The following is a 49,230-nucleotide window of genomic DNA, read 5'->3' as shown; positions in this document are numbered from 1 at the left end:
TCGCGTGCCTTCCCGGGGCCGCGTGGCCCGCCCCGCCTCAGTCCCGTCGGTGCCGCCCGCGGTGTCCGCCACCGGGCACCGCCAGGGGAGGGCCGTACAGGGGCGCACGGTCACGGCGGCCCCCGGGTTCACCCCGGGCGGGCCCGCGGGGTCAGCTCGTGCCCTTGCTGAGGAAGGCCAGCCGGGCCCGCTTCTCCGGCAGGTGCACCTCGGGCAGGACCACCTCCGGCAGGACCACCTCCGGGCCCAGTGCGAAACCGCTGCGGACGAGCAGCGCGACGGCCTTCTCGTTCGCCGCGTCCGGCTCGGCCACGATCCGCTCGTGGTCCGCCAGCGCGTACGCGGAGAACACCTGCACGAGACTGCTGGAGAACCCCGGTTCCGGTGCCGCCGCGGGCGCCAGCAGCAGGTGCACGCCGAGGTCGCCGGGGCGGACCTCGTAGCACTCGCCGACCCGGTCGGCCTCCGGCTCGTACGTCTGGAACAGCGCGACCGGCACGCCGTCGCGCTCCACCAGGAACGCGTGGTGCGTCGTCAGCGAGTCCAGGTGCGCGTAGATCTCGCGGACCTCCTCCAGCGTCGCTCCCTGCATCCCCCAGAAGCGGGCCCGGTCCTCGCTGACCCAGGAGTGCAGCAGCGGGGCGTCGCGGTCCGGGACCACGGGCGCGATCCGGACGGTGCCGAAGCCGTCGACGACCTGCTCGAAAACGGTGGTGGTGGTCATGCGGGTTGCTCCTTGCTGAGGCGGTTCCAGTCGGTGGTGACGGGTACCAGGCCGCCGCGCAGCCACAGCGGCAGCTGGTCCCGGTGGTGGGGGGCGCCCGGCACGCCGGAGGCGCCGAACGGCACGACCCACAGGCTGTCGTCGCGGCGGGCGAGGTCCCACACGTAGCGGGCGGCCGGGCCGCGCGCCGAGCGGTCCGTGAGGCCCGGCACGCTGGAGGTGGACAGCACGCAGTCCTGGTCGCCGTCCAGGCCGGGCCACCGGGGCTCGTCCTCCGGGTCGGGCACGGCCGCCCACGGGGCGAGCCGGTGGCTGGCTCCCCAGGGCCCCTCCGGCGGGGCGGCCGCGACCTCCTCCAGCGCGTCGCGCACGGCGCCCTCCCGGTCGGCGGGCGGCACGGGACCGCCGGTCAGCAGCGTCTCCAACGCGTACGCGACCCGCGCCGTCAGCGACAGCCAGGGCTGGAACAGCGCCGGGTACGCCGGAGGCGCGGCGAGGCCCGCGAAGACCGGGTGGGCGGCGACACGGCGCACCACCGCGGCCCGCACGGCGGCGTAGTGCGCGGCGTCGACGCTGTCGGCGTCCATGCGGCGGTCCCAGCGCAGCAGCCGGTCCCGCAGGGCCGCGGCCGGCGGGGTGAGCGCGGCGGCGTCGAGTCCGGCCGCGAGCGCGAGCAGCGGGCGGGCGGAGGCCAGCTGCGTGTCGGTGAGCACGGCCCGCATGCCGGCCGCGTCCCAGTCCCGCGACGCGCCCAGCAGCTCGGCGATGCGACGGGCGCGGTGCGGTGGCGCGAACTCCACGCCGAGGGGCGCGGCGAGCCCGCGCTCGTTCGCCATGACGGCGACGCCGTCGACGGCGGCCCGGGGGAGCGGCTCGCGCAGGCCGCTCCAGGCGTGGCGCGGCTCCCAGGCGGGCACGACCCGCAGCATGTTGGCGCGGTCCCGCACGGGGACGTGTCCGGCGACCCGGTGCAGGGTGCCGCCCAGGGTGTCGGCGGCCTGGACGACGTTCACGGGCTCCACCCACCGGTCGACGGCCCGGTCGACGTCGTCGACGGTCGCCGCGGCGAGCAGTGCGGGCAGTGCGGCGAAGCCGAGGTCACCGGTGACGCGGGGCGGGTAGCGGAGGCTGATCGCACCACCGGCGGGTGGCGCGCCGCCCCCGCCTGCACCGCCCGGCTCCGCGTCCCCCTCCCGGTCCGGGAACGCCTCCGCGGGCGGGCCCGCGGCCGTGCCGGACCCGGACCCGGGCCCCGTGCAGGGCCCGGTGGCGGGCGCGAGCAGCGCGGTGCCCGTGGTCTCCGCGGGCGCGCGGACACCGGGGTCGGGGATGATCACCGGTCCGCGGTCGGTCTCCACGACCTCCACCGTGACGGGCGCCGCGCCCTTGACCTCGACGGTCTCCGTGTGGGTGCGTGCGGGCCGCCAGCCGTCCGGCCCGAGCGCCTCCACTCCGCCGTCGACGGTGCGGCGCAGCTGCTCCCGGTACAGGTCCTGGTAGTCGGCCATGGCGTTGGTGATGGCCCAGGCGACCGTTCCGGTGTGTCCGAAGTGGGCGAGGCCGGGCACGCCCGGCACGGCGAGGCCCACCACGTCGTACTGCGGGCAGGCGAGCCGGATCTGCTGGTAGACGCCGGGGGCCTCGATGAACCGGTGCGGGTCCCCCGCGACGACGGCGGAGCCGGTGGCGGTGCGCGCGGCCGTGACGAGCCAGCCGTTGCTGCCGGAGGTGCCGGGGCCGTCCGTGGCGAAGAGCGCGGCGGAGTCGTCGCCGAGGCAGCGGGCGACCTCCTCCCGCCACAGCTTCGTGGGGAAGCCGGCGAAGAGGATGTGCGTCGAGAGCCACACCGCGAGCGGCACCCACGGCTCCCACCCGCCCGGTTCGAGCCCGGTGCGGGCGAACTCCGGGCTGCGGCGGGCCCCTTCGGCGAGCCCGGCGTTGACCCCGTCGACGTAGGCGCCGACCCAGGCACGGGTGTCGTCGTCCAGCCGGTCGAAGCAGCGGCGCGCGGTGTCGGCGAGCCGTGCGCGGCGGGCGAAGACGTCCCACTCGACGGCGTCCGGGCCGAGGAAGGCGGCGGTCGTCCCCTGGGTGCGGTGCCGTTCGACCTCCAGCTGCCAGGCCCGGTCGTGGGCGGTGGTGCGGCCCTGGGCGCGGGCGAGCTCACGCGGGTCGTCGGCGCGTAGATGCGGGATGCCCCAGGGGTCCCGGTAGACCTCGATGCTCACTCTAGTCCTGATCTCTTTAGGTTAGGCTGACCTAACTTAAGGGACGGTTGTTCGAGAAGCAATCCAGGGAATGCGAACGCCGGGGCGAAGATGACCCTTTGGAGTGAACTCCCTTTGCAGGTAACCCGGTTCACCCGTCCGGGGGGTCAGGATTCCCGGTGTCCCACGTCACCGCCCCAGGGTGCACACACGTCCCGTGCGCATCCGTGCGGTGACCCATGTCCTTCCCGTGGGGGGATCCACCACCGTGTACCGCACCACCGCAACCACCCGCCGCCGCACGCCCGCCGCCGCGGCCGCCCTCGCCCTCGCCGCGCTCGCCGCCGCTCCCGCCGCGCACGCGACGCCCCCGTCCCCGTCCCCGGGCCAGGAGGGCCGCGCCGGCGCCGCCGTCCTGCGCACCGCACTCGACGTGGACCTGCTCGACAAGACCGCGCAGATCCCCGTCCGCGCCACCCTCAACGAGGTCGAGGCGCCCGCCGCGGCCGAGAAGACCGCGCTGACCGTACGAGTCGACGGCGTCGACCGGGGCAGGCCGGTCAGCCTGCTGCGCGCCGACGCGGCCCAGGCCGAGGCGACGGCCGACGCCCGCCGCGCCGAGGCGTCCGTGACGCTCGCCCGGGCCCGCGTCCACCTGCCCGGCCTGCCCCTGCTGTCCCTCGTCCAGGCCGAGAAGGTCACCGCGAGAGCCGTCTGCGAGGCCGGCGCCCGGCCCGTGGCCGAAGCGAACCTGCTCGGCCGGGTCACCGTGCTCGGCAAGCGCGTCACGGTCACCCCCGGCGGTCGCAGCACGGTACGGGTGCCCGGCGTCGGCGAGGTCGTCCTGGACCTGTCCGAACGGACCACCACGTCCACCACGGCCGCCGCCACCGCACTGCGGCTGAAGGTCGCGGTGAACCCCCTCGACCTGAACGTCGCCGACGTACGCGGCGAGGTCACCCTGGCCGAGGCCCACTGCACCGCGCCCGGCGGGCAGGGCGCCTCACCCGGGCCCTCGACCCCCGCCGACCGGCCCGGACAGCCCGCGACCCCCGCGGACCAGGCGCCCGCGGCGCCCGCCGGACCGGACACCGCGGACCCGTCGGAGCCCTCCGCGGCGACCGGCCTGCGGGTCCAGACGGAGGGCGCGGCGCCCGCCCCGGCCACGGAGGCCCTCGCCGAGACCGGCGCGGACTCCCGTGCCCCGTACGTCGTGGCGGGCGCCGCGGCCCTCCTCGTGGCGGGCGCCACCTCCCTCCTCGTCGCCCGCCGCGCGGCCGCCAGGGGAACCCGAGGCTGACGTCGGGCCCGCGGCGGCACCGGGCCGCCGCGGGCCCCGTACGCTGCCGACGGCCCACGCAGCAACCGCCGCCGGGGAGGCACCGCATGACCGCAGCACTGAACCTCTGGCAGCGAAGGCTCGGAAGGGTCCCGGACACCGTCTGGGAGCACACCGCGCTCGAGGTGCTCATCCTCGCGGACAACGACCTCACAGAACTCCCGCCCGCCGTCGCGAGGTTGCAGCGCCTCCACACCCTGGACCTCGGCCACAACCGGCTCACCTCGGTGCCGGACGCACTCGGCCGCCTTCCCGCCCTGACCGCGTACCTCTACCTGCACGACAACCGGCTCACCGAGCTGCCCGACTCGCTCGGCGGACTGACCGGCCTGCGCTACCTCGACATCGGTGAGAACCGGCTCACCACGCTCCCCGGCACGCTGGCCCGGATGACGGGCCTGGTCGAACTGCGGGCCGAGCACAACCGGCTCGGAGCGCTCCCCGACGGCCTCGGCCGGCTGTCCCGGCTCCGCGAACTGCACCTGCGCGGCAACGCCCTGACCGGGCTGCCGGACAGCGCCGCGGACCTCACCGAGCTGCGCCTGCTCGACCTGCGGGACAACGCCCTCGGAGAGGTCCCGCCGGCCCTCGCCGGACTGCCCCTGCTGCGCCGCCTCGACCTGCGCGGCAACCGGCTCCGCACCCTGCCCGACTGGCTCGCCGCGCTGCCGGCGCTGGAGAAGCTGGACCTGCGGTGGAACGCCGTCGACCCGTCGGCCGCCCCGGTCGGCGCCCTGACGGAGCGCGGCTGCGTGGTCCTGACGTGAGGGGACGCGGCGGCCCCGACCCCGAGGCCGACCGGACAGGCACGGGAGGGGCGCCCCGTCCCGGGGCCCTACGGGCGAGCCGTCGCCGCGGCCACCGGCGCGCGGCTCCGCCACGGCCCCCGCGAGGCGCCGTGCCGTTCAGACACCGGAGCGGCCACCCGCGCCCGGGCCCGCGCAGCCCGCCATCACCAGGGCCTGGTCGAGAGCCTGGAGGAAACGGTTCGTCGTGGCGCGGTCCCGGACCGCCAGGCGCAGCCACTGCGGCCCCAGCCCGGGGAACGTGTCGCCGCGCCGCGCGGCGAAGCCCAGGTCCCGCAGCCGCTCCCGCACGACGTCCGCACCCTCGACCCGGATCAGTACGAACGGCCCCTCGGCCGCCTCCACCGCCCGGACCTCCTCGAACTCCGCGAGACCGGCCATCAGGTGGGCCCGCTCCACCTCCACCCGCCGCGCGGCCTCCTCCGCCTCCGCCAGCGCCCGCGGCGTCATGCACGCCTCGGCCGCCACGAGCGCCGGCGTCGACACCGGCCACAGGGGCTGCGCCCGCTCCAGCGCGGCCACCGTCTCCGGCGCCGCCAGCACATAGCCGACGCGCAGCCCCGCGAGGCCCCAGGTCTTCGTCAGGCTGCGCAGCACCACCAGACCCGGCAGGTCCGTACGGCCGGCCAGCGCCTCGCGCTCACCGCGCACCGCGTCCATGAACGCCTCGTCGACCACCAGCGTGCGCCCCGGCCTGGCCAGTTCGGCGACGACCGCCGCCGGGTGCAGCACCGACGTCGGGTTCGTCGGGTTGCCGACCACCACCAGGTCGGCGTCCTGCGGCACCAGCGCGGGATCCAGCCGGAACCCATCCTCCTCGCGCAGCAGCACCCGCCGCACCTCGTGCCCCGCGTCCCGCAGGGCCGCCTCCGGTTCCGTGAACTGCGGGTGCACCACGACCGGCCGGCGCACCCGCAGGGCCCGCGCCAGCAGCACGAACGCCTCCGCGGCGCCCGACGTCAGCAGGACGTTCCGCACCGGGAGGCCGTGCCGTTCGGCGACCGCCGCCCGCGCGGCCCGCCCGTCGGGGTAGGCGGCCAGGCCGGTGAGGGAGTCCGCGATGCGCTGCCGCAGCCACTCCGGCGGGGTGTCCGTACGGACGTTGACGGCGAGGTCCGTCAGCTTCTCGTCCCGTACCTCCGCGTCACCGTGGTGCCGCAGGTCGAAACCGCGGCGTTCCGGGCCCGCGCCGTGCCGCGCGTCGCCGGAGCCGGGGAACTGTCTGTCACTGTCTGCGTGGGTGTACATGGCCGCCTGTGGGGATGGGGGGGACAGTGGGGGGTGAGCGCGGCGGACCGACGGCGTCGGCGGCCCACCACGAGGGCCCCGGCTCCGCTTCGGGGCAGCGGAGGGACGGGAGCCGTGGTGTCTGGGGCAGCGGATCAGGGCCGCGCCGGTAACCCGAACGTGGCGTCCCCACCGGTGTACCCCGGGCCCCGCACCGGCAACCGCGCCCCGCTGCGCGCCACCACCGCACACGTCACCCGCGCACCCGCCCCGCCGGCGGGCACCCGCTTCCGCTTCGGCACGAGGAGCTCGCCCCCGCCCGCCAGCGCCGCGGCCTCCGCCACGGACGGCGTCCCGACCGCACCGCGCACCGCCTCCGACGGGTGCAGCACCGCGACCCGCGCCAACTCCTCCGCGCAGCGGCCCCGCAGGGGCACCCCGAGGCGGGCCGCCGCCTCGACCAGCCCAGGCTCGGCCGCCCTGGAGTCCACGGTCGCCACCTCCACCACCCCTGCGGGCGGCAGCCCCGCCTCCCGCAGCACGGACCCCACCAGCTCCAGCACCTCGTCCGCGGACACGCCGCGCCGGGCGCCGACCCCCACCACCAGACGCACCGCCCCCGTCACGGCCCGCAGGCCCCCACGAACCGCCGTGCCGCCTCCGGGGCCGCCGCCCAGTGCGTGTGCAGGTAACTGGCGTGCACCCCGCCCCGTACGAACCCCTCCACGCGCCGCTCGGGCAGCCGCATCCCCCACGCCGGGGACGGGCCCGCGCCCGGCTCGATCACCGTGCGGTGGAACTCGTGGCCCCGCATCCGGGTCCCGGCCGCCGCGACCGGGCTGTCGTGCAGCGCCACCGCGTCGCGGTAGCCGAGCGTCAGCCGCTCCGACATCCGCGCGTCCGCGTCCAGCACCCCGCACATCGGCTTCCCGTCGAGCGACCGCGCGAGGTACAGCAGCCCCGCGCACTCGGCCGCGACCGGCGCACCGGAACGCGCCAGCTCCGCGACCGCGCCCCGCAGCGCCTCGTTCGCGCTCAGCTCGGGGGCGTACACCTCGGGGAACCCGCCGCCGATCACCAGCCCCCGCGTGCCCCGCGGCAGCGCCTCGTCCCGCAGCGGGTCGAACGCCATCACCTCCGCCCCCGCGGCGGCGAGCAGCTCGGCGTGCTCCGCGTACGAGAAGGTGAACGCCGCGCCCCCGGCCACGGCCACCACCGGCCGGGACCCGCCCGCCGCCCCACCCGCGCAGGCCCCGGCCGACCAGGGCTCCACGGCCAGCGCGGGCGCGCTGCGCGCCAGCGCCAGCAGCCCCTCCAGGTCGCAGCCCGCCCGCACCTGCGCCGCCTGCGCCCGCACCGCCTCCACCGCGTCCGTGTGCCGCTCCGCCACCGGGACCAGCCCGAGGTGCCGCGACGGCGTCGCCACCGCGGGCGCCCGCCGCAGCACACCCAGCACCGGCACGCCGGACTCCTCCAGCGCCTCCCGCAGCAGGCGCTCGTGCCGGTCCGTGGCGACCTTGTTGAGGATCACACCGCCGATCCGCACCTGCGGGTCCCAGGAGGCGAACCCGTGCACCAGCGCCGCCACCGACCGGGACTGCGACGAGGCGTCCACCACCAGCACCACGGGCGCCTTCAGCACCTTCGCGACCTGCGCCGTCGACGCGAGCTCCCCCTCGCCCGCGGCGCCGTCGTACAGGCCCATCACTCCCTCGACGACGGCCAGGTCGCAGCCCGCCGCGCCGTGCGCGAACAGCGGAGCCACCAACTCCGTCCCGCACATGTAGGCGTCCAGGTTCCGCCCCGGGCGGCCGGTCGCCAGCGCGTGGTAGCCCGGGTCGATGTAGTCGGGACCGACCTTGTGCGGCGACACGGCGAGCCCGCGCCCGGCGAACGCCGCCATCAGCCCGGTCGCGACCGTGGTCTTGCCCGCGCCCGACGAGGGCGCGGCGATGACGAGACGGGGAACGGCTACCACTCGATGCCCCGCTGGCCCTTCTGACCCGCGTCCATCGGGTGCTTCACCTTCGACATGTCGGTGACGAGGTCCGCGAAGTCCACCAGCTCCTGCGGCGCGTTGCGGCCCGTGATCACCACGTGCTGCTGGCCCGGCCGGTCCCGCAGCACCTCGACGACCTCCGCCGTGTCCACCCAGCCCCAGTGCAGCAGGTACGCGAACTCGTCCAGCACGTAGAACCGGTACGTCTCGGCGGCCAGGTCCCGCTTGACCTGCTCCCAGCCCTCCCGCGCCTTCTCCTCGTGCGACGGCTCGCCGTCCTTGGGGTCGCGCTGGATCCACGACCAGCCCTCGCCCATCTTGTTCCAGACGACGGTCCCGCCCTTGCCGGTCTCCCCGAGGGCCTTCAGGGCGTTCTCCTCGCCGACCTTCCACTTCGCCGACTTGACGAACTGGAACACCCCGACCGGCCAGCCCTGGTTCCAGGCGCGCAGCGCCATCCCGAAGGCGGCCGTCGACTTCCCCTTGCCGACCCCCGTGTGCACCATCACCAGCGGGCGGTTGCGGCGCTGGCGGGTGGTGAGCCCGTCGTTCGGCACGACGAGCGGCTGTCCCTGCGGCACTATGCGGCCCTCCTTGAAGTACGAGTGTCCTTGACGAGCCCGGCGATGGCGTCCGCGCGCAGCTCGTCGAGCGTCACGGCGGTGCCCCCCAACTGCACGGCCAGCTCGGCCGCGAGCCCCAGCCGCACCGGCCCGGTCTCGCAGTCCACCACCACCGACGCGGTGCCCTCGGCGGCGTGCAGCCCCGCCGCACGGGCGGCCAGCCGCAGCGGCTCGACGCCGCCCGTCGCCCGTCCGTCGGTCACGACCACCAGCAGGGGCCGCCGCGCCGGATCGCGCAGCCGCTCCACCCGCAGCACCTCGTGCGCCTTCAACAACCCCTCCGACAGGGGCGTGCGCCCCCCGGTCGGGAGTTGCTCCAGGCGCGCCGCCGCCGCGTCCACCGACGAGGTGGGAGGCAGCACCAGTTCGGCGCCGCGGCCGCGGAACGTCACCAGCCCCACCTTGTCCCGCCGCTGGTAGGCGTCCAGCAGCAGCGACATGACGGCGCCCTTCACGGCGCTCATCCGCTGCCGGGCCGCCATCGACCCGGACGCGTCCACCACGAACAGCACGAGGTTCCCCTCGCGGCCCTCCCGCACCGCCTGGCGCAGGTCGTCGCGGCGCACCACGAGCCCCGGGCCCGACCGGCCGCGCGCCCGCTGGTGCGGCGCGGCGGCCTGCACGGTCGCCGCCAGGTGCAGCTTCGTCAGCGCCCCCCGGGGGCGGTGCGCCCCGGTGGTCCGGCCGTGCTCGGTGCGGGCCCGGGAGCGGCGCCCGGCGGCACCGTCACCCAGTCCGGGGACGGTGAGCACCTTCGCGCGGAACGGCTCGGCGGCCTTGGCGGGCGCCTGCTCGGGAGCCGGGGCGGGAGCGGGCCCCCCGCCGGGGGCGGGGGAGTCCTCGGGCTGCGCCCCGGACGGCTGCTGCTGCCCGCCCTGCCCGTCCTGCCCGTCGTCGGGACCCTGCGGCTGCGGCGGGACCCCGCCACCACCGCCGTCGGGGCCGCCTTCCGGTCCCTCCGGGTCCGGGTCGGGCTCGGGCTCGTCGTCCCCGCCGCCGAACTCCTCCAGCGTCTCGTCCAGCTTCGTCTCGTCCAGGCCGGGCGCGTCGAAGGGGTTGCGGCGCCGCCGGTGCGGCAGCGCCAGCAGCGCCGCCTGCCGCACGTCCTCGACGGTCACGTCCGTACGCCCCGCCCAGGCCGCGAGCGCCGTCGCGGTCCTGGCCATCACGATGTCGGCCCGCATGCCGTCCACCTCGAACGCCGCACAGGTGGCGGCGATCTGCCGCAGCGCGCCGTCGCCCAGCACCACCCGCGGCAGCAGCGCCCGCGCGGCCGTGATCCGCTCCCGCAGGGCGGCCTCCTCGCCGGCCCACCGCGCGGCGAAGCCGGCCGGGTCGTCGTCGTGGGCGAGCCGCCGCCGCACCACCTCGACCCGCTGCTCCGGGTCCCGCGAGGCGGCCACCTCCACGGTCAGGCCGAACCGGTCCAGCAGCTGGGGCCGCAGCTCGCCCTCCTCGGGGTTCATCGTCCCGACGAGCAGGAAGCGGGCGGCGTGCCGCACGGAGACGCCCTCGCGTTCGACGTGGGAGGCGCCCATGGCGGCGGCGTCCAGCAGCAGGTCCACGAGGTGGTCGTGCAGCAGGTTGACCTCGTCGACGTACAGGATGCCCCGGTGCGCCTGGGCGAGCAGCCCCGGCTCGAACGCCTTCACGCCCTCGGACAGCGCCCGCTCGATGTCCAGTGCCCCGACGAGCCGGTCCTCGGACGCCCCGACGGGCAGCTCGACCAGGCGCGTCGGGCGGGAGACGCCCGCCCCGGGCTCGTGCGGCCCGTCGGGGCAGTCCGGGTCCGGGCCGTCGGGCGCGCAGGAGAAGCGGCAGCCCGCCACGGTGTCCAGGGTGGGCAGCAGCGCCGTCAGCGCCCGCACGACCGTCGACTTGGCGGTTCCTTTCTCACCTCGGACGAGCACACCTCCGATGCTCGGCGAGACCGCGTTGAGCAGCAGGCTCAGCCGCATGTCGTCCATGCCGACGACGGCGGTGAACGGGTAGGGAACCGAGGCCATTAGCGGATACCCCTTTCCAGGGAACGGCTGCGATCGGACGTGTCTGTGCGGTGGTGCCGGGGGCGCGCTGCGCGGTGCCCGCCGGGGCAGCGGGGGCGGTCCGGCCGCCGCGCCCGGCAGGGGCGCCGCCGTGGTGCGGTCCGCCCGCGGGCGGGGCCGGCCTTCCCGGGGGCGTTCACGGCGCCCCCGGGGCGATGAAGGGCAGCCCGCCCGGCGGACCGGACTCGATGAGCTTCCACAGCGCGTCCGTGTCCGCGTGCTGCTCGATCAGGTCGCCGAGCCGGTCCAGCTGCTCCTCCCTCAGGGCCGCGAAGGACGTGTCGGGCGCCGGGACGAAGCGCCGCCCGGCCGCCGCGGCGACCTCCCGCAGGAACGCCCGCCGGAAGCCGTCGCTCTCCAGCGACCCGTGCCAGTGCGTCCCCCACACGGCACCGACCCGGCACCCGTCGAGGAACGCCTCCCCGCCCCGTACGTCCGCGACACCGTGGTGGATCTCGTACCCCTCCACCGGCTCGCCCAGGGCTTCGCCCGCGGGCCGCGCGAGGGTCTTCTCCGGCGCGAACCGCACCCGTACCGGCAGCAGCCCCAGTCCCGGGACCTCGCCGGCCCGGGACTCGACGTCGTCGTGGATGTGCTCGCCCAGCAGCTGGAACCCGCCGCAGACGCCGAGCACCGGCCGCCCCTCGGCGGCGCGCCGCAGCAGCGCCTCGGCCAGGCCCCGTTCCCGCAGCCACCCGAGCGCCTTCACCGTGCCCCGGGTGCCCGGAACGACCACGAGGTCCGCGTCGGCCAGCTCCTCCGGCCGGTCCACGAACCGCACGATGACGCCCGGTTCCGCGGCGAGCGCGTCCACGTCGGTGAAGTTGGACATCAGCGGCACGGCGCACACGGCGACGCGCAGCACGTCCGCACCGACCGGCGGCGCCACCACCGACTCCCGGACGGCGCCCCGCAGGGACACCCGCAGGCCGTCCTCCTCGTCGATGCCGAGCCCGTGCGCGTAGGGCAGCACCCCGAAGGTGCGACGGCCCGTCAGGTCGTGCAGCATGTCGAGGCCGGGTTCCAGCAGCGTCACGTCACCTCGGAACTTGTTGACGAGGTAGCCCGCCACCAGCTCCTGGTCCTCGGCGGCCAGCAGCGCCGTCGTGCCGAAGAACTGCGCGAACACCCCGCCCCGGTCGATGTCGCCCACCACGAGCACCGGGAGGCGGGCGGCCCGCGCGATGCCCATGTTGACGATGTCGTTGCGCCGCAGGTTGATCTCGGCGGGACTGCCCGCCCCCTCGCAGACGACGGCGTCGTGCGTGGCGCGCAGCTCCTCCAGGCACTCCACGACCGTGCCGAACAGCGCCTGCTGACGGCCCCCGTGGTAGCCGCGCGCGCTCAGCTCACCGACCGGCCTGCCCATCAGCACGACCTGGCTGGACCGGTCGCTGCCCGGCTTCAGCAGCACCGGGTTCATCAGCGCGCTGGGCTCCACGCGGGCGGCCTGCGCCTGCATGGCCTGGGCCCGGCCGATCTCGGCGCCCTCCCGGGTCACGTACGAGTTGAGGGACATGTTCTGCCCCTTGAACGGCGCGGCCTTCACGCCCTGCCGGACCAGCCAGCGGCAGATCCCGGCTGTCACGACGCTCTTGCCCGCGTCGGAGGTCGTCCCCGCGACGAGCAGCCCCCCACCCCTCATGAAGCCCTCCGCTTCCGCTTCCACCCGCCGAACGCCAGCCGTCCGGCGACGCAGGCGACGAGTGCCAGCCCGCTCACCCGGCGGGACAGCCGCACCGCCCGTTCGACGTCCGCCACCTCGACGGCCCGCCCCTGCCCGTTGAGGACCGGCCGGTGCTCGACCCGCCCCCCGTACGAGAGGGTGCCCCCGAGTCGCACGCCCAGGGCACCGGCGAACGCCGCCTCCACGGGGCCCGCGTTGGGGCTCGGGTGGCGGCCCGCGTCCTCGCGCCAGGCCCGGACCGCTCCGCGCCGGTCGCCGCCCGCGACGGTGGCGAGCGCCGCCGTCAGCCGTGCGCCGGGCCACCCGGCCAGGTCGTCGAGCCGGGCCGATGCCCAGCCGAACCGGCGGTAGCGCGCCGACCTGTGGCCGACCATCGCGTCCAGGGTGTTGACGGCCCGGAACGCGACGAGCCCCGGCACGCCGCCGACCGCGCCCCACACGAGGGCGCCCACCACGGCGTCGGAGGTGTTCTCGGCGACGGACTCCACGACGGCCCGGGCCATGCCGGGCCCGTCCAGGTGCTGCGGGTCGCGGCCGCACAGGTGCGGCAGCCGCTCCCGCGCCACCTCCAGGTCCCCGGCGGCGAGGGCGCCGGCGACGGCGCGGGCCTCGCGCCCCAGGGTCGTGCCGCCGACGACCGCCCACACGGTGGCGGCGGTCAGCGCGGCGGAAGCGGGGCCGCTGCGCCGCACGGCACGGGCGGCGAGGGCGGCCCCGGCGGCGGCGCCACCGGCGCACACCGCGGTGTGGAGCGCGCCCCAGCCGCGGTGGTCGCGCCACAGCGCGCCCTCGACGGCACCGGCGGCCCGCCCGAAGGCGGCGACGGGATGGCCCCGCCGCGGATCGCCGAGCAGCAGGTCGGCGAGCAGCCCGGCGGCGGCCCCGTACGCGAAGACTCGATCAGCGCGCATGGGATCAGTCGTCCGATGCGCCTCGCCGACGGCCGGGTGGGACGGGTCTGGGTGTGCGCGCGGCGGGGCCGGTCATGGCGGCATGTCCTCACTCAGGGTCCGCGCCCTGGCTCGACGGAACCGGCGGTGAGAGTTCCTGGCTCCCGGCCGCGTCCGGAAGGGGCGGGCCGGTGACAGTGGCGGGACCGCGCCGGATTCTCACCGGCTTCCTCTGCTGCCGCCGTAGATGGCTGGGGCAGTCCACCACGCTCCGCGAAGGCCCGTCAACTCACTCTTGACCTGCGGCGGGACAGTGTGCGGAGCCCCACAGAAACGGCCGGCCGGCCGCGCCCGCGGGGGCGCGACCGGCCGGCCGTCGAGAGGAACGGGCCTGCTCAGGCCACGATCAGATAGATGCCGTACGCGATGGCCGCCGTGCACAGCGCGAAGCAGGCGTACGCGCCGGTGCGCGCCAGGGCGGCGGAGCCGCCCTGGGTCGCGGTCTGCTGCTTCGAGAGGCCGACGAGGCCCAGGGTGAACAGCGCGACGAGAGCGACGGTGGCGACGAGCCCCACGCCGAAGACGGAGCCGAGGGCTACCCAGTCGATTTTCATGCCGTTGCCGATCTTTCCTTACAGCGCGGCCGTGGGGGCCGCTTCGGCCTTGGCCGGGGCCGGGGCCGGGATGGTGGTCTTGAGGGCCTCGTCGCCGTCCTCGGCCGGCGCGCCGGCGGGCGGCGGGGCGACGGCCGCGATGGCGGTGGTGACGACACCGGCGGGCTCTTCGGCGGACGCCTGGTCCGTGCCCTCCACGTCATTGACGTTGGTGTGGTCGACGACCTGCCGGCGGGAGTAGAGCCAGATGCCGGTGCTGGAGACCACGAGGAAGCCGGCCACGACGGCGACGCCCCAGTCGCCCTGGCGGGCGACGAGCTCGGCGAGCGCGGCGACCAGGCCGGCCGCCGGCAGGGTCAGGCCCCACGCGACGAACATGCGGGTGGCGGTGGACCAGCGGACCACGCCGCCCTTGCGGCCGAGGCCGGCGCCCATCACCGCGCCGGAGCAGACGTGCGTGGTGGAGAGGGAGAAGCCCAGGTGGGAGGAGGCCAGGATCACGGTCGCCGCGCCGGTCTGGGCGGCGAAGCCCTGCTGCGGCTGGAGGTCGGTGAGGCCCTTGCCCATGGTGCGGATGATGCGCCAGCCACCCAGGTAGGTACCGAGGGCGATGGCGAGACCGGCCGAGATGATGACCCACATCGGGGGGTTGGAGCCGGGCGCCAGGGCGCCGCCGGCGACCAGGGCGAGCGTGATGATGCCCATGGTCTTCTGGGCGTCGTTGGTGCCGTGGGCGAGGGACACGAGGCCCGCGGAGGCGATCTGGCCGGCCTTGTAGCCCTTGCGGCCCGTCTCGGCGTCGATGTTCGCGCCGATCTTGTACGTGGACCTGGCGGCGACCAGGGAGGCGACGCCCGCGACGAGCGGGGCGGCCACGGCCGGGATGAGGACCTTCGTGAGGACGACGCCGCCGTTGACGCCGCTGATGCCGATCGAGGCGACGGTGGCACCGATCAGACCGCCCATGAGGGCGTGCGAGGAGCTGGAGGGGAGACCGACCAGCCAGGTCAGCAGGTTCCACAGGATCGCGCCCACGAGCGCGGCGAGGATGACCTCGGGCTGGATGCCTGTCTCGTCGACGAGTCCCTTGGAGATCGTCTTGGCGACCTCCACGGACAGGAACGCACCCACCAGGTTGAGAACGGCCGACATGGCCACGGCCGCCTTGGGCCGCATCGCACCGGTCGAGATGGTGGTGGCCATCGCGTTCGCGGTGTCGTGGAAACCGTTCGTGAAATCGAACACGAGGGCTGTCACGATCACAATCGCGAGCAGCAGCGTGATGTGTTCCATTTACCCAGGCAATCGTTTGGCGTCAGTAGCTCGCCGACCGTAGGCAACCTGGGTGAACGGAAGGTGAACTGGGAGGGGCTGCACGGTGTCTCAACCCTTGGAACGGCGTTCCGGTTACGTACCGGTCCACCCGAATGTCCCGGACTCCCCAGTGCTGACGGGCTTGTGTGCTTCCTCCGTCGAACACCCCGCCCCCCGCGAAGGCCCGGAACGAGACGTGCGTCACCTTTTCCCCGCTGCGCGCCGCACGGCATGATCGGCTCATGGCGAGCAGCGCGCACGGAGCACCGCACGAGGACCCCGCCCTGCGGAACGCCTGGGACGCCCTGGTGGACACCGCACGCAGGACCGTCGCGGACGGTCTGGTCGTCGGCACCTCCGGCAACGTCTCCGTACGCGTCGGCGACCTGGTCCTGGTGACCCCGACCGGAGTGCCCTACGACCGCCTGGCCCCGGCCGACGCCCTGGCCGTCGACCTGGACGGCCGCCGGGTCCTCGGGAGCCTCGCACCGACCAGCGAGCTCCCGCTGCACCTGGCCCTGTACCGCGCCACCGGCGCCGGGGCGGTGGTGCACACCCACGCCGTCCACGCCACCGCCGTCTCCACCCTCGTCGACGAGCTGCCGCCCATCCACTACATGACCGCCGCACTGGGCGGCCCGGTCCGCGTCGCCCCGTACGCCCTGTACGGCACCCCGCAGCTCGCCGACGGCATGCTGACCGCCCTGGCCGGCGGTCGCACCGGCTGCCTGCTGCGCAACCACGGCGCGGTCACGTACGGGGCGACCCTGGAGCAGGCGTACGACCGCACGGCCCAGCTGGAGTGGATGTGCCGGGTGTGGCTCGCCGCCACGGGCCCGGGCGGCCGCACCCCGACCCTGCTGACCCCCGCCGAGCTGTCCGAGGCCGCCGCGAGACTCCACGGCTACGGCCAGCCGCGCTGACCCCCGCGGATCCCTCGCCCCCCACGCCGCGTCCCGGCAGGTCCCGCTGCCGGGCGGCAGGGCTTCGGGCCGCCCGCTGTCGCCGAGCGCGCGGGCGAGGCCCCGCACGGCCGGCTGCCGGACGGCTCGCTGCCGCCGTTCGTGCTCCCGAGCTGCCCGCTGCCCGGTCCCGCTCCCGGGCCGGCCTCCCGATGCGCCCGGCGGTCCGCACGGGCGAGGGCTGCCCGCCCCCGTCAGGTGTGCCCTGCGCTCCCGGCCGCGGAGGCCCCCCTGCCCTCGGTGCGGGCCGGCAGCACGTGACCGGGCGCCGCGTGCGAGGCGCACCACCCGGCCACGGGCCTCCACCCGGTCTCCCCGTGAGCCCCGCCCTGCGCCCGAGCGAACGGACAACCCCGGGGCCTGCCCGCAGCCCTGGCCGGGCGGCGGGTGCCGGCCGCGGGTCCGGGTGACGGCCCGGTGCCGTGCGCGCCTGACCGCCCCCTGCCGCAGCGGGCAGCGGCAGGGGGCGGTCAGGCGCGTACCGGGAAGGACGCGCTGTCGGCGGCGCCCGCACCTGCCGATAGGGCGGTCCGCGCGGGGGCGGAGGCGTGCCGCCCCAGGCCCGTCGGGACGCCCGGGCTGGCGCACCGCTGCCCGCCGTGCGGACCGGGGCGCCGCCACGGGCGCCCCGGCCACCCGGGGCCCGCGGGACCTGGGAGCCGGGCAGTCGGCGCCGCCGGCTTCGAGGGGCCCTGCGTCGCCCCCACCCTTCGCGGGAGGTCCTGTGGCGGCACCCAGGGGGCGGCACGCCGGACGGTGGCGGGCGGGGGGCAGCGGCAGACCCCGCGCGCACACCCCTGGCAGCCGCCCGCGGGGGCCTGCGGAAGGCTGCGGGACCGGACCGTGCGGAAGGGGTGCGGGTCACCCGGCGCGGCGGTCCCGCTGGCAGGTGCCCGCGCGGGTGCCGACACTGGAACGATGCGCCCGGCTACAGCGACGGCGACCGCCGTCACCTCGGTCCTCGGTCTCGGCGCGGCCACGGTCGCCGCCGGCCGCTACGCGAGCGGTATCGCGCTCAAGCCCCGCCCCGGACACCCGCTGCCCGGCGAACCGCGCCTCACCGTGCACGCCACCGGGCCCGGCAGGATCGTCCTGACCCGCACCCTCGCCTCCCTCAGGCCCGGCGTCTACGGCCTGGACGGCCCCGGTGTCCACGCCGTCGTCGGCCCGGTCCTCGACCAGGTGCCGCACGCCCCCGACACCGTCGTGCGCCGCCTGGAGCGCGTCGGGCACGGCCTCCTCGACGCCGGCGCCCGCGTCCGCCTCACCCCCCTGCTCCACACCGGGGATCCGTCCTCCGCGCTGGGCCTCGACCACCGGGACCTCGCCGTGCCCGGCGACCTCGGCCCCCTGCCCGCCTGGTACGTGCCGGGCCCCCGCTCGACCTGGGTCGTCGCCGTCCACGGCCTCGGCACCACCCGCGAGCACACCCTGAACCTGCTCGGCTTCCTCACCGCCCAGCGGCTCCCCGTCCTCGCCGTCTCCTACCGCGGCGACCCGGGGGCGCCCCGCCCCGCCGACGGCCTGGCCCACCTCGGCGACTCCGAGTGGCGCGACGTCGACGCCGCCCTCCGCTACGCCGTCCGGCACGGAGCCCGGCGCGTGATCCTCTTCGGCTGGTCCAGCGGTGCCGCCATGGCCCTGCACACCGCCGCCCGCAGCTCCCTGCGCGACCGCGTCGCCGGCCTGGTGCTGGACTCGCCGGTACTGGACTGGGAGGCCACCTTCAGGGCCCTCGCCGCTGCCCGCCGGGTGCCCGCCGCCCTGCTCCCGCTCGCCGTGCGGGCCGCCGAGGGCCGGCTCGGCCGGGACGCCGACATCCTCGCCGAGGCGGCCGACCCGCACGCCCTGCAGGTGCCCGTGCTCGTCTTCCACGGGCCCGACGACCGCCTCGCGCCCTGGAGCGCCTCCCGCGCCCTCGCCGCCCGCCGCCCCGGGCTGGTCACCCTCCGGACCGTCCGGCACGCCCCCCATGCCGCGATGTGGAACGCCGACCCGGACCGCTACGAGGAGGCCCTGCGCCGCTTCCTCGTGCCGCTGGTCTGACACGGCTCCCGCACATCCCGCGCACCGGCCCCGCACGCCTCCTCCCCACCGCCCCCGCGCGGCGACCGTCCGGTTCCGTTTGGGCTTTCGGCCTGTCAGCGGGAAGACTGCCCCCGTGACGTCTCGAAAGCCTGATGAGCAACTGGCGCGCAACTCCAGACTCCGACTCGTCCGACCGAGGGCGCTGGCGACGGCCCGGCGGGCCGTGGCCACCCGGCGCACCAGGCCGGCGCCGCGCCCCCCGGAGGGGACGCCGCCCCGGCAGGAACTGGCCCGTCAGGCCCGGCGGGTCCTCGCGGACGCCGTCCGCGTCGCCCACTGGGCCGCCGAGCACCGCGGCCGCGTCACCGAACCGACCTCCGCCACCGAGCGGGAACGGGCGGCCGCCGCGCTCGACCTGACACCGGCGCAGGTGCGGGTCGCCTGGGACCGGGCCCGCCTCGCCGGCCTCGTCGAGCTGCACGGCGACACCGCCCGACCCGGCTGGCGCCTGCGGGCCTGGGACAGCGACGACTCCGCCGCGCTGCGCGGCTGGGTCGCGCTGCTGGACGCCTGGTCCCTCGCCCACCCGGCGCCCCGGGGCGCCGAGCCCGCCGCGGTGGCCGAGGTGGTGGAGGCCGTCCCGCAGGTCCTCTCCCTCCTCCAGCTGTCCGCCGGGCCGGTGCACGTGCCGGCCCTGCTGGACCTGCTGGGCCAGCGCGTCGCCGAACTCCGCGAGCAGCGCTGCGAGGTCCCGTACGACGCGCTGCAGGACGCTCCCGTCCGCCCCGAACCGGCCGGTGCGGACGGGCAGGACGTCCTCGCCGGACTGCTCGACTGGGCGCTGGACGGCCTGGCCGCAGTGGGCGCCCTGACCCTCGGTGACGGGCACGCCACCCTCACCCCGCTCGGCAACTGGGCGGTGTGGGTCAAGCTGGAGCAGATCTGCGTCGCCGCCCAGAGCCCCGCCGGACACATCGAGCAGTCCGCCGAGGACATGCTGCGCGGCTGCGTCCGCCTCACGCCGGGGCCGGCCCGTGACGAGTACCGCGCCTGGCTCGCCGCGCGGCCGGCCGGGAGCGCCGTCACCGAGCTGGTCGCCGTCGCCCGCGGCGACGACGCCCTCCTGCGCGGCCTCGCCTTCGAAGCGCTCCGCGTCGTCGGCGCCGCCGCCGAGACCGAGGTCCGGGCCGCCGCGGCCGAGCCCGCCCTGCGCCCCTACGCGCTGCTGTGGCTGGCCGAGCACGACGGCGCCGACCCGGACGAGGCCGCGGAGGTGCTCACCCGGGAGGAGGCCACCTGGCTGTGGGTCGACACCGCGGCCGCGGTCGTCGACCACGGCGAGAGCGACCTGCTCGTGCGCCACCTGGAGTCGGCCGTGCAGGGCACCGTGCCCGCACTGCTCGACGAGGTGCGCGCGGTCGGCCACCCCCGGACCGTGCAGGTCCTGGTGGCCCTGGCCGCCGCCCACCCGGACCCGGCCCTCGCCAAGGCCCTGCGCCGGGCGGCCTTCCAGGTGCACACCGGAGGGGCCTGACCGGCCGGCCGCTACTCCGTCGCGCCGGGGGCGTACGTCCCGAAGCTCCAGACGTTGCCCTCGGCGTCCCGCGCCATGTAGTCCCGCGAGCCGTAGTCCTGGTCCGTGGGCGGCATGAGGATCTCCACCCCGTGCCGCACGGCTCTGGCGTGGTGCGCGTCCACGTCCTGCACGACGACGTACACCCCGGTCGGCCCCGCGCCCGACATGGCCTTCGCGAAGACGCCGTCACCGCCCCGGGAGCCCAGCATCACGGTCCCGTTGCCGTAGGAGAGCTCCGCGTGGACGACCCGGCCCTTCTCGTCCTCGTACAGGCTCCGCCGGGTGAAACCGAACGCTTCCGTCAGTGTCTCGACGGCGGCCTGCGCGTCCTCGTACAGGACCGTCGGGTACATGCTCGGTGCAGTGTTCATGCTGAACTCCTCGCCCGGGAGTGCCCCGCCGCATCCCTGACGATGTGACGTGGATCTCACCTGTCGCCAGTCTTGCACCTCCGACTGACAACAGGCCCGCGGAACGCGACCCACCCGGCCGGCACCGCCTGCGGGTGACCGGTCCCGAAAGGCCGGCCCGGCACCCGCCGGAGCCGGGCCCGGGCCCGGGCCGGAAAAGCAGTTGCATGTGCCCGTTAGACTGGCCCGTATGGCCATTCTCCCTGTGCATTAGACGGCGTCGAAGCCACCGCGCCCGCGCGAGCCGCGCACCCTGCCGTCCTTCCGCCGTCCACCCGCCCTGGAGTCTGTCCGTGATCACCGCCACCGGCCTTGAGCTGCGCGCCGGAGCCCGCGTCCTCATCGAGAAGGCGTCCTTCCGTATCGCCAGGGGCGACCGCATCGGCCTCGTCGGCCGCAACGGCGCGGGCAAGACCACGCTGACCAAGTGCCTCGCCGGCGAGGGCATCCCCGCCGCTGGCACGATCGCCCGCTCCGGACAGGTCGGCTACCTCCCGCAGGACCCGCGCACCGGCGACCTCGACGTGCTGGCCCGCGACCGCATCCTCTCCGCCCGCGGCCTCGACGTCCTCCTCCGCAAGATGCGGCAGAACGAGGAGCGCATCGCCACCGGCAAGGGCTCCACCCGCGAGAAGGCGCTCAAGCAGTACGAGCGGCAGGAGACCGAGTTCCTCACCAAGGGCGGATACGCCGCCGAGGCCGAGGCGTCCACCATCGCCGCCGCCCTCGGCCTGCCCGACCGCGTCCTCAGCCAGCCGCTGCACACCCTCTCCGGCGGTCAGCGCCGCAGGATCGAACTCGCCCGCATCCTCTTCTCGGACGCCGACACCCTGCTGCTGGACGAGCCCACCAACCACCTCGACGCCGACTCGATCACCTGGCTGCGGGACTACCTCAAGACCTACCGCGGCGGCTTCGTCGTCATCTCCCACGACGTCGACCTGGTCGAGACCGTCGTCAACAAGGTCTTCTACCTGGACGCCAACCGCTCCGTGATCGACGTCTACAACATGGGCTGGAAGCTGTACCAGCGCCAGCGCGAGGACGACGAGAAGCGCCGCAGGCGGGAGCGGCAGAACGCCGAGAAGAAGGCCGCCGCGCTGAACGCCCAGGCCGACAAGATGCGCGCCAAGGCCACCAAGACCGTCGCCGCGCAGAACATGGCGCGCCGCGCGGAGAAGCTGCTCGCCGGCCTGGAGGAGGCGCGCCAGTCCGACAAGGTCGCCAAGCTGCGCTTCCCCGAGCCCGCGCCCTGCGGCAAGACCCCGCTCATGGCGGAGGGCCTGTCCAAGTCGTACGGCTCGCTGGAGATCTTCACCGACGTCGACCTCGCCATCGACAAGGGCTCGCGCGTCGTCATCCTCGGCCTCAACGGCGCGGGCAAGACGACGCTGCTGCGGCTGCTGGCCGGAGTGGAGCAGCCCGACACCGGCCAGGTCAGCCCCGGCCACGGTCTGAAGCTGGGCTACTACGCCCAGGAGCACGAGACGCTGGACCCGGACCGCACCGTCCTGGAGAACATGCGCTCCGCCGCGCCCGACCTGGACCTGGTCGAGGTGCGCAAGGTCCTCGGATCGTTCCTGTTCTCCGGCGACGACGTCGACAAGCCCGCCGGCGTGCTGTCCGGCGGTGAGAAGACCCGTCTGGCGCTGGCCACCCTCGTGGTCTCCTCCGCGAACGTCCTGCTCCTCGACGAGCCGACGAACAACCTGGACCCGGCCAGCCGCGAGGAGATCCTCGGCGCGCTGCGCACCTACAAGGGCGCGGTCGTCCTGGTCACCCACGACGAGGGTGCCGTCGAGGCCCTCCAGCCGGAGCGGATCATCCTGCTCCCCGACGGCGTCGAGGACCTGTGGGGCGCGGACTACGCCGACCTGGTCTCGCTCGCCTGACCGCCTGACACCGCCTGGCGCTCGGCGGGCGGACCGGCGCCGGGGGAGGGGAGCGGCGGCCCACAAGGGCCCCACCGCCCCCGCGCGAGGCGCTGATCGTCCCCCTCTGGATCATTCGGCGGAGCCGTGATCCATCATCTGAGTGAGGCGATCTCATATTCCGGCGTGGCGTCCCGTGGATTTTCCGGTGTGGGCGCCACGCCGCCCGCCTCCTTGCGGTGCCCCCCTGACCTGGCACTTCACCGGGTCGTACCCGGCGCATCCGGCAATCCGTACGGAAGGGACGCCGCCGCCCGCGGCGATCTCGTGTCACAGACCTTGTCGAATGGCTGGCCATGTGGCCCCGGAGGGGTGATCATGAGAAGACCAGAGCGCACTTCCCATGAGGAGGCACGGGTGGCCGAGACTCTGAAGAAGGGCAGCCGGGTGACCGGCGCCGCGCGCGAGAAGCTCGCGGCAGACCTGAAGAAGAAGTACGACGCCGGTGTGAGTATCCGGGCCCTGGCCGAGGAGACGGGCCGGTCCTACGGATTCGTCCACCGGATGCTCACCGAGGCCGGAGTCACGCTGCGCGGACGCGGCGGAGCGACGCGAGGCAAGAAGGCGCCCGCTCCGCCGGCCTGACCCCGCAGGACGACTCGTCGACACGGCACCCACTGGTTCCGGCGGGAGCCGCCCGGCAGACCACGGGGCGTGCGGCTGAGGCCGTTCCGTCCTGACGGTCGCCCGGGTGGTTACCGTGCAGTAATTTGTCGGTCGGGGCGGCAGGCGTGCGCCGAAGGTCCGCACTGCGGACCGGGTGTGCACGGCGCTGCCCTCCGACCGACCTGCACCGGACCCGGAGGCCCGTATGACCTCGCTCGACCCTGCCCTCGACGTACTCGACAAGGACGGTGTACGGCTCACCGTCGAGGACGCCGTGGCCACGGTGACCCTCACCTGCCCCGACAAGCGCAACGCCCAGTCGCCCGCGATGTGGCGCGCGCTCACCGAGGCGGGGCGGATGCTGCCGGGCAGCGTCCGGGTGGTCGTGCTGCGCGGTGAGGGCAAGTCGTTCTCCGCCGGTCTCGACCGGCAGGCCTTCACTCCCGAGGGCTTCGACGGCGAGCCGTCGTTCCTCGACCTGGCGCGCGGCTCCGACGCGGAGCTGGACGCCGTCATCGCCGAGTACCAGGAGGCGTTCACCTGGTGGCGCCGCCACGACGTGGTGTCCATCGCGGCCGTCCAGGGCCATGCCATCGGTGCCGGTTTCCAGCTCGCCCTCGCCTGCGACCTGCGGGTCGCCGCACAGGACGCGCAGTTCGCGATGCGCGAGACCAGCCTCGGCCTCGTCCCCGACCTGACGGGCACCCACCCGCTGGTCACCGCCGTCGGCTACGCGCGTGCCCTGGAGATCTGCGCCACGGGCCGGGTCGTGCACGCCGACGAGGCCGAGCGGATCGGGCTCGCCAACCTCGTCGTGCCCCGCGAGGACCTCGCCGCAGCCGCACGGGACCTCGCCGCCGCACTGCTCGCCGCCCCCCGGGACGCCGTCATCGAGACCAAGGCCCTCCTGCGGGGCGCCGCCGAGCGCACCTACGAGGAGCAGCGTGTGGCCGAGCGCGCCGCCCAGGCCCGCCGCCTGCGCGACCTCGCGGGCCTCGCGGACTGATCCCGACACGACCGGCACGTGCCGGCTCCCTGCGGGGGGTGCCCGCCGCGCGGTGCGTGCTCGCGCTGCGCGTGACGCACGGACCGCGCCCGACGGGTGCCACGACGGGCGCGGCACAGCGCCCGCGCGGGGCGTACAACGTGTTCCCGGCTTCCCGACCCCGGGCCTGGCGTACCGCGCCCGTGCGGGCCCCTGCCCGGCGTCGGGCACGGCCCCCGTGCGCGGCCCGGACGCGCTGCCTCCACGTGCCCGCCCAGGCGGGTGCGGCACGGGTCCGGAGGCGGTCGAGGGGGCCGGTTCAGAAGCCGTGCCGGGCGCCGCCGTCGACGGGGAGCATCACGCCCGTCACGTACGACGCGGCGGGCGACAGCAGGAAGGCGGCCGCCCGGCCGAACTCCTCGGGGGTGCCGTACCGGCGCAGCGGGACCCTGGCCTCCGACGCGGCCCTGGCCGCCGCCGGGTCGCCCGACAGCGCGTCCAGCTCCCGTACCCGGTCCGTGTCGATCCGGCCCGGCAGCAGGCCCACGACCCTGATGCCCTGCGGACCCACCTCGTTCGCCAGCGACTTGGCGAAGCCCGCCAGCCCGGGGCGCAGCCCGTTGGAGATCGTGAGGCCAGGGATCGGCTCGTGCACGGAACCCGACAGCACGAAGCCGATCACGCCCCCCTCCGGCAGCGCGGCGGCCGCTGCCCGGGCCAGCCGCACCGCGCCCAGGAACACCGACTCGAAGGCGGCCCGCCACTGCTCGTCCGTGTTGTCCGCCGCCCACCCCGGCGCCGGGCCGCCCACGCTGATCAGGACGCCGTCGAGGCCCCCGAAGCGGCTGCGAGCGGTCCCGATGAGCGTCTCCGCGGCCTCCGGGCCGGCGTTGTCCGCGGCCACGCCGACCGCCGCCGGGCCCAGCTCCGTGGCCGCGGCCTCGGCGGCCTGCGCGTCCCGCGACGAGACGACGAGCCGCGCGCCCTCCGCCGCCAGGGCCCGCGCCGAAGCGAGGCCGAGGCCGCGGGACGCGCCCGTCACGACGTACACACGGTCCTTCAGTCCAAGATCCATGGGCTCATCCTGCCGCGTCCTCCTCCGCCAGCGCGAGTGCCGTCACGACGAGCGCGACATGGCTGAACGCCTGCGGGAAGTTCCCGAGCTGGCGCCGCGTCACCGGGTCGTACTCCTCCGCCAGCAGGCCCACGTCGTTGCAGAGGTCCACCAGCCGGGCGAACATCTCCCGGGCCTGGTCCCGCCGCCCGATCAGGCGCAGGGCGTCCGCCATCCAGAAGGAGCACGCGAGGAACGTGCCCTCACCGCCCGGCAGCCCGTCGACCGCCATGCCGTCCTGGCCGTAGCGGTGGACGAAGCCGTCCTGCCCCAGCTCCCGCCACACCGCCTCCACGGTGCCCACGACCCGCGGGTCGTCCGGCGGCAGGAAGCCGACCCGGGGGATCATCAGGGTCGCCGCGTCCAGCTCGCGCGAGCCGTACGACTGCGTGAAGGTGTTCCGCGCCGGGTCGTACCCCCGCTCGCACACCTCCCGGTGCACCTCGTCCCGCATGGCCCGCCACCGGGCCGGGTCGCCGGGGAGCGACGGATCGGCCTCCAGGGTGCGCACCGCGCGGTCCGCGGCGACCCACGCCATGACCTTCGAGTGCACGAAGTGGCGGCGCGGCCCGCGCACCTCCCACAGCCCCTCGTCGGGTTGGCGCCCCGTCGACTCCAGGCATCCCAGCAGGCTCAGTTGCAGCGCCCAGGCGTGCCGCTTCGGCGGCATGCCCGCCGCCCGTGCCACGTGCAGGGCGTCCAGCACCTCGCCGTACACGTCCAGCTGGAGCTGGTCCACCGCGGCTTTCCCGATCCGCACCGGCCGGGCGCCGCCGTAGCCGCGCAGCCACGGGATCTCCAGCTCGGGCAGCCGCCGCTCGCCCCCGAGCCCGTACATGATCTGGAGGTCCGCCGGGTCGCCGGCCACCGCGCGCAGCAACCAGTCGCGCCAGGCCACGGCCTCCTCGCCGTAGCCCCCGGCGACGAGGGCGCGGAGGGTCAGCGTCGCGTCCCGCAGCCAGCAGAACCGGTAGTCCCAGTTCCGCACGCCGCCCATCTCCTCCGGCAGCGACGTGGTCGGCGCGGCCACGATGCCGCCCGTCGGCGCGTACGTGAGGGCCTTCAGGGTGATCAGGGACCGCATCACCGCGTCCCGGTACGGGCCCTCGTAGGTGCAGCGCGACGCCCACGCCTTCCAGTCCTCCAGGGTGTGCTCCAGCGCCTCGACGGGGTCCACCAGCGGCGGGCAGGACTCGTGCGAGGGGTGCCAGGTGAGGGTGAACGACACCCGTTCCCCGGGGCCGACGGTGAACGACGAGCAGGTGCTGTACTGCTGTCCCCACGTCTTGACCTGCGGCGTCGACCGCAGCCACACGGCGTCGGGCCCCGCGACCGCGACCCGGTGGCCGTCGACGCGCCGCACCCACGGCACGATCGCACCGTAGTCGAAGCGCAGCCGCAGGACCGAGGACATCTCGACCCGGCCGCTCAGCCCCTCCACGACCCGCATGAGGTCGGGGGAGCGGTCGCGCTGCGGCATGAAGTCGACGACGCGGACCGACCCGGTGCGGGTCTCCCACACGGACTCCAGGACCAGGGACTCACCCACGTAGCTGCGCCGGGCGCAGGTGCGGGCCCCGGTGGGCGCGATCCGCCAGTGGCCGTTGTTCTCGTCGCCGAGGAGGGCGGCGAAACACGCGCCGGAGTCGAAGCGCGGCAGGCACAGCCAGTCGACCGAACCGTCCTTGCCCACCAGGGCGGCGGTCTGCAGATCGCCGATGAGGGCATAGTCCTCGATACGTTGGGTCACGCTCTGGCGTGTTCCCGCCGGGGAGAAGCGCCAATCAGTCAGGTCGGGCGACCCGCCGGCCGCCGCGCCCCCGCCACCCGTCGCCGGAGCCCGCCGCCGGGGCGGGGCGGCGCCCGCGCGTCAGGTCGCCGCGGGCTGCGTCCCGGGCGTCGCGCCGTGCGCGCGGCCCTCCCCGCCGGGGCCGTCCCCGTCGTCCGGGCCGCCCTCGGCGCCCGCTTCGGCCGCCTGCGCCCGGGCGGTCTCCGCCTCCGCGCGGTCCCTCCTCTCGCGGCGCACCAGCACCACCCAGCCCACCGGCACGCCCGCGGCGAACAGCCACCACTGGACGGCGTACGCCATGTGGGCGCCGATCGAGTCGTGGTCCGGCTCCGGGACCGGCTCGGGGGAGCCGCCGGACGGCTTCGGCGCCGTCAGGTCCAGGTAGCCGCCGAGCACCTGCCGCCCGAGCAGCTCGGCCTGCTGCCCGCTGTTGATCAGCATGACCTGGCGCGGCGGCAGCCCCTTCAGGTCCTTGATGCCGCTGCTGTCCGTCGTCTGGTCCGCCATGAGCCGGCCCGTCACGGTGACCTGCCCGCGCGGTGGGGCCGGCACCTCCGGGTACGCCCGCTGGTCGGCCGCCGCCGGGACCCACCCGCGGTTCACGAGGACGACCCGGCCGTCGGTCAGGACGAGCGGCGTCAGCACGTGCATGCCGACCCGGTCGTCCGCGTTCGTCCGGCGCCGCACGACGACCTCGTGGTCCGTGTCGTACGTGCCGGTGGCGGTCACATGGCGCCAGAGGTCCTCGCGCGGGACGCTGTGGCCCGGTGAGGTGAGCTCGGTCACGGGCACCGGCTCCGCCCCGAGGTTGTCCGCGATCAGCGCGTTCTGGGCGACCCGGCGCTCGTGCCGGTGGAACTGCCAGAAGCCCAGCTCGACCATCACGGGGATGAGGACGAGGGCGACGAGGGTGAGGATCACCCACTGCGGGGACAACAGGAAGCGGTACCCCCCCCGCCCGTCCCTCCGGCCCGCCCGGCGCCCGCCGCCGGGTCACCCGGTCGCCCCGCACGGGCGCCCCCGGCGCGCCCGCCCGCCTCCCCGCCGGGCGGCCGCCGCACGACCGGCGCTCGCTCCCGGCCCGGCCCTCGGGGCGCCCGGGGGCCGGGCAGCACGGCGCCCCCGGCCGGACGGTCCGGCGGGGGGCGCAGGGGAGCGGTGGGGGCGGGGAAGGTCATCCGTTGGTCGGCGACCCCACCTTGTCGATGATGCCCGCCCGGCCCTCGGCCCGGGCGCAGTGCGCGCCGCAGTACCAGTGGCCGTCCGCCTCGACGCCCTGCCCGATGATCTGTACCCGGCAGTGCTCGCAGATCGGCGCCATGCGGTGGATGGCGCAGGCGAAACAGTCGAAGACGTGCACCGCGCCCTGCGCGTGCACCTCGAAGCTCATGCCGTAGTCGTTTCCGCAGACCTCACAACGTGCCATGCGCCACAGGGTGCGGGGCGCGGCGCCCGGGAGCGGTGGCGGCGCGCCCGGCCGTCACCCGTTCGCCGCCGCGTCGGCCGGCGCGACGTCCCGCAGGAGCTGTGTGAAGGCCGCCTCGTCGACGACCGGCGTGCCGAACGCCTTCGCCTTGGCCACCTTCGAGGTGCCCGCCTCGGGGTCGTTGGTGACGAGCAGGCTGGTGAGCCGCGACACACTCGTCGCGACGTGCAGGCCCGCCTCCACGGCCCGGTCCTCCAGGAGGTCCCGCTCGACCGACGTGTCACCGGAGAACGCCACCCGCATGCCCTGCTTGAGCGGCTTGTCCGGTTCGTAGCGCCCCGGGTTCGGGTACGGGCACGGCGGCCGCTTCCGCGCGGGGCGCCAGCCGCCCCCGCCGTACGACGCCTGGCGGCCGATCCGCGGTGCCCGCGCGGAGGCGGCCGCCGGCTCCGACCACTCGGTGAGCGGGCGGCACTCCAGCAGCGGCAGCCGCACCCCGCGCTCGGCGGCCGTGCGCAGGCTCGGCCGGAACGCCTCCGCGAGGACCCGGGCGTCGTCCAGGGCGTTGTGCGCCTGCTGCTGGACGACGCCGAAGTGCGCGGCCAGGGTCTCCAGCTTCATGTTCGTCAGCGGCAGTCGCAGCTCCCTGGCGAGGGCGATGGTGCACAGGCGCTGCCGCACCGGTGCGGTCCGCTCCGACCTGGCGTACTCGCGGGCGATCATCGACCAGTCGAAGAAGGCGTTGTGCGCGACGAGGACCCGGCCGTCGAGCCGGGCGGAGAACTCGGCCGCCACGTCCGCGAACAGCGGCGCCGACTCCAGCAGGTCCGTGGTGAGCCCGTGGATCCACACCGGGCCCGGGTCGCGCTGCGGGTTGACCAGCGTGTACCAGTGGTCCTCCACCTCGCCCCGCGCGTCGAGCCGGTAGACGGCAGCCGAGACTATCCGGTCGTGCGAGGACAGCCCGGTGGTCTCCACGTCGACCACCGCGTACCCCTGCGGGTAGGCGGTCGGCCACGCTGCTGTCGTACGGTCGTCGAGCATGGTCAACGAGAATAGAGGCCGCCGCCGACACCCGGGGACCCGGGAGCCCGGTCGAGGCCGCCCGGTTGACGCCGCGCCCGCCCCGGCACGCGGGTGCGGCCACCGGCAGCCCGGCGCCGGGAGGTTGGCGCGCCCACCGGGCGTGCGGCCAGCCCGTCAGGCGAGCCGCGCCACCAGGTCCTGTGCCGCGAGCGGCTCCAGACCGCATCCGTCGACCGGCCCGGGCCGCAGCCGGTACACCGCTCCCGACGCCCCGTCCGGTGCCACGGAGCCGTCCGCCAGGGCCGACAGCACCCGTCGGTCCGACGCCGCCCGGCCCGCGTCCGCCGCCGGGCCGGCCGCCTTCCGGCGCTGGTCGGCCTCGCCGCCCGTGCGGATGCGCCGGGCGAAGCCGGGCAGGGGCTCGCCCAGGCGCCGCGAGTACCGCAGCAGTTCACCGTCCCGCACGACGAGCGTCTCCTCGGCCCGTGCTGCCGCGTGCCGCACCGCCACGTCCCACAGCGTGGTGCGGCCCGAGGAGAAGTGCCCCGACAGGTCCTGGGCGATCCGCCCCGGGCCGGTGCGGTGCCGGCCGACGCTGTGGTGGCCCGGGTCGGACGACAGGTGTACGTCGGCCCACAGGAACGCGCGTGCGAGGCCGCCACGCATTGAGCGCGGGCGGGGCGTGCCGCGGGCCGCGGGGCCGGGCCGCGGTGAGACTCTCACCCTCGTGATGGAACCGACCCCGGACGAGGCCCCCTCGCACGAACCCCACGACTCCGCCTTCGGCGTCCGCCTGAACTGGCTGCGCGCCGCCGTCCTCGGCGCCAACGACGGCATCGTCTCCACGGCGGGCCTCGTCGTGGGCGTCGCGGGCGCCACGACCGACCGCGCGACACTGCTGACCGCGGGTCTGGCCGGCCTGCTCGCCGGCTCCCTGTCCATGGCCGTGGGGGAGTACGTCTCGGTCTCCACCCAGCGCGACTCGGAGCGGGCCGCGCTGGCGGTGGAGCGCCGGGAGTTGAGGGAGCAGCCCGAGGCGGAGCTCGACGAGCTCACCGACCTCCTCGCCGCGCGCGGACTCACTCGCGACGTGGCCCGCGAGGCCGCCGAGCAGCTGACGGAGCGGGACGCGCTGCGTGCCCACGCGCGCGTGGAGCTCGGCATCGACCCGGACTCCCTGACGAACCCCTGGCACGCGGCGGCCGCCAGCTTCCTCGCCTTCACGGTGGGCGCCCTGCTGCCCCTGCTGGCGATGGTGCTGCCCCCGGCCGACGCCCGGCTGTGGGTGACGGTGCTGTCCGTGCTGGCCGCCCTGACCGGCACCGGCTGGTGGAGCGCCCGGCTGGGCGCCGCCCCCGCCCGCCCGGCGGTGGTGCGGGTGGTGGGCGGCGGAGCCCTGGCCATGGGGGTGACCTACGCGGTGGGGTCGCTGCTCGGGGCGGTCGGGGTCTAGGGCCCGTGCCGGAGGGCCGTTCTCGTGGGGAGCGGTGGTCCGCCGGCGGCCCGCAGCAGCGGCCGGGGCCGCCGGTCCGTCAGCGGCCGGCGGCCCAGCAGGCCAGGTCCGTGCCCCATCGGCCCGCGGGCCGCGCCCAGTCCTTGGGGCCGCCCTCGTACACGACGGGGGAGAGGGCGTAGCGCAGCCGCCCCAGCGGGCCGGCGCGTTCCGCGAGCCAGGGGTCCGGGGCGTACGGTTCGCCGCCGGTCGTCGTGGGAGGCGCCTCCTCCAGTTCGTGCCGCAGCCAGTGCGCGGTCCTCGCCAGGGCCGCCCGCACCAGCCAGGTGCCGCCGTCGAGGTGGCGTTCCGTCAGCGCCCGCAGGACCGCCGCCGCCAGCAGGTAGCCCGTGCCGTGGTCGAGGGCCTGGGCCGGCAGGGCACCCGGGCGCAGGGGGGAGCCCTCGTGCAGCGCGATGCCGCTCGCCGCCTGCACCAGGCTGTCGAAGCCGCGCCGCCCGCCCCACGGGCCGGACCGGCCCCACGCCGACAGCTCGGCGACCACCAGCCCGGGGCGGCGCGCCGCGAGCGCCTCCGCGGACAGGCCGAAGCGGTCCAGGGCGCCCGGCCGGTAGCCGGTCACCACGACGTCGGCGCGGGCCAGCAGGTCCTCGAACGCCTCCCGGTCCACGCTCCGGGCGAGGTCCAGCAGCGTCGACCGCTTGCCCATGCCGGTGTCGTTGTGGACGTCCTGGCTCTCCGGCAGCCGCGGGGAGTCGACCCGCAGCACGTCGGCGCCCAGCAGCGCAAGCGTCCGGGTGGCGATCGGCCCGGCCAGGACCCGCGTCATGTCCAGCACGCGCACCCCGGCGCAGGGCTGCGCGCCCGGGCCCGGCAGGTCCAGGACAGGTCCGGGGCCCGGCGCCCCGCCCGTCCGCTCCAGGGTCAGCAGGGGCTGCCCCGCGACCAGGGCTCCCTGCGGGTGCGCCGCCCACTCGGTGCCGCTGCGCACGGCGACCGCCAGGCCGCCGGCGCCGTCCACCTCCTCCTCCACGTCGAGGGCCCGCCGCCGCCCCAGCTCGGCCGCCACGGCGTCGGCGCCCGCCCCGGACGGCAGGCCCAGCGCGGTGAGCAGCCGTTCCCGGTGGTGCGGGTAGTTGGCGTGGGTGCGCACCCATCCGTCGGACGTGCGCCAGAACCGGGACAGCGGGGCGAAGGTCGCCGCCGCGCGGCCGTCCGCCTGCACGTACCGCTCGCTGTGGAACGCCGTGGCGACCGCCCCGTCATCCACCCGCACCCGCGGGACCCGCGCCCTCTGCGCGCCGCCCGCCACGCCCCGGGCCCGCGCCGCCCGGTCCGCGCGGGTCGCCGACAGTTCGGCCGCCGCCAGCGCGCACGCGGCGACGGTCGCCCGGGCCAGTCCCATGACGGGGAGCCGCGCGGTCAGCGCTCCGGGCGCATCAGGACCGCGGGTGATCCGCTCCAGCAGCGCCGCGTCGGCACCCAGTGCCGCCCAGACTCCATGAACAGCCTTCTCCATGCTCACACTGTGGCACTCAGTGCCATTCATGGGAAGGGGGCGGGCACCCAAGAGAGAGGAAGACACGCAAAGAGCCCGGGCGCGCGCTGCCGCGCACCCGGGCTCCCCTCCCCGGCGGATCCGGTCCGTTCCCCTGGTGACCGGGCCCTACCAGCGCGGAGTTCCTACCACCGCACCGCGTCCAGCGCGTCGACCGTGCCCCGGCCGTAGAAGCCGTTGCGGAACGTGCCGCCCTCGCACACCGCGTCGACCGTGCCGTCGCCGTTGATGTCGTACGGGTCGGTGCACTCCGTGGCGTCCGCCTGCGCGTACAGCAGCGCCTTCACCAGGCCGGGCGAGGCGTAGGGGTGCTTCGACTTGATCAGCGCCACGACGCCAGCCGCGTGCGGGGACGCCATCGACGTGCCCGCCTTGTAGTTGTAGCCGCCGTTCACGGTGGTCGACAGGATCAGACCGCTCGTGGCCGGGCCCTCCGGCGCCTGGTAGCGGGTGGAGTCGCCGCCCGGCGCGGCGATGTCGACGATGCCCTGGCCGTAGTTCGAGTACGAGGACTTCAGCCCCTTCGCCCCGGTCGCCGACACGGTGACCAGCCCCGGCAGCATGGCCGGTATGTCCGGGCACTCGGTGGGCTTCAGGGTCCGCTCCACCGCCGACGAGTCGTTCGGGCTCGACGTGTCGGTGACCTCGTCCGCCGCCAGGTCCGTGCGGGAGTTGCCGGCGGCCGCGACGTTCACGGCGCCCTTGCGTTCGGCGTACCGGGTGGCGCGCGTCAGCGCCTCCACCAGCGCGCCCTGGTCGGGGTCGTTCTTGCAGTTGTACAGCCACGGGTCGACGTAGTAGCTGTTGTTCGTCACCTCGACGCCGTGCCCGGCCGCCCACATGAAGGCGCAGACCACGGCCTCGGTGTAGAAGAAGCCGTCCGGGTTGGACACCTTGATGCCGGAGACCTTGACCCCGGGGGCGACGCCCGTGACGCCGACGCCGTTCTTGGCCGCCGCGATCGTGCCGGCGACGTGCGTGCCGTGGTCGCTCTCGCCCGGCAGCGGACGCCAGGCGCCCTCGCTCGGGTCCGCCTTGCCGGTCGCGCAGTTCGCGGACGCCGCACGGTCGAAGTTCGGCGCGAGGTCCGGGTGCGTGTCGTCCACGCCCGTGTCGATGACGGCGACGGTCACCCGGCTGCTGCCGAGGCTCCGCTCGTGCGCCTTGTCCGCCTTAATGGCGGGCAGGCTCCACTGCAGCGGCTCCAGCGGGTCCTGGCCGTCCTCGGCCTCGGCGGCAGCCCGGCGCGCCTCCTGCGCCGTCAGCGGCTCCGCGGCCTCCGCGACGTCGGTCGTCGCGAGCGGCGTCAGCGGAGCGGTCCGCGTCGCGCCCGCGGACGCGACACCCCGGACACCCCGGATCGTCTCCGCGAACCGCGGGTTCCCGGAGTGGGCGACGATGACGCCGATCGCGTCGTACGACTCCACCACCGTGCCGCCGGCCGCCGCCACCGCCCGCCGCACGGCGGCGTGGCGGCCACCGTCGACGTTGACGACGTACGACAGGACCGGGCCGTCCGCGGCGACCTGGGCCGGGGCGTCGTCCGCCGGTGCGGCCGAGGCCGCACCGGCGGGAAGGAAGCCTAGGGACGCCACGAGCGCCAGGCCTACGGGCAGGGCGAGTGCGCGCCCGCGCCCAGAACGCAGATGAGCCATGGGTTCTCCACATCATCCGTCGGGACATCCGGCCGTACCGGCGGTACGGCCGGGTACATGACGAGCGAAGCTATCGCCGATCATCCCCGCGCAGCAATGACTCCGGCGCCGAAAAGGCCCAAGAGCGCGGCGAACTGACGGGGCGTCGCCTATCGCGGCCGGAAGCACCCGCGGTCCGGTACGTACGCCCGGAGCCCGGACGGGACGCGTCGTCGCCCGGTCGGCCCCCGGTCCGCCGCCGCCCTGGCGGCCCCGGTCCGCGGCCCGCCCGGACGGCGCCGGCCCCGCGGCCCGAGCCGTGTCCCGACCCGTCGCCGGCCGGGGCGGGTCAGCCGCCCGGAGGCCCGCCGCGCCATCGGACGGGCACCACGCCCCTCGGGCGCCCCCGGCCCCACCCCCGCCGGGCCGCCGCCCGGCGGATGCCGGGTGAACCGCGTCGCCGCGGCCTCCGTGCCGTTGACAGGGGAGGGGAGCGCACACCGGCTCCCCGCGCCGCGCCCGGAGCCGCCCGGGTGCGACCGCCCCGACCGTCCGCCCACCGCACCCGCCTCCCGAGGAGAGTCCCCGTGGCCACCGAAGCACCACCACCCGGCACCGGCTCAGCCACCGGTCCCGTCCAGCCCGCGACGGAGGCGTTCGTCGCGACGCAGCACAGCGCCGAGTTCGGCGAACTGCGCCGCGCCTACCGCTCCTTCGCCTTCCCGCTCACCTTCGCCTTCATCGCCTGGTACCTGCTGTACGTCCTGCTGTCCAACTACGCCGGCGGCCTGATGGGCACCCGGCTCTTCGGCAACGTCAACGTCGCCCTCGTCCTCGGCGTGGCCCAGTTCGCCACCACGTTCCTCATCGCCTGGGTCTACTCCCGGCACGCCGCGGAGAAGCTCGACCCGAGGGCCGAGGCCATCAAGTCCCGGATGGAGGCCGACGCATGAGCGCCCCCACCACCGCCCTCGCCGCGGCCGCCGACGCGGGAGCGGCCGGAGAGCACCGGCCGCTGATCATCACGCTGTTCGCGGCGTTCGTCGTGGCCACCCTCGCCATCACCGTGTGGGCCGGCCGGCAGACCCGCAGCGCCGCCGACTTCTACGCCGGCGGCCGCCAGTTCACCGGCTTCCAGAACGGCCTGGCCATCTCCGGCGACTACATGTCCGCCGCGTCGTTCCTCGGCATCGCCGGCGCCATCGCCCTCTTCGGCTACGACGGCTTCCTGTACTCCATCGGCTTCCTCGTGGCCTGGCTCGTCGCGCTGCTTCTGGTCGCCGAGCCGCTGCGCAACTCCGGCCGCTACACGATGGGCGACGTCCTCGCCTACCGGATGCGGCAGCGGCCCGTCCGCACCGCCGCCGGCACGTCCACCATCGTCGTGTCGATCTTCTACCTGCTGGCGCAGATGGCGGGCGCCGGCGTCCTCGTGTCGCTGCTCCTGGGCATCACCAGCGACACAGGCAAGATCCTCATCGTCGCCCTGGTCGGCATCCTGATGATCCTCTACGTGACCATCGGCGGCATGAAGGGCACCACCTGGGTCCAGATGGTGAAGGCCGTCCTGCTCATCGCGGGCACCCTCCTCATCACCTTCCTGGTGCTGCTGAAGTACGACTTCAACATCTCGGAGCTGCTCGGCAGAGCCGCGGAGAACAGCGGCCACGGCGCCGCCTTCCTGGAGCCCGGCCTCAAGTACGGCGTGGACGCCGTATCGAAGCTGGACTTCCTCTCCCTCGGCATCGCACTCGTCCTCGGCACCGCGGGGCTGCCGCACATCCTCATCCGCTTCTACACCGTCCCCACCGCCAAGGCCGCCCGCAAGTCCGTGAACTGGGCCATCGGCATCATCGGCGCCTTCTACCTGATGACCATCGCCCTCGGCTTCGGCGCCGCAGCCATCGTCGGCCCGGACGCGGTCAAGGCGTCCAACCCGGCCGGCAACACCGCCGCGCCGCTGCTCGCCCTGCACGTCGGCGGCGCGGACTCGGCGGGCGGCGCCATCCTCCTCGCCGTCATCTCCGCCGTCGCCTTCGCGACCATCCTCGCCGTCGTCGCCGGACTCACCCTCGCCTCGTCGTCGTCGTTCGCCCACGACATCTACGCCAACGTCATCCGCCGGGGCCAGGCCACGGAGCAGGAGGAGGTGCGGGCCGCCCGCTGGGCGACCGTCTTCATCGGCATCGTGTCCATCGCGCTGGGCGCCCTCGCCCGCGACCTGAACGTCGCCGGGCTCGTCGCCCTCGCCTTCGCGGTCGCCGCCTCCGCGAACCTGCCGACCATCCTCTACAGCCTCTTCTGGAAGCGGTTCACGACCGCGGGGGCGCTCTGGTCCATCTACGGCGGCCTCTTCGCGTCCGTGTTCCTCGTGGTCTTCTCCCCGGTCGTCTCCGGCAAGGCGACCTCGATGTTCCCCGGCGCGGACTTCGCCTGGTTCCCGCTGTCGAACCCCGGGATCATCTCCATCCCGCTGGGCTTCCTGCTCGGCTGGCTCGGCTCCGTCCTGAGCCGGGAGAAGCCCGACGAGGGCAAGTACGCGGAGCTGGAAGTGAAGTCGCTCACCGGTGTCGGAGCGCACTGACCCGGACACCGCAGGTCACCGCCGGGGCGGCCGCGTCGTAGCTCCCTACGACGCGGCCGCCCCGCTTCCTGGTGCAAAAGGCCACTGATGTCGCCACCTGAGTCGCGTAGGCTCAGAGAAAGGGCCGTGACCGGAGCGACACCCGTCGCAGCGGTGACGCCACAAGTGGAACACGGATGCGAACCGGTATACCGGGGGAGGCGTGCACGTGCTCATCGACACCTACGGCCGCGTGGCCACGGACCTGAGGGTCTCGCTCACGGACCGGTGCAACCTGCGCTGCACGTACTGCATGCCCGAGGAGGGGCTGCAGTGGCTGGCGAAGCCCGACCTGCTCACCGACGACGAGATCGTCCGGCTGATCCGCATAGCCGTCACCGACCTCGGTGTCACCGAGGTCCGCTTCACCGGCGGGGAGCCGCTGCTGCGCCCCGGCCTCGTGGGGATCGTGGAGCGGTGCGCCGCGCTGACCCCCCGCCCCAAGATGTCCCTCACGACCAACGGCATCGGCCTCAAGCGCACCGCCGCCGCCCTCAGGGACGCCGGACTCGACCGGGTCAACGTCTCCCTCGACACCCTGCGCCCCGACGTCTTCAAGACCCTCACCCGCCGCGACCGCCACCACGACGTGCTGGAGGGCCTGGCCGCCGCCCGGGACGCCGGACTCACCCCGGTGAAGGTCAACTCGGTGCTCATGCCCGGCCTCAACGACGACGAGGCGCCCGACCTGCTCGCCTGGGCCGTCGCCCACGACTACGAGCTCCGCTTCATCGAGCAGATGCCGCTGGACGCCCAGCACGGCTGGAAGCGCGACGGCATGATCACCGCCGAGGACATTCTGGCGTCCCTGCGCACCCGCTTCACCCTCACCCCGGAGGAGGAGGCCGGCGAGGAGCGCGGCTCCGCCCCGGCCGAGCGCTGGCTCGTCGACGGCGGCCCGCACCGCGTCGGGGTCATCGCCTCCGTCACCCGCCCCTTCTGCCGGGCCTGCGACCGCACCCGGCTCACCGCCGACGGTCAGATACGCACCTGCCTCTTCGCCCGCGAGGAGACCGACCTGCGCGCCACCCTGCGCTCCGACGCGGCCGACGAGGAGGTCGCCGAGATCTGGCGGAAGGCGATGTGGGGCAAGAAGGCGGGCAGCGGCCTCGACGACCCGTCGTTCCTGCAGCCCGACCGCCCGATGTCAGCCATCGGCGGCTGACGACTCCCACGCGGAGAGCGTCACCACGTCCTTCAGGAACCCCCGGACGCCCAGGAACTGCGACAGGTGCTCGCGGTGCTCGTCGCAGGCGAGCCAGGTCTTGCGGCGCTCGGGGGTGTGCAGCTTCGGGTTGTTCCACGCCAGCACCCACACGGCCGCGGCACGGCAGCCCTTCGCGGAGCAGATCGGCAGGCCGGTCTCGTCGTTCACCACACACGTCCCAGGTCGACACGTCCCACGCCCCGGGCCCGCGGCACCCGTCCCGGCACGGCACACCCGGCGCGGCCGGCTGCGGCGCCGGCCCGGACAAAGGCGACGCCGGGCAGCCACGGGGGGAGCTGCCCGGCGTCGGTCCGTCGCTCCGACGGGGGATACGGAGCGCGTACGCAGTATGTCACGCGGGGCCCGCCGCGGTGCACTGGATCGGCGCTATTCCTCTGAGCTTTTCCTGAGGTTCGCACCCGCCTCGGAGACGGGTCTCTCCTCCGCTTCCGGTTCCGTTTCCGGCCCCCGGCCGGGCTCCGGCTGCGCCTCGTCGGCGGCCCGCTCCGGAGCCGGTCCGATCCCCGCCCGCTCCACCGGCGGCGTCGCCACGAACGTCGACGGCAGCCCCGGGCTGCTCTCCCGTCCCGCGTTCGCGATGACCACGGCGATGTACGGCAGGACCATGCCCAGGACCAGCGCCACCACGGCCACGTACCGGGAGACGTTCCACAGGCACGCCGCCAGCACGAACGACAGCGTGCGCACCCCCATCGAGATCACATAGCGCCGCTGCCGGCCCCGCACGTCGTCCTCAAGGCCCTGCCGGGCTCCCGTGATCCGGAAGACCTCCGACTTGCTGCGCTTCCGCATCGCGTTCCACCACCGACTCGGCGACCGATCCTCACTCTCCCCCCCACCGTACGCCGGACCCCACCGCTCCGGATCGCGGGCCCCCGCAGCCGCGCACGCCCCCGACATGCGGCCCCCGGCATCCGGGCCGACACTGTCAGAGTCCGCATGTGCAAGGCGTACCGAGGAGGCGGCTGTGGGCTGGTTGTGGGCGATCATCGTCGGATTCGTGCTGGGCCTGCTGGCGAAGGCGATCCTGCCGGGCAAGCAGCACAGCCCCCTGTGGCTCGTCACGATCTTCGGCATCATCGGCGGCGTCATCGGCAACGCGCTGGCCCGCGGCTTCGGCATCGACGAGACGTCCGGCATCGACTGGGGCAGGCACGCCCTCCAGGTCATCGCCGCCGTCGTGGTCGTCGGCCTCGGCGACATGCTGTACATGGCCGTGCGCGGCAGAGGCCGCGAGCGGGCCTGACGGCCTGGCCCGCACACACGGCGGCCCGGGAACGCCACACGTTCCCGGGCCGCCGTACGCGTGCGAGGATCAGCCGGCCGCGACCTCGATCGCCGCCAGGTTCCTCTTGCCGCGGCGCAGCACCAGCCACCGCCCGTGCAGCAGGTCCGAGGGCTCCACCACGGCGTCCTCGGCGGTCACCTTCGCGTTGTTCACGTAGGCGCCGCCCTCCTTGACCGTGCGCCGCGCCGCCGACTTGCTCGGCACGAGGCCGACCTCGGCGAACAGGTCCACGACCGGGCCGAGCTCCGCCACCTCGGCGCGCGGCAGCTCCGACAGGGCCGCGGCCAGCGTCGCCTCGTCCAGCTCCGCCAGCTCGCCCTGCCCGAACAGCGCCTTCGACGCGGCGATCACCGCGGCGCACTGCCCGGCGCCGTGCACCAGCGTCGTCAGCTCCTCCGCCAGCGCCCGCTGCGCGGCCCGCGCCTGCGGGCGCTCCTGCGTGACCCGCTCCAGCTCCTCCAGCTCCTCACGGCTCCGGAAGCTGAGGATCCGCAGGTAGCGGGAGACGTCCCGGTCGTCCACGTTCAGCCAGAACTGGTAGAACGCGTACGGCGTGGTCATCTCCGGGTCCAGCCAGACGGCCCCGCCCTCGGTCTTGCCGAACTTGGTGCCGTCCGCCTTCGTCATCAGCGGGGTCGCCAGCGCGTGCACCTCCGCGCCCGGCTCCAGGCGGTGGATCAGGTCCAGACCCGCCGTGAGGTTGCCCCACTGGTCGCTGCCGCCCTGCTGCAGCACACAGCCGTGGCGGCGGTACAGCTCCAGGAAGTCCATGCCCTGGAGCAGCTGGTACGAGAACTCGGTGTAGCTGATGCCCTGCTCGGACTCCAGCCGCCGGGCCACCGAGTCCTTCGTCAGCATCTTGTTGACGCGGAAGTGCTTGCCGACGTCCCGGAGGAACTCGATGGCGGACATCCCGCCGGTCCAGTCCAGGTTGTTCACCATCGTGGCGGCGTTGGCGCCCTCGAAGAGCAGGAACGGCTCGATCTGCGAGCGGACCCGCTCCACCCAGGCGGCGACCGTCTCCGGAGAGTTCAGCGTCCGCTCCGCGGTCGGCTTGGGGTCGCCGATCTGCCCGGTGGCCCCGCCGACCAGCGCCAGCGGCCGGTGCCCCGCGAGCTGTAGCCGCCGCATGGTCAGCACCTGCACCAGATGCCCCACGTGCAGGCTCGGCGCCGTGGGGTCGAAGCCGCAATAGAACGTGACGGGACCGTCCGCGAGCGCCTTGCGCAGGGCCTCCTCGTCGGTGGACTGGGCCCACAGCCCGCGCCACTTCAACTCGTCGACGATGTCCGTCACGGTTCTCGTTCCTCCTGATGTCGTCTGTCGCCCGCCAGTCTAGGTCGTGTCCTCGCGGCCCCCGGCCGTCCGACGGCGCCCGCGCGCTCCTGGGCGGACGCCGCTCCCGGACGGGGTCACACGCCCTGGCTGACGGAGCTCATGTTGAAGTCCGGCACCCGCAGCGGCGGCATCGCCGTGCGCGTGAACCAGTCGCTCCACTCCCTCGGCAGCGTCCGCTCGGTGCGGCCGGCCTCCGAGGCCCGCCGCAGCAGGTCCACCGGCGACTCGTTGAACCGGAAGTTGTTGACCTCGCCGACCACCGCGCCGTCCTCGACGAGGTACACCCCGTCCCGGGTGAGCCCCGTCAGCAGCAGCGTCGCCGGGTCGACCTCGCGGATGTACCACAGGCAGGTCACCAGCAGCCCCCGCCGGGTCGAGGCCACCATCTCCTCCAGCGACCGGTCCGCGCCGCCCTCCAGGACGAGGTTCCCCGCGCCCGGGGCCACCGGCAGCCCGGTCAGGCCGGCGCTGTGCCGGGTCGTGACCAGGTGCTCCAGCCGCCCCTCGCGGATCCAGTCCACCGGCGCCAGCGGAAGCCCGTTGTCGAACACCGACGCGTCGTCGCCCGACGCGTGCGCGATCACGAACGGCGCCGACTCCAGGCCCGGCTCCGCGGGGTCGCTGCGCAGCGTCAACGGCAGCGTGGCCAGGTTCTCCCCGACCCGGGTCCCGCCGCCCGGCTTCGAGAACACCGTGCGCCCCTCCGCCGCGTCACGGGCCGCCGCCGACCACTGCTGGTAGATCAGCAGGTCCGCCACCGCGGTGGGCGGCAGCAGCGTCTCGTACCGCCCGGCCGGCAGCTCGATCCGCCGCTCCGCCCAGGCCAGCCGCTGCGCCAGCTCCTCGTCGAGGCCCAGCGGGTCCACGTCCCCGAAGTCCCGGGTCGCCCGCCCCACCCACGCCGACCGGGTCCGGTCCGGGGACTTGCCGTTCAGCTCCAGCGTCCCGTTCGGCTGGTCGTGCCGCAGCCGCAGCCCCGTGGAGGTGCCGACGTAGGTGCTAGTCAGCTCGTGGAACGCGAACCCGTACAGCTCCCGGCCGCCCGCCCGGGCCCGGCCGAACGCCTCACCCAGCGCCGGCGCGAAACCCGCGAACACCTCCGGCGACGTCTCGGCCGGGGCCTCACCGAAGTCCGGGGACTCCGGCACCCCGGCGACCAGCGGCCCGGCGTCCTCCGCCGGGCCCGCCGCCCGGGCGGCCTCCTCCGCGGCCCGCACCAGCGGCTCCAGCTCCTCCGCGGTCACCGCGGACCGGGACACCACCCCGGACGCCGTGCCCTCGGCCCCGTCGACGGTCGCGATGACCGTGAGCGTCCGGCCCCGGGTGACCCCGTTCGTGGTGAGGGCGTTCCCCGCCCACCGCAGGTTCGCGGACGACCGCTCGTCCGCGATGACGACGCACCCGTCGGCCCTGGACAGATCCAGCGCCCGCTCGACGATCTCGTACGGCTTGCTGCTCACGGGGCTCATCGGCCGGCCTCCTGGTTCGTGTGCGGGCGGTGCGTCTGCGGGGCGTGGCCCCCGGGCTCCCGGCGGGCGCCCGCGTGTGCGGCGGCGCGGGTCACCGGCCGGCCTCCTGGTTCGTGTTGAGGATGTTCACGCCGCGGAAGAGGGCGGACGGGCAGCCGTGCGACACCGCGGCCACCTGGCCCGGCTGGGCCTTGCCGCAGTTGAACGCGCCGCCCAGCACGTACGTCTGCGGGCCGCCCACCTTCTCCAGCGAGCCCCAGAAGTCCGTCGTCGTCGCCTGGTACGCGACGTCCCGCAGCTGGCCCGCCAGCCGCCCGTTCTCGATGCGGAAGAACCGCTGCCCGGTGAACTGGAAGTTGTACCGCTGCATGTCGATGGACCAGGACCGGTCACCGACCACGTAGACGCCCCGCTCGACACCGCCGATCAGGTCCTCCGTGGACAGCCCGCCCGGCTCCGGCAGCAGCGACACGTTCGCCATCCGCTGCACCGGCACGTGCGCCGGCGAGTCCGCGAACGCGCAGCCGTTGGACCGCCCGAGCCCGGTCAGCCGGGCGATCCGCCGGTCCGTCTGGTAGCCGACCAGCACCCCGTCCTTCACCAGGTCCCAGGACTGCGCCTCGACGCCCTCGTCGTCGTAGCCGACAGTGGCGAGCCCGTGCTCGGCGGTGCGGTCACCGGTCACGTTCATCGCCGGCGAGCCGTACCGCAACTTCCCCAGCTGGTCGAAGGTCGCGAACGACGTGCCCGCGTACGCCGCCTCGTAGCCCAGCGCCCGGTCCAGTTCGGTGGCGTGCCCGACCGACTCGTGGATCGTCAGCCACAGGTTGGACGGGTCCACGACCAGGTCGTACGTCCCCGCCTCGACGCTCGGCGCCTTCATCTTCTCCGCCAGCAGCTCCGGGATGCCGCTCAGCTCGGCGTCCCAGTCCCAGCCGGTGCCCGTCAGGTACTCCCAGCCGCGCCCCGCCGGCGGCGCCAGCGTCCGCATCGACTCGAAGCCACCGCTCGCCGCGTCCACCGCCACCGCGGTCAGCTGCGGCTGGATCCGCACCCGCTGCTGCGTGGTGACGGTGCCGGCCGTGTCGGCGTAGAACTTGTTCTCGTGGACGGCCATCAGCGTGGTGTCCACGTGCGCCACGCCGTCCGCCCGCAGCAGCCGCGCGCTCCAGTCCGCCAGCAGCGCCGTCTTCTCCGCGTCCGGCACGGTGAACGGGTCGATGTCGTACGAGGAGACCCACGTCCGCTCCCCGTGCACCGGCTCGTCCGCCAGCTCCACCCTCTCCCCGCTGCCCGCCGCCGCGATCACCTGGGCCGACAGTTTCGCCATGGCCACCGCCTGCGACGCGACCTTCGCCGCCGCGTCCATCGACAGGTCCACCCCGGACGCGAAGCCCCACGCCCCGCCGTGCACCACCCGCACCGCGTACCCGAGGTCGGTGGTGTCCGACGAGCCCGCCGGCCGGGCGTCGCGCAGCCGCCACGACGCGCTGCGCACCCGCTCGAACCGGAAGTCGGCGTGCTCCGCGCCGAGCGCCCGCGCCCGTGCCAGCGCCGCGTCGGCGAGCGCCCGCAGCGGCAGCGCCGTGAACGCTTCGTCGATGGAATGAGGCACCAGAGTCTCCTGTCGTGTGGACGTCCTGAACGACCGGTCGGGTCCGATCATGGCGGGTCGACCCTCGCTCTGCCCAGTGTTTTCTGTAGGGACTCGACAGTGAGTTCCGTACGCCACTGTCAGGGGCCGAGTCCCCGTACGCGAAGGCGGACCGATAGGTTCTCGGGAGAACCACACAGCTAGGGAAAGGGTGATCGGATGAGCCGCTCGGTTCTCGTCACCGGAGGAAACCGGGGCATCGGCCTCGCCATCGCCCGCGCTTTCGCCGCAGCAGGCGACAAGGTCGCGTACACCTACCGGTCGGGCGAGCCGCCGGCCGAGCTGACCGAGCTGGGCTGCCTGCCCGTGCGCTGTGACATCACCGACTCCGAGCAGGTGGAGACCGCCTACAAGGAGATCGAGGAGAAGCACGGTCCCGTGGAGGTCCTCGTCGCCAACGCCGGCGTCACCAAGGACCAGCTGCTCATGCGGATGACCGAGGACGACTTCACCGCCGTCCTGGACACCAACCTCACGGGCACCTTCCGTGTCGTCAAGCGGGCCAACCGCGGCATGCTGCGCGCCAAGAAGGGCCGCGTCGTGCTGATCTCGTCCGTCGTCGGCCTGCTCGGCTCGGCGGGCCAGGCGAACTACGCCGCCTCCAAGGCCGGACTGGTGGGCTTCGCCCGCTCCCTCGCCCGGGAACTCGGATCCCGCAACATCACCTTCAACGTCGTCGCGCCCGGCTTCGTCGACACCGACATGACGAAGGTGCTCACCGACGAGCAGCGGTCCGGCATCGTCTCCCAGGTGCCGCTCGGCCGCTACGCGCAGCCGGAGGAGATCGCCGCCGCGGTGCGCTTCCTCGCCTCCGACGACGCCTCGTACATCACTGGAGCCGTCATCCCGGTTGACGGCGGATTGGGCATGGGTCACTGAGCAACATGAGCGGAATTCTCGACGGCAAGCGCATCCTGATCACCGGTGTGCTGATGGAGTCCTCCATCGCCTTCCACACCGCCAAGGTGGCCCAGGAGCAGGGCGCCGAGGTCATCCTCACCGCCTTCCCGCGTCCCACCCTCACCGAGCGCATCGCCAAGAAGCTTCCCAAGCCCGCCACGGTCTTCGAGCTCGACGTCACCGACGACGAGCACCTGGCGCGGGTCGAGGAGACCGTCCGCAAGGAGCTCGGCGGCCTCGACGGCGTCGTCCACTCCATCGGCTTCGCCCCGCAGGACGCCCTCGGCGGCAACTTCCTCAACACGCCGTTCGAGTCGGTGTCGACCGCGATGCACGTCTCGGCGTTCTCGCTGAAGTCGCTCACGATGGCCTGCCTGCCGCTGATGGAGGAGGGCGGCTCGGTGGTCGGCCTCACCTTCGACGCGCAGTTCGCCTGGCCGCAGTACGACTGGATGGGCCCGGCCAAGGCCGCCCTGGAGGCCACCAGCCGCTACCTGGCCCGCGACCTCGGCAAGCACAACGTCCGCTGCAACCTCGTCTCGGCCGGCCCCATCGGTTCGATGGCCGCCAAGTCCATCCCGGGCTTCGGCGAGCTCGCGAAGGTGTGGGACGAGCGCTCCCCGCTCGCCTGGGACATGGCCGACCCGGAGCCGGCCGGCCGCGGTGTCGTCGCCCTGCTGTCGGACTTCTTCCCGAAGACCACCGGCGAGATCGTCCACGTCGACGGCGGCGTCCACATCATGGGCGCCTGACCTGCCGTTTCCCGTACGGGCCGCGCGACCGTCACCCGGACGGCGCGCGGCCCGCGTGCGTCTGCGGCACACTGGTCGAGCCGGGTGGCCCGCCTTCCCGGCCGACGGGGAGGAGGTGCCGCCGTGCCACCCGAACACCGCGTCCCGCGCCGTGCCGCCGTGCTACTCGCGGCGCTCGCCGCAGTCCTGCCGGCCGGCCAGGCCGTGGCAGACCCGGCCGGAAACCCGGCCCCCGTAGCCGCCCCGCACCCCGGCGCCGCCGGCGTCGGGCAGGCCGCCCAGGGCGACGGCGGCCGCGCGGCGGACGAGCAGACCGCCCGCTGCGGCACCACCGTGGAGGGGTCGCGCGTCACCGCGCACTGCCACAACCCCTATCCCCGCACCGACCGCGTCCAACTGCACGTCGAGTGCGCCCGCTGGTGGGACCTGGACGTCGACAGCGCCCCCGTGGACGTGCCGCCCACCGCTCATGTGCAGCTCACCGAGCGGTGTTGGAAGGAGGTCAGCGCGGTCTGGCTCACCCATCGGCCGGCCGCGGGTCCCGCAGGCACATGAACGGGTAGCCCGCCGCCTCCGCCGACGCCGTCTCCGCGTCGCCCGCCCTGATCGCCTCCACCAGCCGGGCGTGGTCCATGTGGTGTTCGGGGCGCAGCTCCCGGCCCACGTCCTCGCGCAGCCAGTCCCGCAGCAGGTGTCCCAGGTCCGCGTAGAGCTCACCCAGCACCTCGTTGTGCGAGGCGGCGACCACCGCCAGGTGGAACGTCGAGTCCGCCGACACGAACTGCTCCGCGTCGCCCGTCGCCCACGCCTCCTCCCGGCGGGCCAGCAGCGCGTCGAGCTGCTGCACGTCCCGCTCCGTGCGCCGCTGCGCGGCCAGCCGTGCGGCCGCCGACTCCAGCGTCGAGCGCAGCTCCGCCACGTGCCGGGGGTCCGCGTCCGCGAAGCGCCGCTGCATCACCCCGGCGAGCTCGCTGGTCGCCACCACGTACGTGCCGGAGCCCTGCCGGATGTCCAGCAGCCCGTTGTGGGCCAGGGCGCGCACCGCCTCGCGGACGGTGTTGCGGGCGACGCCCAGCTGCTCGACGAGCTCCGGCTCGGTGGGGATGCGCGAGCCGACTGGCCACTCGCCCGAGGTGATCTGGTTCCGCAGCTGCGCGATCACCTGGTCCGACAGTCCTGAACGGCGGGGGGAGCTCAGCGTCATGCCTGTCCCGGTCCTCTCCTCGTCGGCCTGGCCGCGACGTCGTTCACGATTGGACAACCAATCATCCCATGATTCTATGATGGTGCCATGTCCGACGAGCCCCAGACCCGCACCCTCACGCCTCCAGCATCCCCCTCCGCCCCCCGCCGGGAGGCACAGCCCCCGCTCGCGGGGGTGCCGGCCCCGGCTCCCCGGTGGCTCACCCGCGTCCTCGTCGTCGGACTCGTCCTCGCCGCGCTCAACCTCCGGCCCGCCATCACCAGCCTCGGCGCCCTCCTCGAAGAGGTCCGCACCGGCCTCCACATGAGCGGCAGCGCCGCCGGTCTGCTCACCGCCGTACCACCGCTGTGCTTCGCCCTCTTCGGCATCGCGGCTCCCCGGCTCGCCCGCCGCCACGGCCCCACCGCCGTGGTCTGGGCCGGCATGGCCGCCATCGCGGCAGGGCTGCTCGTACGGCCCTTCGCGGGCGGCACCGCGGGCTTCCTGGCGGCCAGTGCCCTCGCCCTCATGGGCATCGCCCTGAGCAACGTCCTGATGCCCGTCATCGTCAAGCGGTACTTCCCCGACCGCGTCGGCACCATGACGGGCCTCTACTCCATGGCCCTCGCCCTCGGCACGTCCCTCGCGGCCGCCGCCACCGTCCCGCTGGCCACCGCCCTGGGCGGAGGCTGGCGCACGGGCCTCGGCCTGTGGGCGGTCCTCGCCGTCCTCGCCGTGCTGCCGTGGACCGTCGTCGTACGGGCCCGGGGCGGCCGCTCCACGGCCCGGGGCGCCCACGACAGTCGCCGGGCCGCCGGGGCCGCCCCGGGAACGGCCGCGGCGCCACGGATGGCCCGCAGCCGCACCGCCTGGGCCCTCGCCCTCTTCTTCGGCCTCCAGGCCACCGGCGCGTACATCACCATGGGCTGGCTGCCGCAGATCTTCCGGGACGCCGGCGTCCCGGCGGGCACCGCCGGACTGCTGCTGGCCGTCACCATGGTCATGGGCGTGCCGCTCGCCTTCGTCATCCCCCGGGTGGCCGGCCGGATGCGGCAGCAGGGCCCCCTGGTGGTCCTGCTCGGCCTCAGCGGCCTCGCCGGCTACACCGGCCTCTACGCCGCGCCGGCGGCAGGGGCCTGGCTGTGGGTGCTGCTCCTCGGCGTCTCCAACTGCGCCTTCCCGCTCGCCCTCACCATGATCGGCATGCGCTCCCGGAGCGGCGCCGGCGTCGTGCGGCTCTCCGCCTTCGCCCAGAGCGTCGGCTACCTCGTCTCCGTGCCCGGCCCCCTCCTCGTCGGCGCCCTCTACCAGCACAGCGGCGGCTGGGACGTGCCCCTGCTGCTGATGATGGGGCTGCTCCTGCCGCAGATGGCCGCGGGCGTCGTCGCCGGGCGGGACCGGACGGTCGAGGACGAGAGCTGAGGTGCGAGACTGGTGCCATGCAGCCTGTGCTCGACCCGAACCCCAAGAACGGTCAGAAGAAGCTCCTCGCCGTCTTCGGCGCCATGCTCGCCATCGGCGCGGTCATCTCCGTCATCGCCACGATCGCGGCGCCGTCCTGACCTGCCCGCCCGCGTGACGCGGGCGGCAGCGCCAACCGCCTGACGGTGTGACGTGCGCGGCCGCGGGGGCCGCCGGCCCTGTGCGGCCGGGGGCCCGCGGTGCCCGGCACCTGTGTGTCCGGTCCCCGTGCGGTCGTGCGGCCCGCGGTGCGTGCGAGCAGTGTGCCCGGTGCATGTGGGTTCGCTCGGCCCGTGGGTGCGGGGGCCCGAGTCGGTCCGGTGCCTCGCCGGGCCGGTCGGCCGCGGGGGTCCTGCGCGCGCCGGGCCACCCCCGGGCCCTGCCGCGTCACCGTCGAGGTGGCTGTCGACGTGCCCGCCACGGGGCGATCAGGGCCCCACCCCTAGGGGTAGGGCGTCAGGGTGAAGTGGGTGTCCCACCTGATGGGCCGGGCCCCTGCCGCTCCGTAGCGTGAGGGCATCCCGATGCCACGAACCCGCGACGACGACGGAGGCCGCCATGACGACGGAGGGGTCCGGTACGGTCCGTACCCGCGCCACGAGCACACAGGCGACCCGCCTGCCGTGGTGGGCGCTGGCCCTTCCCGCGGCGGCCTTCACCGCGCTCCTCCTGCTCGTCGCCGGACCCGGCCAGGCGCACGCGTCGCCGGGACGCACACCGGCCGTCGGCCGCATCCTCGAACACCTCCAGCAGACCTTCGTACGTGTCCAGGGACCGCTCAAACACCCTGCGCCACAAGGTCCGTTTCATGCGAAGCTGGGGTCATGAGCGTCGACACACCCCGCAGGATCGTGCTCCTCCGGCACGCGAAGGCCGAATGGTCCCAGGACTCCGACCACGAGCGTCCGCTCGCCGACCGCGGGCGCAAGGACGCGCCCGTGGCCGGCCGCTGGCTCGCCGGGGCCGGCATCACCCCCGACCTGACCCTGTGCTCGACCGCCGTCCGCACCCGGGAGACCTGGAAGCTCGTGGTGTCCGAGCTGCCCGAGCGCCCCAGGACCGTGTACGACGAGCGGATCTACGAAGCCTCCCTCGGCGAGCTCATCGCCGTGCTCAACGAGCAGTCCGACGAGGTGCAGGACCTCCTGCTGGTGGGCCACAACCCCGGCGTGCACGCCCTCGCCGACGCCCTCTCCGGTGAGGCGGAGGGCGATCTGCTCGCCACGATGAACCGGGGCGGCTTCCCCACCTCCGCGATGGCGGTCGTCACGTTCACCGGCTCGTGGAAGTCCGTGGAGCACGGCGTGGGCAGGCTCACGGCCTACTGGGCACCTCACATGTGACACACACCCGCGCCCGGC

46 protein-coding genes and 1 riboswitch are annotated in these 49,230 nt (G+C 75.0%); of the genes, 20 read left to right on the top strand and 26 right to left on the bottom strand.

Annotated features, from left to right (window positions below):
• Nucleotides 1-151: 151 nt before the first annotated feature.
• Together BJP40_RS18065 and BJP40_RS18060 are read right to left on the bottom strand one after the other, a co-directional pair.
• Nucleotides 152-724, bottom strand: a complete 573-nt coding sequence (locus tag BJP40_RS18065) for a GNAT family N-acetyltransferase (protein ID WP_071281245.1) — start codon at nucleotides 722-724, stop codon at nucleotides 152-154.
• Nucleotides 721-2,952, bottom strand: a complete 2,232-nt coding sequence (locus BJP40_RS18060; RefSeq protein ID WP_071281244.1) for a penicillin acylase family protein — start codon at nucleotides 2,950-2,952, stop codon at nucleotides 721-723. Before BJP40_RS18060 ends, BJP40_RS18065 begins: the two co-directional genes overlap by 4 nt.
• A 247-nt stretch (nucleotides 2,953-3,199) precedes the next feature.
• On the opposite strand from BJP40_RS18060, the gene BJP40_RS18055 reads away from it, so the two are divergent.
• Together BJP40_RS18055 and BJP40_RS18050 are read left to right on the top strand one after the other, a co-directional pair.
• Nucleotides 3,200-4,231 carry an SCO1860 family LAETG-anchored protein gene (locus BJP40_RS18055; protein WP_107416806.1) on the top strand — a complete coding sequence of 344 codons (1,032 nt, stop codon included), beginning with the start codon at nucleotides 3,200-3,202 and terminating at the stop codon, nucleotides 4,229-4,231.
• Nucleotides 4,232-4,317: 86 nt separating this feature from the next.
• Nucleotides 4,318-5,037, top strand: a complete 720-nt coding sequence (locus tag BJP40_RS18050; RefSeq protein WP_175499856.1) for a leucine-rich repeat domain-containing protein — start codon at nucleotides 4,318-4,320, stop codon at nucleotides 5,035-5,037.
• A 138-nt stretch (nucleotides 5,038-5,175) separates the two neighbouring features.
• Here the strand turns inward: BJP40_RS18050 and cobC are convergent, their stop codons facing one another.
• The 9 genes from cobC to BJP40_RS18005 all read right to left on the bottom strand — a co-directional run bounded on the left by cobC (nucleotide 5,176) and on the right by BJP40_RS18005 (nucleotide 15,454).
• A complete protein-coding gene (gene cobC, locus BJP40_RS18045) occupies nucleotides 5,176-6,324 on the bottom strand; it encodes an Rv2231c family pyridoxal phosphate-dependent protein CobC (protein ID WP_079169055.1) in 1,149 nt (382 codons plus the stop codon).
• A 134-nt stretch (nucleotides 6,325-6,458) separates the two neighbouring features.
• Nucleotides 6,459-6,929, bottom strand: a complete 471-nt coding sequence (locus BJP40_RS18040; RefSeq protein WP_371258656.1) for a cobalamin biosynthesis protein — start codon at nucleotides 6,927-6,929, stop codon at nucleotides 6,459-6,461.
• Nucleotides 6,926-8,281 (bottom strand): cobyrinate a,c-diamide synthase, encoded by a 1,356-nt coding sequence (locus BJP40_RS18035; protein WP_071281243.1) that lies wholly within the window; start codon nucleotides 8,279-8,281, stop codon nucleotides 6,926-6,928. The genes BJP40_RS18040 and BJP40_RS18035 overlap by 4 nt, the downstream gene beginning before the upstream one ends.
• Nucleotides 8,275-8,883 carry a cob(I)yrinic acid a,c-diamide adenosyltransferase gene (gene cobO / locus BJP40_RS18030; RefSeq protein WP_071275200.1) on the bottom strand — a complete coding sequence of 203 codons (609 nt, stop codon included), beginning with the start codon at nucleotides 8,881-8,883 and terminating at the stop codon, nucleotides 8,275-8,277. The genes BJP40_RS18035 and cobO overlap by 7 nt, the downstream gene beginning before the upstream one ends.
• On the bottom strand, nucleotides 8,883-10,931 hold the full coding sequence (locus BJP40_RS18025; RefSeq protein ID WP_071281242.1) for a putative cobaltochelatase: 2,049 nt from the start codon (nucleotides 10,929-10,931) through the stop codon (nucleotides 8,883-8,885). The genes cobO and BJP40_RS18025 overlap by 1 nt, the downstream gene beginning before the upstream one ends.
• A 175-nt stretch (nucleotides 10,932-11,106) precedes the next feature.
• Entirely contained in the window at nucleotides 11,107-12,615 is a 1,509-nt protein-coding gene (locus BJP40_RS18020; RefSeq protein ID WP_071281241.1) for a cobyric acid synthase, read from the bottom strand.
• Nucleotides 12,612-13,568: a cobalamin biosynthesis protein gene (locus tag BJP40_RS18015; RefSeq protein ID WP_071281240.1), complete on the bottom strand. Its 957-nt coding sequence runs from the start codon at nucleotides 13,566-13,568 to the stop codon at nucleotides 12,612-12,614. The genes BJP40_RS18020 and BJP40_RS18015 overlap by 4 nt, the downstream gene beginning before the upstream one ends.
• A gap of 130 nt (nucleotides 13,569-13,698) precedes the next feature.
• Nucleotides 13,699-13,781, bottom strand: a riboswitch (cobalamin riboswitch).
• Between the two features lie 161 nt (nucleotides 13,782-13,942).
• Nucleotides 13,943-14,161 (bottom strand): hypothetical protein, encoded by a 219-nt coding sequence (locus tag BJP40_RS18010; protein WP_071275209.1) that lies wholly within the window; start codon nucleotides 14,159-14,161, stop codon nucleotides 13,943-13,945.
• Between the two features lie 18 nt (nucleotides 14,162-14,179).
• Nucleotides 14,180-15,454, bottom strand: coding sequence for an inorganic phosphate transporter (locus tag BJP40_RS18005; protein ID WP_071281239.1), 1,275 nt, complete (start codon nucleotides 15,452-15,454; stop codon nucleotides 14,180-14,182).
• A gap of 263 nt (nucleotides 15,455-15,717) precedes the next feature.
• Between BJP40_RS18005 and BJP40_RS18000 the strand changes: the two genes are divergently transcribed.
• The 3 genes from BJP40_RS18000 (at nucleotide 15,718) to BJP40_RS17990 (ending at nucleotide 19,999) form a co-directional block, all read left to right on the top strand.
• The gene (locus BJP40_RS18000; RefSeq protein ID WP_071281238.1) at nucleotides 15,718-16,398 is read left to right on the top strand and encodes a class II aldolase/adducin family protein; all 681 of its coding nucleotides are present in this window, start codon (nucleotides 15,718-15,720) and stop codon (nucleotides 16,396-16,398) included.
• Nucleotides 16,399-17,355: 957 nt separating this feature from the next.
• The gene (locus tag BJP40_RS17995; RefSeq protein WP_071281237.1) at nucleotides 17,356-18,483 is read left to right on the top strand and encodes an alpha/beta hydrolase; all 1,128 of its coding nucleotides are present in this window, start codon (nucleotides 17,356-17,358) and stop codon (nucleotides 18,481-18,483) included.
• A gap of 115 nt (nucleotides 18,484-18,598) precedes the next feature.
• Entirely contained in the window at nucleotides 18,599-19,999 is a 1,401-nt protein-coding gene (locus tag BJP40_RS17990) for a hypothetical protein (protein WP_079171270.1), read from the top strand.
• A gap of 11 nt (nucleotides 20,000-20,010) precedes the next feature.
• Here the strand turns inward: BJP40_RS17990 and BJP40_RS17985 are convergent, their stop codons facing one another.
• Nucleotides 20,011-20,412, bottom strand: a complete 402-nt coding sequence (locus BJP40_RS17985; RefSeq protein ID WP_071281235.1) for a VOC family protein — start codon at nucleotides 20,410-20,412, stop codon at nucleotides 20,011-20,013.
• Between the two features lie 332 nt (nucleotides 20,413-20,744).
• Between BJP40_RS17985 and BJP40_RS17980 the strand changes: the two genes are divergently transcribed.
• The 3 genes from BJP40_RS17980 to BJP40_RS17970 all read left to right on the top strand — a co-directional run bounded on the left by BJP40_RS17980 (nucleotide 20,745) and on the right by BJP40_RS17970 (nucleotide 23,994).
• The gene (locus tag BJP40_RS17980) at nucleotides 20,745-22,343 is read left to right on the top strand and encodes an ABC-F family ATP-binding cassette domain-containing protein (RefSeq protein WP_071281234.1); all 1,599 of its coding nucleotides are present in this window, start codon (nucleotides 20,745-20,747) and stop codon (nucleotides 22,341-22,343) included.
• Nucleotides 22,344-22,739: 396 nt separating this feature from the next.
• A complete protein-coding gene (locus BJP40_RS17975; RefSeq protein WP_071275231.1) occupies nucleotides 22,740-22,967 on the top strand; it encodes a helix-turn-helix domain-containing protein in 228 nt (75 codons plus the stop codon).
• A 226-nt stretch (nucleotides 22,968-23,193) separates the two neighbouring features.
• A complete protein-coding gene (locus tag BJP40_RS17970; RefSeq protein ID WP_071281233.1) occupies nucleotides 23,194-23,994 on the top strand; it encodes an enoyl-CoA hydratase/isomerase family protein in 801 nt (266 codons plus the stop codon).
• Between the two features lie 298 nt (nucleotides 23,995-24,292).
• Here the strand turns inward: BJP40_RS17970 and BJP40_RS17965 are convergent, their stop codons facing one another.
• From BJP40_RS17965 to BJP40_RS17940, 6 genes are all read right to left on the bottom strand, one after another.
• Complete coding sequence (locus tag BJP40_RS17965) at nucleotides 24,293-25,048, bottom strand: SDR family oxidoreductase (RefSeq protein WP_071281232.1); 756 nt, start codon at nucleotides 25,046-25,048, stop codon at nucleotides 24,293-24,295.
• Between the two features lie 4 nt (nucleotides 25,049-25,052).
• Entirely contained in the window at nucleotides 25,053-26,837 is a 1,785-nt protein-coding gene (locus tag BJP40_RS17960) for a glycoside hydrolase family 15 protein (protein WP_071281231.1), read from the bottom strand.
• Nucleotides 26,838-26,957: 120 nt separating this feature from the next.
• Nucleotides 26,958-27,812, bottom strand: coding sequence for an SURF1 family protein (locus BJP40_RS17955; protein ID WP_226962698.1), 855 nt, complete (start codon nucleotides 27,810-27,812; stop codon nucleotides 26,958-26,960).
• 238 nt (nucleotides 27,813-28,050) lie between these two features.
• A complete protein-coding gene (locus tag BJP40_RS17950; protein ID WP_079169290.1) occupies nucleotides 28,051-28,302 on the bottom strand; it encodes a hypothetical protein in 252 nt (83 codons plus the stop codon).
• Between the two features lie 54 nt (nucleotides 28,303-28,356).
• Entirely contained in the window at nucleotides 28,357-29,346 is a 990-nt protein-coding gene (locus tag BJP40_RS17945) for a DEDDh family exonuclease (protein ID WP_071269040.1), read from the bottom strand.
• A 156-nt stretch (nucleotides 29,347-29,502) separates the two neighbouring features.
• Complete coding sequence (locus BJP40_RS17940) at nucleotides 29,503-29,994, bottom strand: hypothetical protein (RefSeq protein WP_071281230.1); 492 nt, start codon at nucleotides 29,992-29,994, stop codon at nucleotides 29,503-29,505.
• Nucleotides 29,995-30,055: 61 nt separating this feature from the next.
• Between BJP40_RS17940 and BJP40_RS17935 the strand changes: the two genes are divergently transcribed.
• A complete protein-coding gene (locus BJP40_RS17935) occupies nucleotides 30,056-30,781 on the top strand; it encodes a VIT family protein (RefSeq protein WP_071281305.1) in 726 nt (241 codons plus the stop codon).
• 79 nt (nucleotides 30,782-30,860) lie between these two features.
• On the opposite strand, the gene BJP40_RS17930 is transcribed toward BJP40_RS17935, so the two are convergent.
• Nucleotides 30,861-32,300: a CoA transferase gene (locus BJP40_RS17930; protein ID WP_071281229.1), complete on the bottom strand. Its 1,440-nt coding sequence runs from the start codon at nucleotides 32,298-32,300 to the stop codon at nucleotides 30,861-30,863.
• Nucleotides 32,301-32,464: 164 nt separating this feature from the next.
• Nucleotides 32,465-33,994: a S8 family serine peptidase gene (locus tag BJP40_RS17925; protein ID WP_071281228.1), complete on the bottom strand. Its 1,530-nt coding sequence runs from the start codon at nucleotides 33,992-33,994 to the stop codon at nucleotides 32,465-32,467.
• 566 nt (nucleotides 33,995-34,560) lie between these two features.
• Between BJP40_RS17925 and BJP40_RS17920 the strand changes: the two genes are divergently transcribed.
• From BJP40_RS17920 to moaA, 3 genes are all read left to right on the top strand, one after another.
• Entirely contained in the window at nucleotides 34,561-34,926 is a 366-nt protein-coding gene (locus BJP40_RS17920; protein WP_071272595.1) for a DUF485 domain-containing protein, read from the top strand.
• Complete coding sequence (locus tag BJP40_RS17915) at nucleotides 34,923-36,557, top strand: cation acetate symporter (protein WP_071272599.1); 1,635 nt, start codon at nucleotides 34,923-34,925, stop codon at nucleotides 36,555-36,557. Before BJP40_RS17920 ends, BJP40_RS17915 begins: the two co-directional genes overlap by 4 nt.
• A gap of 208 nt (nucleotides 36,558-36,765) precedes the next feature.
• Nucleotides 36,766-37,761 (top strand): GTP 3',8-cyclase MoaA, encoded by a 996-nt coding sequence (gene moaA, locus BJP40_RS17910; RefSeq protein WP_071264349.1) that lies wholly within the window; start codon nucleotides 36,766-36,768, stop codon nucleotides 37,759-37,761.
• On the opposite strand, the gene BJP40_RS17905 is transcribed toward moaA, so the two are convergent.
• Complete coding sequence (locus tag BJP40_RS17905) at nucleotides 37,744-37,971, bottom strand: hypothetical protein (RefSeq protein WP_071281227.1); 228 nt, start codon at nucleotides 37,969-37,971, stop codon at nucleotides 37,744-37,746. The two genes, moaA and BJP40_RS17905, sit on opposite strands and share 18 nt — an antisense overlap.
• 219 nt (nucleotides 37,972-38,190) lie before the next feature.
• Nucleotides 38,191-38,616 carry a DUF3099 domain-containing protein gene (locus tag BJP40_RS17900; RefSeq protein WP_071281226.1) on the bottom strand — a complete coding sequence of 142 codons (426 nt, stop codon included), beginning with the start codon at nucleotides 38,614-38,616 and terminating at the stop codon, nucleotides 38,191-38,193.
• A gap of 175 nt (nucleotides 38,617-38,791) precedes the next feature.
• Here BJP40_RS17900 and BJP40_RS17895 point away from each other — a divergent pair, with 175 nt between their 5' ends.
• Nucleotides 38,792-39,070: a GlsB/YeaQ/YmgE family stress response membrane protein gene (locus BJP40_RS17895; RefSeq protein ID WP_071264327.1), complete on the top strand. Its 279-nt coding sequence runs from the start codon at nucleotides 38,792-38,794 to the stop codon at nucleotides 39,068-39,070.
• A gap of 69 nt (nucleotides 39,071-39,139) precedes the next feature.
• On the opposite strand, the gene tyrS is transcribed toward BJP40_RS17895, so the two are convergent.
• The 3 genes from tyrS to BJP40_RS17880 form a co-directional block, all read right to left on the bottom strand.
• Complete coding sequence (gene tyrS, locus BJP40_RS17890) at nucleotides 39,140-40,408, bottom strand: tyrosine--tRNA ligase (protein ID WP_071264329.1); 1,269 nt, start codon at nucleotides 40,406-40,408, stop codon at nucleotides 39,140-39,142.
• A gap of 116 nt (nucleotides 40,409-40,524) precedes the next feature.
• A complete protein-coding gene (locus BJP40_RS17885) occupies nucleotides 40,525-41,919 on the bottom strand; it encodes a metallopeptidase TldD-related protein (RefSeq protein WP_071264331.1) in 1,395 nt (464 codons plus the stop codon).
• Between the two features lie 91 nt (nucleotides 41,920-42,010).
• Nucleotides 42,011-43,534, bottom strand: coding sequence for a TldD/PmbA family protein (locus BJP40_RS17880; protein WP_071264333.1), 1,524 nt, complete (start codon nucleotides 43,532-43,534; stop codon nucleotides 42,011-42,013).
• Nucleotides 43,535-43,732: 198 nt separating this feature from the next.
• Here BJP40_RS17880 and fabG point away from each other — a divergent pair, with 198 nt between their 5' ends.
• The 3 genes from fabG (at nucleotide 43,733) to BJP40_RS17865 (ending at nucleotide 45,780) form a co-directional block, all read left to right on the top strand.
• Entirely contained in the window at nucleotides 43,733-44,452 is a 720-nt protein-coding gene (gene fabG, locus BJP40_RS17875; RefSeq protein ID WP_071264335.1) for a 3-oxoacyl-[acyl-carrier-protein] reductase, read from the top strand.
• Nucleotides 44,453-44,457: 5 nt separating this feature from the next.
• On the top strand, nucleotides 44,458-45,225 hold the full coding sequence (fabI, locus tag BJP40_RS17870; RefSeq protein WP_071264337.1) for an enoyl-ACP reductase FabI: 768 nt from the start codon (nucleotides 44,458-44,460) through the stop codon (nucleotides 45,223-45,225).
• A gap of 123 nt (nucleotides 45,226-45,348) precedes the next feature.
• Nucleotides 45,349-45,780: a hypothetical protein gene (locus tag BJP40_RS17865; protein ID WP_071264339.1), complete on the top strand. Its 432-nt coding sequence runs from the start codon at nucleotides 45,349-45,351 to the stop codon at nucleotides 45,778-45,780.
• Here BJP40_RS17865 and BJP40_RS17860 read toward each other — a convergent pair.
• A complete protein-coding gene (locus tag BJP40_RS17860) occupies nucleotides 45,743-46,429 on the bottom strand; it encodes a FadR/GntR family transcriptional regulator (protein WP_071264341.1) in 687 nt (228 codons plus the stop codon). The two genes, BJP40_RS17865 and BJP40_RS17860, sit on opposite strands and share 38 nt — an antisense overlap.
• A gap of 87 nt (nucleotides 46,430-46,516) precedes the next feature.
• Here BJP40_RS17860 and BJP40_RS17855 point away from each other — a divergent pair, with 87 nt between their 5' ends.
• From BJP40_RS17855 to BJP40_RS17845, 4 genes are all read left to right on the top strand, one after another.
• Nucleotides 46,517-47,830, top strand: coding sequence for an MFS transporter (locus tag BJP40_RS17855; RefSeq protein WP_071281225.1), 1,314 nt, complete (start codon nucleotides 46,517-46,519; stop codon nucleotides 47,828-47,830).
• Between the two features lie 17 nt (nucleotides 47,831-47,847).
• Nucleotides 47,848-47,970, top strand: coding sequence for an SGM_5486 family transporter-associated protein (locus tag BJP40_RS35685; protein WP_254792694.1), 123 nt, complete (start codon nucleotides 47,848-47,850; stop codon nucleotides 47,968-47,970).
• 457 nt (nucleotides 47,971-48,427) lie between these two features.
• Nucleotides 48,428-48,697, top strand: coding sequence for a hypothetical protein (locus tag BJP40_RS17850; protein WP_371258655.1), 270 nt, complete (start codon nucleotides 48,428-48,430; stop codon nucleotides 48,695-48,697).
• Nucleotides 48,694-49,212, top strand: a complete 519-nt coding sequence (locus tag BJP40_RS17845; RefSeq protein ID WP_071264345.1) for a histidine phosphatase family protein — start codon at nucleotides 48,694-48,696, stop codon at nucleotides 49,210-49,212. The genes BJP40_RS17850 and BJP40_RS17845 overlap by 4 nt, the downstream gene beginning before the upstream one ends.
• Nucleotides 49,213-49,230: the final 18 nt, after the last annotated feature.

The sequence above is a fragment of the Streptomyces sp. CC53 genome, from assembly GCF_001865245.1.
Classification (GTDB): Bacteria; Actinomycetota; Actinomycetes; order Streptomycetales; family Streptomycetaceae; genus Streptomyces.
This window is presented reverse-complemented; position numbering and strand designations above follow the sequence as displayed.

Excerpts from the sequence above, each read along its gene's own strand:
- BJP40_RS17970 (WP_071281233.1), top strand. The coding sequence starts at position 23,194 with ATGACCTCGCTCGACCCTGCCCTCGACGTACTCGACAAGGACGGTGTA.
- fabI (WP_071264337.1), top strand. The coding sequence starts at position 44,458 with ATGAGCGGAATTCTCGACGGCAAGCGCATCCTGATCACCGGTGTGCTG.
- BJP40_RS17945 (WP_071269040.1), bottom strand. The coding sequence starts at position 29,346 with ATGCTCGACGACCGTACGACAGCAGCGTGGCCGACCGCCTACCCGCAG.
- BJP40_RS17925 (WP_071281228.1), bottom strand. The coding sequence starts at position 33,994 with ATGGCTCATCTGCGTTCTGGGCGCGGGCGCGCACTCGCCCTGCCCGTA.
- BJP40_RS18015 (WP_071281240.1), bottom strand. The coding sequence starts at position 13,568 with ATGCGCGCTGATCGAGTCTTCGCGTACGGGGCCGCCGCCGGGCTGCTC.
- BJP40_RS18005 (WP_071281239.1), bottom strand. The coding sequence starts at position 15,454 with ATGGAACACATCACGCTGCTGCTCGCGATTGTGATCGTGACAGCCCTC.
- BJP40_RS17930 (WP_071281229.1), bottom strand. The coding sequence starts at position 32,300 with ATGGAGAAGGCTGTTCATGGAGTCTGGGCGGCACTGGGTGCCGACGCG.
- BJP40_RS18000 (WP_071281238.1), top strand. The coding sequence starts at position 15,718 with ATGGCGAGCAGCGCGCACGGAGCACCGCACGAGGACCCCGCCCTGCGG.
- BJP40_RS18010 (WP_071275209.1), bottom strand. The coding sequence starts at position 14,161 with ATGAAAATCGACTGGGTAGCCCTCGGCTCCGTCTTCGGCGTGGGGCTC.
- BJP40_RS17845 (WP_071264345.1), top strand. The coding sequence starts at position 48,694 with ATGAGCGTCGACACACCCCGCAGGATCGTGCTCCTCCGGCACGCGAAG.
- fabG (WP_071264335.1), top strand. The coding sequence starts at position 43,733 with ATGAGCCGCTCGGTTCTCGTCACCGGAGGAAACCGGGGCATCGGCCTC.
- BJP40_RS18025 (WP_071281242.1), bottom strand. The coding sequence starts at position 10,931 with ATGGCCTCGGTTCCCTACCCGTTCACCGCCGTCGTCGGCATGGACGAC.
- BJP40_RS18050 (WP_175499856.1), top strand. The coding sequence starts at position 4,318 with ATGACCGCAGCACTGAACCTCTGGCAGCGAAGGCTCGGAAGGGTCCCG.
- cobC (WP_079169055.1), bottom strand. The coding sequence starts at position 6,324 with ATGTACACCCACGCAGACAGTGACAGACAGTTCCCCGGCTCCGGCGAC.
- BJP40_RS17900 (WP_071281226.1), bottom strand. The coding sequence starts at position 38,616 with ATGCGGAAGCGCAGCAAGTCGGAGGTCTTCCGGATCACGGGAGCCCGG.
- BJP40_RS18065 (WP_071281245.1), bottom strand. The coding sequence starts at position 724 with ATGACCACCACCACCGTTTTCGAGCAGGTCGTCGACGGCTTCGGCACC.
- BJP40_RS17915 (WP_071272599.1), top strand. The coding sequence starts at position 34,923 with ATGAGCGCCCCCACCACCGCCCTCGCCGCGGCCGCCGACGCGGGAGCG.
- BJP40_RS17995 (WP_071281237.1), top strand. The coding sequence starts at position 17,356 with ATGCGCCCGGCTACAGCGACGGCGACCGCCGTCACCTCGGTCCTCGGT.
- BJP40_RS17965 (WP_071281232.1), bottom strand. The coding sequence starts at position 25,048 with ATGGATCTTGGACTGAAGGACCGTGTGTACGTCGTGACGGGCGCGTCC.
- BJP40_RS17940 (WP_071281230.1), bottom strand. The coding sequence starts at position 29,994 with ATGCGTGGCGGCCTCGCACGCGCGTTCCTGTGGGCCGACGTACACCTG.
- BJP40_RS17850 (WP_371258655.1), top strand. The coding sequence starts at position 48,428 with ATGACGACGGAGGGGTCCGGTACGGTCCGTACCCGCGCCACGAGCACA.
- BJP40_RS17985 (WP_071281235.1), bottom strand. The coding sequence starts at position 20,412 with ATGAACACTGCACCGAGCATGTACCCGACGGTCCTGTACGAGGACGCG.
- BJP40_RS17885 (WP_071264331.1), bottom strand. The coding sequence starts at position 41,919 with ATGAGCCCCGTGAGCAGCAAGCCGTACGAGATCGTCGAGCGGGCGCTG.
- BJP40_RS17860 (WP_071264341.1), bottom strand. The coding sequence starts at position 46,429 with ATGACGCTGAGCTCCCCCCGCCGTTCAGGACTGTCGGACCAGGTGATC.
- BJP40_RS17855 (WP_071281225.1), top strand. The coding sequence starts at position 46,517 with ATGTCCGACGAGCCCCAGACCCGCACCCTCACGCCTCCAGCATCCCCC.
- BJP40_RS17950 (WP_079169290.1), bottom strand. The coding sequence starts at position 28,302 with ATGGCACGTTGTGAGGTCTGCGGAAACGACTACGGCATGAGCTTCGAG.
- BJP40_RS18020 (WP_071281241.1), bottom strand. The coding sequence starts at position 12,615 with ATGAGGGGTGGGGGGCTGCTCGTCGCGGGGACGACCTCCGACGCGGGC.
- BJP40_RS35685 (WP_254792694.1), top strand. The coding sequence starts at position 47,848 with ATGCAGCCTGTGCTCGACCCGAACCCCAAGAACGGTCAGAAGAAGCTC.